The 54756-nt window shown below is 57.1% G+C and carries 53 protein-coding genes and 8 pseudogenes (1 of these 61 only partly in view); 26 read left to right on the forward strand and 35 right to left on the reverse strand.

The genetic code is table 11. The features are described 5' to 3' along the window. Window positions 1–128 precede the first annotated feature (128 nt). Together PSEMO_RS28950 and chrA are read left to right on the forward strand one after the other, a co-directional pair. Window positions 129–728 (forward strand): annotated as a pseudogene (locus PSEMO_RS28950) (methyl-accepting chemotaxis protein); the annotation flags it as partial. 534 nt (window positions 729–1262) lie between these two features. Continuing rightward, a complete protein-coding gene (chrA, locus tag PSEMO_RS28955) occupies window positions 1263–2630 on the forward strand; it encodes a chromate efflux transporter (protein WP_075806304.1) in 1368 nt (455 codons plus the stop codon). A 707-nt stretch (window positions 2631–3337) separates the two neighbouring features. On the opposite strand, the gene PSEMO_RS28960 is transcribed toward chrA, so the two are convergent. The 4 genes from PSEMO_RS28960 to PSEMO_RS28975 all read right to left on the reverse strand — a co-directional run bounded on the left by PSEMO_RS28960 (window position 3338) and on the right by PSEMO_RS28975 (window position 7237). Beyond that, a complete protein-coding gene (locus PSEMO_RS28960; protein WP_075806305.1) occupies window positions 3338–4087 on the reverse strand; it encodes a substrate-binding periplasmic protein in 750 nt (249 codons plus the stop codon). Window positions 4088–4451: 364 nt separating this feature from the next. Beyond that, window positions 4452–5312 (reverse strand): SMP-30/gluconolactonase/LRE family protein, encoded by an 861-nt coding sequence (locus tag PSEMO_RS28965; RefSeq protein WP_075806306.1) that lies wholly within the window; start codon window positions 5310–5312, stop codon window positions 4452–4454. Window positions 5313–5351: 39 nt separating this feature from the next. Beyond that, the gene (locus PSEMO_RS28970; RefSeq protein WP_075806307.1) at window positions 5352–5825 is read right to left on the reverse strand and encodes a DMT family transporter; all 474 of its coding nucleotides are present in this window, start codon (window positions 5823–5825) and stop codon (window positions 5352–5354) included. 14 nt (window positions 5826–5839) lie between these two features. Then, window positions 5840–7237: an amidohydrolase family protein gene (locus PSEMO_RS28975; protein ID WP_075806308.1), complete on the reverse strand. Its 1398-nt coding sequence runs from the start codon at window positions 7235–7237 to the stop codon at window positions 5840–5842. 143 nt (window positions 7238–7380) lie between these two features. Here PSEMO_RS28975 and PSEMO_RS28980 point away from each other — a divergent pair, with 143 nt between their 5' ends. Together PSEMO_RS28980 and PSEMO_RS33975 are read left to right on the forward strand one after the other, a co-directional pair. Beyond that, entirely contained in the window at window positions 7381–8283 is a 903-nt protein-coding gene (locus tag PSEMO_RS28980; RefSeq protein ID WP_075806309.1) for a LysR family transcriptional regulator, read from the forward strand. Window positions 8284–9276: 993 nt separating this feature from the next. After that, window positions 9277–9450, forward strand: a complete 174-nt coding sequence (locus PSEMO_RS33975) for a GNAT family N-acetyltransferase (RefSeq protein ID WP_256680142.1) — start codon at window positions 9277–9279, stop codon at window positions 9448–9450. Window positions 9451–9585: 135 nt separating this feature from the next. Here PSEMO_RS33975 and PSEMO_RS28990 read toward each other — a convergent pair whose 3' ends face one another. The 6 genes from PSEMO_RS28990 to PSEMO_RS29015 form a co-directional block, all read right to left on the reverse strand. After that, the gene (locus PSEMO_RS28990) at window positions 9586–9909 is read right to left on the reverse strand and encodes a hypothetical protein (RefSeq protein ID WP_075806311.1); all 324 of its coding nucleotides are present in this window, start codon (window positions 9907–9909) and stop codon (window positions 9586–9588) included. 196 nt (window positions 9910–10105) lie between these two features. Next, entirely contained in the window at window positions 10106–10351 is a 246-nt protein-coding gene (locus PSEMO_RS28995) for a helix-turn-helix domain-containing protein (protein WP_009402735.1), read from the reverse strand. A 529-nt stretch (window positions 10352–10880) separates the two neighbouring features. Next, window positions 10881–11687, reverse strand: coding sequence for a hypothetical protein (locus PSEMO_RS33305; RefSeq protein ID WP_144443643.1), 807 nt, complete (start codon window positions 11685–11687; stop codon window positions 10881–10883). A gap of 117 nt (window positions 11688–11804) precedes the next feature. Continuing rightward, a complete protein-coding gene (locus tag PSEMO_RS29005) occupies window positions 11805–12077 on the reverse strand; it encodes a helix-turn-helix domain-containing protein (RefSeq protein ID WP_075806312.1) in 273 nt (90 codons plus the stop codon). A gap of 99 nt (window positions 12078–12176) precedes the next feature. Next, window positions 12177–12767: a hypothetical protein gene (locus tag PSEMO_RS29010; RefSeq protein WP_075806313.1), complete on the reverse strand. Its 591-nt coding sequence runs from the start codon at window positions 12765–12767 to the stop codon at window positions 12177–12179. A gap of 11 nt (window positions 12768–12778) precedes the next feature. After that, a complete protein-coding gene (locus tag PSEMO_RS29015; protein WP_256721254.1) occupies window positions 12779–14131 on the reverse strand; it encodes a tyrosine-type recombinase/integrase in 1353 nt (450 codons plus the stop codon). Between the two features lie 365 nt (window positions 14132–14496). Here PSEMO_RS29015 and PSEMO_RS29020 point away from each other — a divergent pair, with 365 nt between their 5' ends. The 3 genes and pseudogenes from PSEMO_RS29020 (at window position 14497) to PSEMO_RS29035 (ending at window position 18135) form a co-directional block, all read left to right on the forward strand. Further along, window positions 14497–15819: a tyrosine-type recombinase/integrase gene (locus PSEMO_RS29020; RefSeq protein ID WP_075806512.1), complete on the forward strand. Its 1323-nt coding sequence runs from the start codon at window positions 14497–14499 to the stop codon at window positions 15817–15819. Window positions 15820–16717: 898 nt separating this feature from the next. Next, window positions 16718–17260 (forward strand): annotated as a pseudogene (locus PSEMO_RS29030) (integrase domain-containing protein); the annotation flags it as partial. 452 nt (window positions 17261–17712) lie between these two features. Then, entirely contained in the window at window positions 17713–18135 is a 423-nt protein-coding gene (locus PSEMO_RS29035; RefSeq protein ID WP_075806315.1) for a hypothetical protein, read from the forward strand. A gap of 91 nt (window positions 18136–18226) precedes the next feature. On the opposite strand, the gene PSEMO_RS29040 is transcribed toward PSEMO_RS29035, so the two are convergent. The 3 genes from PSEMO_RS29040 to PSEMO_RS29055 form a co-directional block, all read right to left on the reverse strand. After that, complete coding sequence (locus PSEMO_RS29040) at window positions 18227–18475, reverse strand: hypothetical protein (RefSeq protein ID WP_075806316.1); 249 nt, start codon at window positions 18473–18475, stop codon at window positions 18227–18229. Between the two features lie 797 nt (window positions 18476–19272). Next, on the reverse strand, window positions 19273–19635 hold the full coding sequence (locus PSEMO_RS29050) for a hypothetical protein (protein WP_256721255.1): 363 nt from the start codon (window positions 19633–19635) through the stop codon (window positions 19273–19275). Between the two features lie 143 nt (window positions 19636–19778). After that, the gene (locus tag PSEMO_RS29055) at window positions 19779–20003 is read right to left on the reverse strand and encodes a helix-turn-helix domain-containing protein (protein WP_075806318.1); all 225 of its coding nucleotides are present in this window, start codon (window positions 20001–20003) and stop codon (window positions 19779–19781) included. Between the two features lie 191 nt (window positions 20004–20194). Here PSEMO_RS29055 and PSEMO_RS29060 point away from each other — a divergent pair, with 191 nt between their 5' ends. Beyond that, window positions 20195–20821 carry a hypothetical protein gene (locus tag PSEMO_RS29060; protein WP_075806319.1) on the forward strand — a complete coding sequence of 209 codons (627 nt, stop codon included), beginning with the start codon at window positions 20195–20197 and terminating at the stop codon, window positions 20819–20821. A 296-nt stretch (window positions 20822–21117) separates the two neighbouring features. Continuing rightward, a complete protein-coding gene (locus PSEMO_RS29065; protein WP_075806320.1) occupies window positions 21118–21468 on the forward strand; it encodes a hypothetical protein in 351 nt (116 codons plus the stop codon). A 417-nt stretch (window positions 21469–21885) separates the two neighbouring features. On the opposite strand, the gene PSEMO_RS29070 is transcribed toward PSEMO_RS29065, so the two are convergent. After that, on the reverse strand, window positions 21886–22239 hold the full coding sequence (locus PSEMO_RS29070; protein WP_075806321.1) for a histone-like nucleoid-structuring protein, MvaT/MvaU family: 354 nt from the start codon (window positions 22237–22239) through the stop codon (window positions 21886–21888). A 161-nt stretch (window positions 22240–22400) separates the two neighbouring features. On the opposite strand from PSEMO_RS29070, the gene PSEMO_RS33980 reads away from it, so the two are divergent. Genes PSEMO_RS33980 through PSEMO_RS33990 form a run of 3 tightly spaced genes read left to right on the forward strand, consistent with a single transcriptional unit; the run spans window position 22401 to window position 23412 of the window. Continuing rightward, the gene (locus PSEMO_RS33980) at window positions 22401–22568 is read left to right on the forward strand and encodes a hypothetical protein (protein WP_256721256.1); all 168 of its coding nucleotides are present in this window, start codon (window positions 22401–22403) and stop codon (window positions 22566–22568) included. Window positions 22569–22618: 50 nt separating this feature from the next. Next, the gene (locus PSEMO_RS33985; RefSeq protein WP_256721257.1) at window positions 22619–23134 is read left to right on the forward strand and encodes a type II toxin-antitoxin system PemK/MazF family toxin; all 516 of its coding nucleotides are present in this window, start codon (window positions 22619–22621) and stop codon (window positions 23132–23134) included. After that, entirely contained in the window at window positions 23131–23412 is a 282-nt protein-coding gene (locus PSEMO_RS33990; protein WP_256721259.1) for a hypothetical protein, read from the forward strand. The genes PSEMO_RS33985 and PSEMO_RS33990 overlap by 4 nt, the downstream gene beginning before the upstream one ends. A gap of 276 nt (window positions 23413–23688) precedes the next feature. Here PSEMO_RS33990 and PSEMO_RS29080 read toward each other — a convergent pair whose 3' ends face one another. Together PSEMO_RS29080 and PSEMO_RS29085 are read right to left on the reverse strand one after the other, a co-directional pair. Further along, window positions 23689–24501 (reverse strand): hypothetical protein, encoded by an 813-nt coding sequence (locus tag PSEMO_RS29080; RefSeq protein WP_075806322.1) that lies wholly within the window; start codon window positions 24499–24501, stop codon window positions 23689–23691. A gap of 171 nt (window positions 24502–24672) precedes the next feature. After that, on the reverse strand, window positions 24673–25242 hold the full coding sequence (locus tag PSEMO_RS29085; RefSeq protein WP_218641259.1) for a helix-turn-helix domain-containing protein: 570 nt from the start codon (window positions 25240–25242) through the stop codon (window positions 24673–24675). A gap of 887 nt (window positions 25243–26129) precedes the next feature. Between PSEMO_RS29085 and PSEMO_RS29090 the strand changes: the two genes are divergently transcribed. Then, the gene (locus PSEMO_RS29090; protein WP_075806323.1) at window positions 26130–26750 is read left to right on the forward strand and encodes a hypothetical protein; all 621 of its coding nucleotides are present in this window, start codon (window positions 26130–26132) and stop codon (window positions 26748–26750) included. 197 nt (window positions 26751–26947) lie between these two features. Here PSEMO_RS29090 and PSEMO_RS29095 read toward each other — a convergent pair whose 3' ends face one another. Continuing rightward, window positions 26948–27151, reverse strand: coding sequence for a hypothetical protein (locus tag PSEMO_RS29095; protein ID WP_075806324.1), 204 nt, complete (start codon window positions 27149–27151; stop codon window positions 26948–26950). A 177-nt stretch (window positions 27152–27328) separates the two neighbouring features. Between PSEMO_RS29095 and PSEMO_RS29100 the strand changes: the two genes are divergently transcribed. Beyond that, the gene (locus tag PSEMO_RS29100) at window positions 27329–27583 is read left to right on the forward strand and encodes a hypothetical protein (protein WP_075806325.1); all 255 of its coding nucleotides are present in this window, start codon (window positions 27329–27331) and stop codon (window positions 27581–27583) included. A gap of 330 nt (window positions 27584–27913) precedes the next feature. Here PSEMO_RS29100 and PSEMO_RS33315 read toward each other — a convergent pair whose 3' ends face one another. Both PSEMO_RS33315 and PSEMO_RS33640 read right to left on the reverse strand, forming a co-directional pair. Continuing rightward, window positions 27914–28231, reverse strand: coding sequence for a hypothetical protein (locus PSEMO_RS33315; protein ID WP_144443645.1), 318 nt, complete (start codon window positions 28229–28231; stop codon window positions 27914–27916). A gap of 411 nt (window positions 28232–28642) precedes the next feature. Then, the gene (locus tag PSEMO_RS33640; RefSeq protein WP_178392074.1) at window positions 28643–28798 is read right to left on the reverse strand and encodes a hypothetical protein; all 156 of its coding nucleotides are present in this window, start codon (window positions 28796–28798) and stop codon (window positions 28643–28645) included. Between the two features lie 1288 nt (window positions 28799–30086). Here PSEMO_RS33640 and PSEMO_RS29105 point away from each other — a divergent pair. Together PSEMO_RS29105 and PSEMO_RS29115 are read left to right on the forward strand one after the other, a co-directional pair. Continuing rightward, window positions 30087–30365, forward strand: a complete 279-nt coding sequence (locus tag PSEMO_RS29105; protein ID WP_075806326.1) for a hypothetical protein — start codon at window positions 30087–30089, stop codon at window positions 30363–30365. Between the two features lie 163 nt (window positions 30366–30528). After that, window positions 30529–30798 (forward strand): annotated as a pseudogene (locus PSEMO_RS29115) (DUF892 family protein); the annotation flags it as partial. 51 nt (window positions 30799–30849) lie between these two features. Here the strand turns inward: PSEMO_RS29115 and PSEMO_RS29120 are convergent. Both PSEMO_RS29120 and PSEMO_RS29125 read right to left on the reverse strand, forming a co-directional pair. Next, window positions 30850–31725, reverse strand: a complete 876-nt coding sequence (locus tag PSEMO_RS29120) for a manganese catalase family protein (protein ID WP_075806327.1) — start codon at window positions 31723–31725, stop codon at window positions 30850–30852. 90 nt (window positions 31726–31815) lie between these two features. Beyond that, window positions 31816–32034, reverse strand: a complete 219-nt coding sequence (locus PSEMO_RS29125) for a con-10 family general stress protein (protein ID WP_075806328.1) — start codon at window positions 32032–32034, stop codon at window positions 31816–31818. Window positions 32035–32424: 390 nt separating this feature from the next. On the opposite strand from PSEMO_RS29125, the gene PSEMO_RS33995 reads away from it, so the two are divergent. Continuing rightward, complete coding sequence (locus tag PSEMO_RS33995; protein ID WP_256721260.1) at window positions 32425–32679, forward strand: hypothetical protein; 255 nt, start codon at window positions 32425–32427, stop codon at window positions 32677–32679. Between the two features lie 122 nt (window positions 32680–32801). Here the strand turns inward: PSEMO_RS33995 and PSEMO_RS29135 are convergent, their stop codons facing one another. Next, the gene (locus tag PSEMO_RS29135) at window positions 32802–33155 is read right to left on the reverse strand and encodes a con-10 family general stress protein (RefSeq protein WP_075806329.1); all 354 of its coding nucleotides are present in this window, start codon (window positions 33153–33155) and stop codon (window positions 32802–32804) included. A gap of 275 nt (window positions 33156–33430) precedes the next feature. On the opposite strand from PSEMO_RS29135, the gene PSEMO_RS29140 reads away from it, so the two are divergent. Then, entirely contained in the window at window positions 33431–34492 is a 1062-nt protein-coding gene (locus PSEMO_RS29140) for a M28 family peptidase (RefSeq protein WP_075806330.1), read from the forward strand. A 132-nt stretch (window positions 34493–34624) separates the two neighbouring features. On the opposite strand, the gene PSEMO_RS29145 is transcribed toward PSEMO_RS29140, so the two are convergent. The 4 genes from PSEMO_RS29145 to PSEMO_RS29160 all read right to left on the reverse strand — a co-directional run bounded on the left by PSEMO_RS29145 (window position 34625) and on the right by PSEMO_RS29160 (window position 36443). Continuing rightward, window positions 34625–35068, reverse strand: a complete 444-nt coding sequence (locus tag PSEMO_RS29145; RefSeq protein ID WP_075806331.1) for a DUF421 domain-containing protein — start codon at window positions 35066–35068, stop codon at window positions 34625–34627. Between the two features lie 9 nt (window positions 35069–35077). Further along, window positions 35078–35584, reverse strand: coding sequence for a hypothetical protein (locus PSEMO_RS29150; protein WP_075806514.1), 507 nt, complete (start codon window positions 35582–35584; stop codon window positions 35078–35080). A gap of 11 nt (window positions 35585–35595) precedes the next feature. Further along, the gene (locus PSEMO_RS29155; protein WP_075806332.1) at window positions 35596–36099 is read right to left on the reverse strand and encodes a CinA family protein; all 504 of its coding nucleotides are present in this window, start codon (window positions 36097–36099) and stop codon (window positions 35596–35598) included. Window positions 36100–36266: 167 nt separating this feature from the next. After that, window positions 36267–36443: a DUF3606 domain-containing protein gene (locus PSEMO_RS29160; protein ID WP_075806333.1), complete on the reverse strand. Its 177-nt coding sequence runs from the start codon at window positions 36441–36443 to the stop codon at window positions 36267–36269. Window positions 36444–36494: 51 nt separating this feature from the next. Here PSEMO_RS29160 and PSEMO_RS34000 point away from each other — a divergent pair. Continuing rightward, window positions 36495–36727 (forward strand): annotated as a pseudogene (locus tag PSEMO_RS34000) (cation:proton antiporter); the annotation flags it as partial. Here PSEMO_RS34000 and PSEMO_RS29165 read toward each other — a convergent pair. Continuing rightward, window positions 36722–36973, reverse strand: a pseudogene (locus tag PSEMO_RS29165) (cation:proton antiporter); the annotation flags it as partial. The pseudogenes PSEMO_RS34000 and PSEMO_RS29165 overlap by 6 nt on opposite strands. Before the next feature lie 270 nt (window positions 36974–37243). Between PSEMO_RS29165 and PSEMO_RS29170 the strand changes: the two are divergent. Continuing rightward, a complete protein-coding gene (locus PSEMO_RS29170; RefSeq protein WP_075806334.1) occupies window positions 37244–38383 on the forward strand; it encodes a glutathione-independent formaldehyde dehydrogenase in 1140 nt (379 codons plus the stop codon). Window positions 38384–38437: 54 nt separating this feature from the next. On the opposite strand, the pseudogene PSEMO_RS29175 reads toward PSEMO_RS29170, so the two are convergent. Both PSEMO_RS29175 and PSEMO_RS29180 read right to left on the reverse strand, forming a co-directional pair. Next, window positions 38438–42577: pseudogene (locus PSEMO_RS29175) on the reverse strand (CheR family methyltransferase). A 182-nt stretch (window positions 42578–42759) separates the two neighbouring features. Beyond that, the gene (locus tag PSEMO_RS29180; RefSeq protein ID WP_075806335.1) at window positions 42760–42993 is read right to left on the reverse strand and encodes a PLD nuclease N-terminal domain-containing protein; all 234 of its coding nucleotides are present in this window, start codon (window positions 42991–42993) and stop codon (window positions 42760–42762) included. Between the two features lie 302 nt (window positions 42994–43295). Between PSEMO_RS29180 and PSEMO_RS32460 the strand changes: the two are divergent. Both PSEMO_RS32460 and PSEMO_RS32465 read left to right on the forward strand, forming a co-directional pair. Beyond that, window positions 43296–44152 (forward strand): annotated as a pseudogene (locus tag PSEMO_RS32460) (IS5 family transposase). A 422-nt stretch (window positions 44153–44574) separates the two neighbouring features. After that, entirely contained in the window at window positions 44575–45363 is a 789-nt protein-coding gene (locus PSEMO_RS32465; protein WP_178392075.1) for a DKNYY domain-containing protein, read from the forward strand. Between the two features lie 71 nt (window positions 45364–45434). Here PSEMO_RS32465 and PSEMO_RS29200 read toward each other — a convergent pair whose 3' ends face one another. Both PSEMO_RS29200 and PSEMO_RS29205 read right to left on the reverse strand, forming a co-directional pair. Next, window positions 45435–46223 (reverse strand): EAL domain-containing protein, encoded by a 789-nt coding sequence (locus tag PSEMO_RS29200; protein WP_075806338.1) that lies wholly within the window; start codon window positions 46221–46223, stop codon window positions 45435–45437. A 126-nt stretch (window positions 46224–46349) separates the two neighbouring features. Beyond that, entirely contained in the window at window positions 46350–47171 is an 822-nt protein-coding gene (locus PSEMO_RS29205; RefSeq protein WP_075806339.1) for a hypothetical protein, read from the reverse strand. Between the two features lie 476 nt (window positions 47172–47647). Here PSEMO_RS29205 and PSEMO_RS29210 point away from each other — a divergent pair, with 476 nt between their 5' ends. Then, window positions 47648–47917 carry a type II toxin-antitoxin system RelB/DinJ family antitoxin gene (locus PSEMO_RS29210; protein WP_075806340.1) on the forward strand — a complete coding sequence of 90 codons (270 nt, stop codon included), beginning with the start codon at window positions 47648–47650 and terminating at the stop codon, window positions 47915–47917. Window positions 47918–48166: 249 nt separating this feature from the next. Here the strand turns inward: PSEMO_RS29210 and PSEMO_RS29215 are convergent, their stop codons facing one another. Beyond that, a complete protein-coding gene (locus tag PSEMO_RS29215) occupies window positions 48167–48604 on the reverse strand; it encodes an acetyltransferase (protein ID WP_075806341.1) in 438 nt (145 codons plus the stop codon). A gap of 268 nt (window positions 48605–48872) precedes the next feature. Here PSEMO_RS29215 and PSEMO_RS29220 point away from each other — a divergent pair, with 268 nt between their 5' ends. Then, complete coding sequence (locus PSEMO_RS29220) at window positions 48873–49166, forward strand: DUF3077 domain-containing protein (RefSeq protein WP_075806515.1); 294 nt, start codon at window positions 48873–48875, stop codon at window positions 49164–49166. A 24-nt stretch (window positions 49167–49190) separates the two neighbouring features. On the opposite strand, the gene PSEMO_RS29225 is transcribed toward PSEMO_RS29220, so the two are convergent. The 3 genes from PSEMO_RS29225 to PSEMO_RS29235 all read right to left on the reverse strand — a co-directional run bounded on the left by PSEMO_RS29225 (window position 49191) and on the right by PSEMO_RS29235 (window position 50682). After that, window positions 49191–49532 carry a DMT family transporter gene (locus PSEMO_RS29225; protein ID WP_075806342.1) on the reverse strand — a complete coding sequence of 114 codons (342 nt, stop codon included), beginning with the start codon at window positions 49530–49532 and terminating at the stop codon, window positions 49191–49193. Between the two features lie 3 nt (window positions 49533–49535). Further along, window positions 49536–50048 (reverse strand): GNAT family N-acetyltransferase, encoded by a 513-nt coding sequence (locus PSEMO_RS29230; RefSeq protein WP_075806343.1) that lies wholly within the window; start codon window positions 50046–50048, stop codon window positions 49536–49538. 67 nt (window positions 50049–50115) lie between these two features. Further along, on the reverse strand, window positions 50116–50682 hold the full coding sequence (locus PSEMO_RS29235; RefSeq protein WP_075806344.1) for a helix-turn-helix domain-containing protein: 567 nt from the start codon (window positions 50680–50682) through the stop codon (window positions 50116–50118). Between the two features lie 1426 nt (window positions 50683–52108). Here PSEMO_RS29235 and PSEMO_RS34440 point away from each other — a divergent pair. Beyond that, window positions 52109–53722 (forward strand): annotated as a pseudogene (locus PSEMO_RS34440) (autotransporter-associated beta strand repeat-containing protein); the annotation flags it as partial. A gap of 132 nt (window positions 53723–53854) precedes the next feature. Continuing rightward, on the forward strand, window positions 53855–54756 hold the 5' portion of the coding sequence (locus PSEMO_RS34445) for a beta strand repeat-containing protein (protein ID WP_372239148.1). The gene runs 2203 nt beyond the window's last position; 902 of the gene's 3105 nt are visible here — the first part of the coding sequence; it begins with the start codon at window positions 53855–53857; its stop codon lies off the right edge, out of view.

Below are 54756 nucleotides of genomic sequence, written 5' to 3' on the forward strand. Positions count from 1 at the left end.
TCACCGCCAGCCCAGCTAGACCGCCTGATTGAGCGGCAGAGGCCTGGTCATCGCCCGACGGCCATGGCGGCTGGCTGCTTCGGGGGGCTTGCCTTGGGCAGGGCTGCAGCTTAGGTTGATGACATTGGACGGTAAGCTCCATTGTTCGACTAGCCGAGGACGTCACGCAGACTTCCGGCAGTGTCGAGCATCTGGCCAATCATGTACGTGACATCAGCCAGGTGCTCTCGGTCATTCGTGCCATTGCCGAACAGACCAATCTGTTGGCGCTCAACGCCGCTATCGAAGCGGCCCGCGCCGGAGAGCAGGGACGCGGCTTTGCGGTGGTGGCCGATGAGGTAAGGGCACTGGCGCACCGGACCCAGCAATCGACCCAGGAAATTGAACAGATGATAGCGGCCATCGACCAAGGCACCAGTCAGGCCGTGGCGGCGATGCGTACCAGTTGTGAGCGGGTCGATTTCACCTTGGAAGTGGCCCGTGCGGCGGGTATGGCACTTGACGAGATTGCCCAGTCGATTTCCGCCATCAACGAGCGCAACCTGGTGATAGCCAGCGCCTCGGAAGAACAGGCCAATGTCGCCCGTGAGGTTGATCGCAACCTGCTGAATATCCGTGACCTGTCGCAGCAAAGCTCAGCAGGTGCCGATCAGACCAGTGCTGCGAGCCAGGAGCTGTCGCGGTTGGCGGTCGATCTGAATGGTGTGGTGCAGCGCTTTCAACTGTGAAGGTTGAGCAAGCGAATTAGCCATACGGGCCACTAGCGGCTTTTCCCGGGAGCTGTTTTGGGGCGAGTCCACAGTTTCGGACACAGATGAGTAGGAGATGTAACCACCTCATACAGCGGAGTCCTAGTCGATTGAGTACCTGCCGGGGTGGCATAGTCATGCATCTACCGGAGCACAGCGCTATTCAGGGTTTCTAGGATGGTAGACGCTTGGCTCAGGAAAACGAACCGGGTATATGGATGCAATGCTCACGCAACGCAGATTATCCCATCACGCTGGTATGGGGGCTGACGAATTCTAGCGTCTACTCATGAGTTGCCGATTTGGGGCGATTGCGGTCATCCAAGAGCGGCTTGGCGATGGAGAGCTAGCCGATACTCAAATCTATCGGCTACATCAATCTTCCGAGGCTCCAGATATTGAGCATTTCCTCTCAGGTTTGGAAATACGCATTGGCTGATGACGATCAACTGAGAATGGTCACGGGAGCCATGGATGGCCTGCTGAGGGCTTTCACAAGTGAAGAATACCCAAATGGTTGAGACCTCCACAGTGAGTGAACAGCCGCCATCACAAGCGGCTCAGCAGTCAGTCGGCCTCTGTGAAGCCTTCCTGTTCTGGCTCAAACTGGGTTTCATCAGCTTTGGTGGGCCCGCCGGGCAGATTTCGATCATGCACCAGGAATTGGTTGAGCGTCGGCGCTGGATCAGCGAGAAGCGTTTTCTGCACGCGCTGAACTACTGCATGTTGCTGCCTGGCCCTGAGGCTCAACAGCTCGCCACTTACATCGGCTGGCTCATGCACCGCTCCTGGGGCGGAGTGATTGCCGGCGCATTGTTTGTGCTGCCTTCACTGTTCATCCTGATCGGCTTGTCTTGGGTTTACGTCGCTTTTGGCGAGGTGCCGGTAGTCGCGGGAATCTTCTATGGCATCAAGCCGGCGGTCACGGCCATTGTCCTCCATGCAGCTCACCGGATTGGCTCGAGAGCCCTGAAGAATGGCTGGCTGTGGGCCATGGCCGGTGCCTCGTTCGTGGCCATCTTCGCCCTCAATGTGCCATTCCCGCTAATCGTGCTGGTCGCCGCCATCATTGGCTACGTGGGTGGTCGCCTCGCCCCAAGCAAATTCGTGATCGGTGGCGGGCATGTGGCCGCGAAGAACAGCTACGGCCCGGCCATTATCGATGACGACACCCCGGCCCCTGAGCATGCCCGTTTCAACTGGGGACATCTGGCACGCCTGCTGCTAGTCGGTGCAGGGCTCTGGGTCCTGCCCACGGGACTGTTGACGCTGTCGTTTGGCTGGGGCGGCACCCTGACGCAGATGAGCTGGTTCTTCACCAAGGCCGCACTGATGACGTTTGGCGGTGCATACGCTGTGCTGCCCTATGTCTACCAAGGCGCTGTCGGGCATTACGGGTGGCTGACGCCAACCCAGATGATTGATGGCCTCGCCTTGGGGGAAAGCACTCCGGGGCCTCTGATCATGGTGGTTGCCTTCGTCGGCTTCGTGGGTGGCTACGTGAATCCGATGTTCGGAGCAGAAAGGCCTTTCCTTGCCGGCGCAGTCGCCGCGAGCCTAGTCACCTGGTTCACCTTCCTGCCATCGTTCCTATTCATTCTCGCCGGTGGCCCACTGGTGGAATCGACCCACAACGAGATGAAGTTCACCGCACCGCTGACAGGCATCACCGCCGCTGTGGTGGGCGTGATCCTGAACCTCGCTATGTTCTTCGGCTATCACGTGCTTTGGCCAACGGGCTTCAGCGGGACGTTTGACTGGCCTTCAGCGCTGATCGCGCTTGCAGCTGCAATGGCTTTGTTTCTCTTCAAGCGAGGTGTAATCCAGGTACTGTTCGCCTGTGCAGTGGCTGGTCTAGCAGTTCACATACTGCGCATATAAGGCCAACGGATATGCCTAGCCGGAATTTTCAGAGGCTGACCCAGCCCTTTCTCAGCGAGCCCTGGCAAGAACTGAAAGGATTTGGAGGGCGGGTTTTCCTCGCCAACGTCTGCTTTGGGTCGAAAGCCGCTGTTCGCAAGTGACCGCTTTCGACCCAAAGCTGACAGGCGCGGAACAATTTCATGGTCAGAAGTTGGCATAGAAAGACACGGATGGAACTTCGGGAGCCGCGATGAACGAAGCGAGTGCGTAGGAATCTACTCGGATATGATGGACGGATGCCAACCGGATAACGTCATGACAGCAAACGAAGATTTGATTAATTGGAATACGCGCTGGCGACTTGCTGGTGGAGTTGTGTCTTGCAGGACATGTCATTCCAGGCAGCCTGAGACTCACCGAGGAAAGGCTTTTGAGCATCTTCCGGGTTGTGGTCATGCGGGGCAGCACAGCACGCCGTGGGATGACCTAGACATGATCTGCCAGAGCTTCAAACACTACAAATGACCTGTTATCCCAATCAATCGTAGTGGCACCGACTGCTTCTGGCCGTTAGCGACGGCCTGACTCCGACCGTCGCCATGCGGCCATTCCCTTATTCGAAGGCTGATGGCTGCGTGTTGCAAAAAAGTTCATGACTTATCCTCCTCGTTGAGTGAGAGCGATGCTGGATAAGTGCGAAGCGGGCTTGCGCTGGTTCCGCGCTGTCATTGCCCGATGGGGTGATAGTATCGATCCTGGATGCGCTCCAGTTCGCCCGAGTGGCGCAGTTGCTCTAGGGCGTGGGCCCAGGAGGCTACCAGTTCGTCGTCACAGTCGCGGCTGAAGGCGATGTACAGCGATGAGCGATAGAGCTCGATGGGAATCTGCCGCAGCGTGCCGGGGGCGATGTTCAACTGGCGGCTGTAGTAAACCACTCCCGCATCGGTGTCGCCTATGATGATGTCGGTGCGCCCGGCTAGCAGCATGCGATAGAGCTGCAGGCTCTCGGTTGCAGTTTTTTCGAGGTTGTTGAAGCCCCGCGACTGCAGAGTCTCGGGTATCAGGCCGGCATGTCTCGTCGTAATTTTTGGGGCGTGAAGTAGCTGCTCCAAGGAATTCACCGGCTGCTGCGTATTGGCTAACTGATAGGGGTGAATGGACTCTTCCACGATCGGTCCGACCCACTTGTATAGCGGTTCGCGCTCTGCCGTGCGGAATAGTGAATACATGATGGTCTTGGGCCGGGTCTTCAATACACGGGCGCTTCGCATACTGGGCAGCACCACCACCTCAAAGTCATCCCCGGTCCGCGCCATTATGGCTCGAACGATCTCCGTGGCCATGCCGGTGAGGTGATTTTTCTGCTGGTAGTTGTACGGCGCCCACTCTTCAGTAACGACCTGATACTGCTCGGCCCTCACGGGAGTGCCAAGTAATAGGCAGAGCAGCGCGGCAGTAAGTGTCGAATGTTTCACGTGTTCTGCCTGGTGGGCTGTGCGGTGATTAAGGATGGATCTGATCAAAATATAGAAATTAGTATAGACCCGTGACACACGGCAAACGCCTGATGCAGTGCCGTAAATCGCCACCATGGCGATTGACACACACGAACCAGTACGCATGGCATAGGTTTCTCAAGAGCGTTTAGCGGATTGCCTCTTATCGATATCGGTTAGAACATGTTGTGACCGTACGGTTCTGGCCGTTTTCTGCCCTCCACGAACGGCACAGATCGGCCAATTGCTGCCGGTGGCGATAGTCAAAAAACGGCCAGAAGTGTTCATTCCGAGGCGTCTACGAAATTGGCATTTAGGACGACGCGCCAGGCTAGATTTCTATTTAGTTCAGGCGCCCTGAAAATCGCTCTTCAGGCAGTCCGTCGGCGACAATAGCTTCGGCTTTTATGAGCGCCCCATCCGAATTTGTCGGCTTATTCAGTCCTATCAACGCGCTGGTGCTGTACAGCGTTGCATAACCGGGGCCCGCTAATACCGGGCAAGTGGTCTGAACACACGGGGAGTAGATTACGTGATCGACTTTTCCATCGGGCGTATAACGCACCACTCTGCTGCCGCCCCATTCGGCATTCCAGAGAAAGCCTTGAGCATCAATGCACGAACCGTCTGGAGCGCCTTGACCGTCAACTGTCGTGAACACGCGCTGGTTTTCCAGCGAGGGGTAATCGCAGCAGGAAATGCATCCCAGAAGGGAATCGGCGTAGTAGAGGGTAGAGCCGTCCGGACTGAAACAGATGCTGTTCGGAATCGCTACTTCGGGAAGGTCGAGCGTTTCTGTTTCGAGCGTTGCCGCGTTGAGTCGATGAAATCTGCCGGTGGTTTGCACATGCTCAGCTGCGTCCATCGTACTGAATACAAAGTTGCCCATGCGGTCGCAGCGGCCGTCATTGATACGGGTTCCGGGGGCACCCGGCGTGGCTGCAATTTTGCTGAAACGACCGGTGGTCAGTTGGTAGTAGCCCAGGCAGGATGCCAACCCCATTAGCAATACGTCTTCGTTTGCCGTGAGGGCAAATGAACCTAGCGACTCGGGCAGTGACCAGCGCTGCACTTCACCGCTTGTGAGATCCAGAGCACGCAACTCACAGCCGGGGATGTCGGTCCAGAACAGACGTTCGGTTCTTTCACACCAGACAGGGCACTCGCCAAGTAGGCTGGTGGTATCGGTTAGGGTTTTAAACATGGTTACGACCTACAAAACAGGATGGGGTAAACAAGGCAATCAGTTGGAGAAAAGTGCTGACCACCTGTCACCGAACAGGGCGATAGCCAGGCCTGCGAGCATCACCATCGCCCCGACCAACTTAATGGGAGACACCGGCCTTTCCAATGCTCCCATCAAGCCGAAATGATCGATAACCAGTGACGCAATGATCTGCCCGGCGATAGCGAGGCCGAGCAGGGCTGACAGACCGATCTTTGGGGCAAGCACCACATAGCTAAGTAGCGCACCGGCACCCAGCAAACCGCCCAGCAGGTTCCATAAGGGTTGGGTAGGGATAGCCGCCAGTGAGGCCACTATCCCGCCTCGCATTAATGAGAAGATGCCCAGGCATACCGCGCCGGCAGTGAAAGAGAACAGCGCTGCCGCTACGGAATCTCCACCTACACCTTTAGAGAGTTGGCCATTCAGCGTGGTCTGCAGAGTGATGCCAAGCCCAGCACAGACGGCCAGCAGGTAGTAGGCTGCGTTCATCTCGCGTCTCCTTATTAGGCTGACTCAAGCGGCAGGAATGTCTCGACAAACATATCCGGTTGATAGCCTGCAGCAGCAAACAGATGCTCACGGGACTCGTCGATCGCCGCACGCAGCCTTTCGCTGTCCACACCCAGCACTTTGCCGCCGCGTTTGACGATACGCCCACCAATCATGACCGTGTCTACATTGCTGCGCTCGGCCGCATGTACAACGGTGCCAAAGGCGTTGCCTGACGAGTAAAGGTTGATGTCCTGCGCGTTGATCAGGATCAGATCCGCCTGTTTGCCTGGAACCAAGCTCCCGACTTTGTCCTGCAGGCCAGCGCAGGTGGCGCCGTCTAGCGTGGCGGCTTTGAGCAGGCCGTGGGCGGGTAGGGTCACTACTGGATTATGATCTTCACCGCAGCAGCGCTGCTGGTGCATGCCCATGACGCGTTGCAGGTAGAACGCCACCCGCATCTCCATGAACATGTCGCCGCTGTAGGAGGTTTCATTATCAACGCTCAGCCCTGGACTGATGCCGTGACGCTTGGCCGACCGCATGGCGAACATTCCATCTTCAATGCCGTAGTGAGCATCTGAACGCGGGCATACGTTGACTCTCACGCCAGCCTCGCGAAGGATCTTCCAGCCGGCGTCCGGCAGCGCGGTGCAGTGGTTGAAGATGTTGTCGGACCGCAGCAGGCCTTCGCGATGCAAACCTTCCAACTCAGCAGCCATGTCCCCGCCAAAAAACTCGGTGATGATCGGCAGCCCCAGGCGTCTGGCCTCAGCCCACAGCTCAGGTTCCAGCTGCGCCATCACCGCCAGCGAGAGTAGCGGGTTGTCACCGTTCTTGATGTATTTTTCCTGCAGGCGCTCTAGGTTGCCCGGCCAATGGGCTTTGTCCCACTCACCCGCAACCGGCGCCCCCGAGGCATGTACGGCGCGTATACCAGCATCAAGCAGCGCCTCGACCGCAGCGTCGGAGTGAGCGCCGGTGCGGCTGTTGTGCGAGTTGTCCACCAAGGTCGTGATACCGGCATCAATGCAGCCCAATGCACTCAGCAGGTTGCCGATGTACATGTCCGCCGGACGATAGTATTTGGCGAACGAAAAGTGGGTGGCGTTGCAGTAGTCCTCCAGGGTTGCGGCGTTCGGATTGATTCGCCGTAGTTGCCCTTCCCAGGAGTGGCGGTGCGTATCGACCATGCCCGGCATGGCGATCATGCCAGATGCCTCGATCACAACAGCGTCGCCGGCTTCGATATGTTCACCGATGGCCGCGATGGTGCTGCCTTCGATAAGGATATCGCCACGCACCAGATTGCCGACGTCGCCGTCCATGCTCAGCACAGTGGCGCTGCGGATAAGTGTGCGGGCGGCCTGAGCGGCCGGGGCCTGCACGATGCTGCGGTTGTATTCCGCCATATCAGTACACCTCTTCAAATTTCGTTGGAAGAAATGTACGTAAGGCGATACTGCCAGAAAAAGATGGGTAAACTGTTTTTATTATTCAGTATTGGCGAATAATAACGCCGTTCCCGATCACTGTTTTGAGGCTGCTAACCGCCATGGATCGTATTCAAGCGATGCAGGTTTTCGTCCGCGTGGCTGAGGCAGGAAGCTTTATTCAAGCGGCGCAGACGCTCTCTCTACCGGCCTCGACGGTCACCAGCAGCGTCAAAAATCTTGAGAAGTACCTGCAGGTGCGACTGCTCAACCGAACAACGCGGCGGGTCAGCCTTACGCCGGAGGGCGCAAGGTATCTGACGCAATGCCGGGAAATATTGGAGCTTATCGAACACACGGAGACCAGCCTGACGGACTCCATAAAACGGCCGCAGGGGCGTCTGCGTGTCGATATGCCGGGCGGTATTGCCCACTTCATTGTCATGCCGAATCTGTACGACTTTTACCGGTGCTACCCGGATATCTACCTGATGATAGGTGTGAATGATCGACCTGTTGATCTGGTTCAGGAGGGCGTCGATTGCGTGATTCGTACGGGCGAGCTCCATGATTCGACGCTCGTTGCGCGTCCACTCGGCCGGTTTCGCTGGGTGACCTGTGCGTCTGCCGCCTATCTCGAAGAGAACGGTACTCCGCAAACACCACACGACCTATCGCACCACCGGGCCATCCACTACTTTTCGGGCAGCGCTAGGCAAGCTGGTGAAATGCGCTTCGCACGCGCTACTGAAAAGATCTCAGTCCCGGTAAACGGTACAGCCGCCGTCAACGAGACTGGGCTCTACATCAAAATGTGCCTTGATGGTTTCGGGTTGATTCAGCTCGCTGAGAACGTGGTGAGCGAGCACCTGCAGCAAGGACGGCTGATCGAAGTGCTTGCTGATTGGCAACCGGATCCGGTGCCCGTGAACCTGCTGTACCCGCATCAGCGATTTCTTTCGCCCGCTGTGAGCTCGTTCGCCGATTGGATAGCTGGGCTGATCCGAGACGAGACGAGTAATTGACACTTGCTAGCAGGGGAAATCTCATCTGCCATTTGAAAAAGCGTTAGCCCCCGACTCTTCTTCATACCCCATAACTGAGGCCTCCTAAGCGTCTGCTTTTGGCCGAAAGCAGCCTCTGGGGGACGTCCGCAATGGGGCGGCAGCGGTCATGTTCGACTATGCGGTCCGTGGTGAGCTGCTCATTGCATACCACGACCGCGTTCCCTTCGCAAAAGCAGAACGCTGGTCGCCAATTCGCGTCCCGTTCGACTCTTGACGCTGCCCGAACTGTCCCGCCACGCTGGGGGGCAAGACGCTCCAAGGCACGGTGCCGCGCGACATCGATAGCGACCTCGCCCTGGAGGAAAGCTGCACTTCGGGATTGAGCGTTCTCCTGTCGTCGCTACAGGATGGGCCAGCCGGATCTTCATAGACTTCACCCTGAACCGGCTCAGCGCCGAAGCCGAACAGCAACTGCTGGCCGAGATGTTCCGAGCACTCAGCCTGACCGGCTGCTCTATCTGCGGTGTAATAGTGAATGACGAACCATTGGAATCCCTGCACAACGTCGGCTCCGCGACGGTCGGCTCAGATCACTTGGGGGCGTTGGATGTGCTGGATGAGAACCGCAGGGTTGAGGTTGACGGGACGCGCTCTGGTAGGTCAGCAAGGCGACGGGACCGGCCAGGCCTTGGCGACGCTGATCGGCGTCACCCGTACCGCGCGCAACAGCGTAAATGAGGCAGTGGAATACCTGAGCAGGGTGGTGCCGCCCGATGTCTATCGGAATGGAGATTCGTGTCGCTAGATCAGAGAATACAGAAGCGATCCAGGCCATCTAACTGCCTATCGCGCTCCATCCGGCCAATCGAAGTGTGGAGCAAATGCGTCAGCGGATCGCCACGACGCTGCAAACCTTCCCCTATCTGGTAGCCGTACGGGAAGGGTGGGTAGTCGGTATATGCCTATGCCAGTCAGCACAGGGCGCATGCGGCGTACCGCAGGGCGGTGGGTATGACGGTCTATGTCGCCGAGGGCCAACGCCGCAGTAGGGTTGGTCAGCAGCTCTATGACGTGCTGCTGACGGTTCTGAAGCGTTCGGGGTATCACTGCATTGCTTTGTCGAATGAAGGCAGTGTCGGGCTATACGAGCGACTGGGTTTCCAGCACATCGGGACGTTTCCCTAGGTCGGGTTCAAGCCCGATACCTGGTATGGCGTAGGGCACTAGATTTGATCTGGGGGCGACGGCCTTCGTCCCGATGATCTCGCGCGTTTTCGAGCAATCTGCTGAAACGCGGGGTCATGCTTGCGGCGGGCGAATTTAGAGCGCTTCAAATTTCGCTTTCTGTTGGGCCATTTCCGCAATGGCTTGATGGACACGGTTCTCGATGATCTCTATCAGTTCGAGGTGCTTGGGAAATTCCTGCTTGAGCCAGGTGCTGCAGACGAAGTAATGATCGAGGTGTATCGCAAGAGGTTGCCGGTCACCCTGAGCGCATAGCATCACATTGAATTCTGTCTCGTCTCCTGCCATGGCGGCGGGCACGAAAATGGTCCCCTTGTCGCTGAAACCGCACGAGCGGCGCCATTCAGGGATGCGTTTCTTCTCGGGGTTATCTGCGGCAAACCAGGTGATTCTTTCCATTTAATCGACCTCATAGATGAGCAATGCGCAATGTGCGTCGTGTCTGATGCGGGTGTTTGGTTCAGCCCGAATGGAGACCCGCTAGAAGCGTTGGATCGTTACCTGGCTCGGGCGTTGGTAGGGCAGGCAACTGGTTTGTTATCAGCCGCAGGATGACTCACCGGCCACCGGCGCACTTGGCAGCCACCAGGTGACGCTAGAGGCTTGCATCGACCAACAGCTCGGACGGTTTGCATTCCACTGCAACGGCGATGCGCAAGATATTCAGGAAGGTGACATTCCTTTCCCCCCTCTCGATCTTCCCCATGTGAGAACGATCCACGCCTGCCGCATCGGCTAGTGCTTCCTGAGAAAGCGCGAGCGCCAGGCGGCGGGCCCGAATTGCTGCACCGAGCTTTTTCAGACTGCCGTCGTTGTCGAGGGTTGCGGAGATTCTTGCCATGGAAAGAATCGTCCCGTTATGATGCCTATACGGCCACGGTATTTACGACCCATTTTATGGTTTGGCTTGTTGGGCCCAGTTCGCGGTTAACCGTCATACGACAAGAGAGAGCATCCATGGATGGGGCGCGGAGAGGCGTGCTGCTTGAGCATGAGGGCAGGTGGGCTGGTGAGAAGAAGCATCTCCAATCCAGGTTTGGCATCAGACGTTTCTGGCTCGGTTGGCTCAGCGTGAGATTTGATGGCGGCCCGGTCTATTTCGACATGGTTGAGGCACTTCAACAGGCAATTGCTGATTTCGGATATCTCGTGAGGCGTGGTGAACGGTTGAGTGCCGAGGAGTGGCTCCACCGAATCAATACTCTCGGTCTCCGTATTACGCCAGCGCAATTGACGGCGATCGAAACGCTCATGCGGAATCACTAAAGCTGCAGTAGCTTGCTTCAATAGGATTGGGGTGGTGAGCTGTCGTCATTTGAATGACAGGCTCACCACAGCTATGCGGTATCACAAATCTGGCAGCAATTGGTCTAGGTTTTGCCGAAGCAGCGTTCTAGCCATTCTTCGTTTTCTTGAAACTTGGGAGGCGTTTCCTGCGTCGGATAATGGTGTACCACACCCCTGCTCCTGTTTACCGCTTTACCGTGCGGCGAGCTGCACGTGTTTAATCTTGCCTGTGAGCCTTGTTTCCCGTGGCCTGGAGCGAATTCCTTGTCTGGCAGGTTTGTCCGGAAATTGTCTGCCTTTTGGCTGGACACTGTCAGGCTGTTGTCTGCCAGCAAGGCCCTCTCTATCTCCTCAGCAGTTACCGAGAGGGGGCGCAATGTCTTTTTATCGAGGCGTTCGGAGCCACTGTCGCTACCGTCGGCGATGAACAGAATTCCCTTCAGGTTGCCCATGTAGTCGTGGAATGAGGATAAGCGCGGGGGGAACTTCAGACCGGAGCGCTCCCAGAATTTGTGAAAGCCCCACCGCTGGTTTTTAATTCGAAATTGGCCAGCAGGTAACCTCTCACCCTTCAGCCCTGTTGCCGTGTTTCTTGAACGATATAAATCAGCATTGTAAATCGCATAGGCGTGGGACCGCTGTACCACAGAGCGAAAATGAAGGGTCACGCCCTCAGAATGTCTCGCTCCATAACAGTCAGCCCCATACTCATAATACTGGTATGCGTCTATCCCTAGGCCAGAAAGAATATCTTTGATAATCGCATTCGAATGTTCATCCAGCCATTCTTGTGGTATTTCCTTCTGGCTCTTCGGGCGAATAGATAGCCGTCCTAAGTCGATACTAACTTTGTCACCCCTGTTAAGTAGTCGAATGAGCATATTTGCCATTGAGCTTATGTACTTGTCGGTGAGATGCAGTAAAAGTCGATTCGTGCAGCGCTTATGCGCACCTCGGAGAGGTGCACAAGCGGTACGGTGAAAGCGCGCCGAGAAAGCCGGCTGCGCTCAGAGGGACTTTCCGGTGTGGTCGGCAGTGCGGCGGGCCAGGAATTCGGCCAGGCCGCTCACTCGATAGCGCACCAGACGACCGACTTTGAGGAAGGGGAGGTTATAGCGACCGGTAGAGCGCCAGACGGAGAGAGTGCTGACCTTCACGCCCAGGATCTGGGCTGCTTGCTTGTCGTCTACATGGACGGGAGGGGTTTTGGGGTCGTAGCCAAGTTGCGCGGCAATTTCGGTCTTGATTGCCTCGATTTGATTGGTGGTCGTGCCTTGCATGGAGAAACCCTTTACGGAATTAAGCTTGGCAGGACTACATGGTGTCCTGCAGGTTTTGACCGGTCAGGGATAGTCTCTGGTAAACGAATCTGGATGTCGTTACACCGAAGGCGCTTGGTGTCCTAGAATTTTTTTTACCCATTTGACGACAGTTGGTGGACGATTTAGCTCCTTATAAAAAGTACACATCTCCTCCGCAAATTTCCCAGGAGCCCTTTTGTCATTGATATCAAACTCTCCACTTTTTATCCGCTCTATCAGCAGTCGCTCCACTGCTTCACGCTTGGTATGGTTTTGGGTAGGACGAGGTCCCTTGCTGGCTGCGCTAGCTTGCCTGGATTGCATTTCTCGATAGGCGTGCGTGCGAACCGCATGCGCGTTTTCGATAAATCTTGACGGCAGAAGCTCCCCCATGTCCTCGGGGCGGGTTGTTTCGGCAAGCGCCGTAGGTTTTCGTATCTCATGAAAAGATTTTTGTTCAAGACGTTCGAAGAGTTGCATAACGAGGATCGGCGACAACCCTTCTGATAAATCTAATTCAGAAAAAAGCCGTTCGAATCGCTCCAGGAGCTGGTCGGGAGTTGCGGGGACATCTGCCCAAAGGAAACCGAGGAATTCCTTTTCCAGCAATTCGACCGCCGCAAGCTGTCGTTTGAGTTGTTTTTGATGATCAGCGATTTCGACAGTCATTGCGTCTCCATTCATTTGCGATGGTTCTGGTGTAGATCAAGCACCTTGGCGGGCTCCTTCAAACCCGCAGCCTCAAGCATCGCTTGTGTTGCGGTGTTGACCGATTGGCGAACTGGGTCCAGGTCTAGGCGAGCATAAATCTGCGTCGCCTGATGGGTCTTGTGGTTGAGGCTTTTGCCAATGATCGCCAGCGAGGCGCCGGTTTTCGCCTGCCAACTGCCAAGCGTGCGGCGCAGATCGTGAATGCGTAGATCGGTCATGTCATACGAAGCCGTATCTATGGCGAGGCTATCTGCCAGTGCCCGGTATTTCCTTTCTGCTTTTGCCGAAGCAGTCAGAAGTTCGAAGTCGGCGGTCTGGCGTTCTTCGGTGCTCAGCTTCTCCTCTTTCTCCAGCAGATCCAGCAAGCGTCTCATGCTGGCACGGCGTAGCACGGTTGCCCACGCCTTCTTTGGCTCGACCAGGTGTCCAGTTTTCCCCGTTCCAGGAAAAACGAAACTGGAGCCCTTCTTCTGCGGTTGCCGGTTCTTGAGTGTGGCTACGGCCTCCGGGGAGAGGGTGACGTTTTGCGGAGTTCCGTTTTTGGTCATGCCAAGACGCCAGATGCCCGCGTCGAGGTCGAGATCGCGCCATGCCATCTCCTGCACGTTAGAGCGGCGTGCGCCGGTCAACAGTGACAACAAAAAGAAGTCGCAAAGATCTGACTCTGCGATGGCCTCCATCAGATAAGGAAGCTCGGTGGCCAAGGCGAATCGATCCCGTGATGGCGCGGGGTTCTTTTGGATGCGGCTTGCAGGGTTGGCGCCGGTAAACAGCTCGAGATCAGCAGCGAAGTTGTAGACCGACGACACGACGATGATTGCGCGATCAGCTTGAGCGGGACTTTTCTTCGTCGTCCTGGAGTGAATTGTCTTGATTTCGGACCGTGTGATCTGCGACAGCTTGCTGCTATGGATTGGCGCCAGATACATGTTCACCACATCCGTATAGTCGCGCTTGGTGCGTTCGCTAAGCGGGGAGCCGTCACGCTTTTTCTTTTCAGACAGGTACTGCTGGAACACGTCGAGGAAAGTGGGCTCTTCTCGGATCGCTCGACGGACGGCTGCTGGATTGGCCCCGGTGGCGAATTCGCTGAGCACCTTCTGTGCATTGGTGCGAGCCTGCTCGACTGTCATCTCGGGGAAGGATCCGAGTTTGATCCACTCCATGGCGCCAACCCGCTTGATCACATAAAAGGTACGACTGCCTGCTGCGGTAATGCGAAGCACCAGCTTGGGTATCTCTGTGTCGTAGACGTTCAAGCGGTTAATGGCTGGCGGCTCGATGGCCATCAGGGCGGTCTTGGTGAACTTCAGCTTCATCATGGCTTCAACCTGAATCGCTTGGCTAGCACTGGGCTAGCACGGGCTATCAAAAATGGTCCATCTTGGTGATGGTTCGTTAAGCCAAGACTAAGCTGAAAGCCCTATTTTGCATAGGTCTGTAGGGGGTGATGAAGATTGGTAAAACATAAGAGCATCTAACTCGTAACGCGAAGGTCGCAGGTTCGATTCCTGTCTCCGGCACCAGTTCAGGTTCCAGCGAAGGCTACCAAAATCTCTGGAACCCCCTTAAAACCCGCCTTCTGGCGGGTTTTTTCGTTATGGCGTTCCGTCGGAATCCGGCAGCTGCCAACCGATTTAGGGGTAACGTTTGGGATAAAGTCGATTCGATAAAGGGGTTTACCCTTATGGCTCGTACTACTGCTCCCCTGACCGACACCGCATGCCGCTCGGCCAAACCTACTGACCGCCCATACAAGCTTTTCGACGGTGACGGTCTTTACCTCCTCGTTTACCCCAATGGCCGCAAAGGCTGGCGCTTCCGGTATGTGAAACCGGATGGGCGAGAGGGGCTGACCTCGTTTGGCAACTATCCCGTCATCGGGCTTGCAGATGCTCGGCAGAAGCGTCTGGAGACTAAGCGGATGCTGGCTGAAGGCATTGATCCGATTGCGTCCAAGCAGCAGGCCAAGGCCGAGGCGGTTGTGAGAGGCCACACATTCGAGCGCGTTGCCTTGGACTGGCATAAGGAAATGTCCGTGAAGTGGGCGCCTGGCCATTCGCGGACTGTGCTCAGTCGTTTGAAGACTCACGTATTTCCGCTGCTCGGCGCACGCGCCATTGTTGATCTGGATACCTTCGACCTCATGCAGCCGCTGGAAGAGATCAAGAAACGCGGCACGATCGATGTGGCCCTGAGGGTACAAAACTACCTACAAAGCATCATGCGTGAGGCGAAGCGGCAACGGCTGATCACGGTGAACCCAGCGTATGACCTTGAGGGCTTCATCAGCGCGCCACGGGTTACGCATCGGCCTGCACTCCCGCTGTCACGTTTGCCTGAGTTGATGGATCGTATCGAGAACTACAAGGGACGCACGCTCACTCGGCTGACCGTCATGCTGTCGCTGCATGTGTTTGTTCGGTCCAGCGAATTGCGTTTCGCACGTTGGAGTGAGTTCGACCTGAAGCGCGGCATATGGGAGATACCTGACACGCGGCCCGCGTTGGACGGCGTACCGTATTCGACCAGGGGCACGAAGATGGCGGGCGACATCCATCTGGTCCCGCTGTCACCGCAAGCGGTGGCGTTGCTCGAACAGATTCATGCGATCACCGGGTATTTCGATCTGGTGTTCACCAGTGACGCTCGCTCGTGGAAGCCAATGTCCGAGAACACGGTCAACAGCGCTTTGCGGAACATGGGCTACAACACCAAGACCGAAATCTGCGGGCATGGATTTCGGTCAATGGCGTGCAGTGCCTTGGTCGAATCCGGGCTTTGGTCCGAGACGGCTATCGAACGGCAGATGAGTCACAGGGAGCGCAACAACGTTCGGGCGGCGTATATCCACAAGGCCGAGTTCCTGGAGGAACGGCGAATGATCATGAGTTGGTGGAGCCGTTACCTCGAAGCGAATCGGCAGGAGCATATCTCGCCGCATGAGTTCGCGAATCAGACCGGGGCAAACGTTTCTAGCCTACGAGCAAGGCGTGGCGCAGTCGAGTGAGCGCACGGCTTTGAAGCGTCGGTGATCCGCTTTTCCATGCGGGTCCATCCAAACAGGGCTGCAAAGCCGCCCTGTTTGGATGGACCTCATCTGAAAAATCAAAAATAATAAATCGGCCACTGGAAACCACGGGATTCCGTACACACCCAACGTCATTTTCAACTGCAAAATCCAGCGGGCGAGTCGCTTGACCCTCTCGGATTGCGGGCGTAGAAAAGACAGTGCAAAGGCTGTCGTTGACAGCACCCCAGGTGACCCGAGCCTTCAAAGTCACGCCGCTCTCGCGGTGGCTCTACCCAAGGGCGATTCGCATCCGGCAGCTCGCCCGGTCACTACCCATGTGATGGATGCTCTTACACATATAGCGCTCGTGCGCCAGATACGCCGTACCTCGCTGCTCTGCAGCAACCTATCCGCTTGGCCGAAATATTGCGCCAACCTGTGCCCGTCTCTTTCTTCTGGAAAGAGACGGGCACTTCTACCACTGCTGCAGCCCTGATCGCACAAGGCTTTGCGGCATTCCCCCTCGTGACAATCGGCGTGACAAACGCCGATGTCACCAGCAACAGCGCTGTAGATGATGGTGCCGCAGACCACGGAATGGACTGCACCTGACTGACAGTCAGGCATGCCCCGGTCATCGCATTGCTGCTTGCACATGGCTCAGGATCTTCAGGCGCTGGTCTCGTCAGCCAGTGCTGCCTTCACCCGCCCACCGGTATCGGTGTTCAGGAGGCCAGATCATGAGATGCCCTTGCTCCCGGTTGTAAGGAGCCGCCAGTCCCGCGAAGAGGACATTCCCCACAGGTCGCAGGGGCCTTGATCCCTGATAACACTCAGCATTCCTGGCGGGATGACGTGGGGCGAGGATCGGAGAGCGGAAGATGAGGTGACTGGCATGGCATTGGTGGGTAGACGCGATGGCCGCAATTTTGGCTACGGCAGGCAATTGAGCTATGCAGGGCCGCAGGCGCTGAAAGACATGTTCGGCGGTGGCCACTACGGCACGGTCAAGGCGCACAGCGATCGGTGGCAGGCATTCGTGAAGTGGTGTCGTTCTGAGGAAGGGCCCGGTATCAATGATGCGCGGCGGATTGATCGGAAAGTGTTGGCCGACTACGCGGCGTATCTGCGCGACATGGTTAAGCGCGGTGATCTCGCCGTCAGCACCGCACAAAACCGACTCTCCAGTGTTAACAGAACCATGGCGGCGCTTCGCGGTGATCAGTACGTGAAATTGCCCAGCCCGAGCAAGGCGTTGGGTATGAAGCGCAGCGGGGTTCGACAGTCGGTGCCGCAGGGCCAAGACCGCGAACAGGTTAACCAGATCGTCAATGCGCTGTGCAGCCAACATCAGCTACGAGCCGCTGCAATCGTTCTGTTGGCGCTAGCCACCGGCATGCGCTTGCGTGAGGCGATCCTAGCCGACTTGCCACGGCTGCGATGTCTTCGCATTGCCCTACATAACCAGGGACTTCGGTTCAGAGAGCAAGCTGTTCGGCGAGTTCACCCTTCAGTTGGCCAGTATCGGCGGGCCTGTCATTGGCGTAGTCCTCGGTGCCTGGCTAACAGGCCGCGCCGGCAGAAAGCTGAGGATCAAGGTGGCCGACATCGAGTTGGAGGCCAGCACGCAAGCTGAGATTGATCACCTGCTGGTAAAAGCCCTGGGGCTCAAAGCGCAGTGGAATACCCCGGATCGACCCGAGGTCGAGTGAGCGAGATTCAAGCCAGGTTGCTGCCGTACTGCATGCCAACAGCCGGCGCCGGCGAGCACTGCGGATTGTTGCGAAATACCCCATCAAGCTTCTTTTCTCGATCAATGCGTTACGCTAGCGGCACAACGGCGTGACTCGTTCGAGCAGCCACAGCGAAATCAGCGAAGAGACCCTGGCCATGAGCATTATCAAGACCCCTGTTCAGCCCTCAGCCAACGACCCCCACGACTGGTTTGAGCAGAAAACTGTACATGTGCTGGTAGTGGTCACTGGCAACCAAGAGCTGACCCAGGAACAGGTGGCAGACCGGAACATGGCCGAGATGCACCGGCAGGGGTTGATCTTGGGATGGGAGGTGTCGGCTTTGCCAGGCTCAGTGCCACTGACGAAGCTGCAGGAAACAATTGACCGGATCTACAAGGCTACGAGCAAGGAGCGGCTTCTAACCGCCCGTGGTATTGCCTGCGGATACCTATCGGCCTTGAGAGATGAAGGGATTGTGGACATGGATCGCCATGAGGTGCTGTTTGAAGAAATTGAGCGCGTTACGCGGGAGCGAGAAGGGCAGCTGGAGCCCCCTGCCGCTAATGCAGGGGTGTAACAACGGCAGACCGAAGCCCCCTGGTCTGGGGGGCACTGGAGCTCTGTGATCGGCGCGCCGCCGGCGCCGAATCTGATGAGTCAGCAGCGAACTAACACTGGTAGTTCAATCGCCGGTTGATATGAGCAGGCACCTGGCCCGCGCCGAGGCCTTCATCTCTGAAGGAAGCCCAGTCATTCGCCCCATCCATGTTGTAGGGCGAGTGAACCCTTATCAGCTCAGGTGTTTGTAGGGTCGGCAAGCTGTTGCCGGCTTCGTGGGGCTGGGATCCCGCCCCTATGTACAGCAGCAGCAAGCCAACGGTGAATTGGATCAGTGCATCAATCAGGTGTTTTTTCATCCATTGCCCTACCTCCTTTTCTGAGGGCAATAGTATTTATAACGACCGAGTCTCAGAAATCGCGCAAGTGGCAAAAAAAATGAAAATATTTTTGGGGATGCCGTAAGGCAAGCCAAATGCTTGGATTTTTGGCATGGGCTGCTGCTCTATAGCTGTGCGCGGTATTGCGGTTTCTCAACAGCTGTGTTGCCTTCTGGTGGAACGGTGATTGGCTGTGGAGGTTTTCGCGGGCAAGAAAAAGCCGCCCGGGGTAGGCGGCTTTTTTCGATAACCAGGCTGATGGGCCTGGCTTCGTGTCCGGTTGGTTACTTTCACTGGGAAATACTAAGCATTCATCCTCTCAGCGTAAGTGCTCCCAGATCACCCTGGCTCCGACTAGCACGGATGGTTCCAGCTCTGGCTGATTCCAGGCCACCCCGGGATTAGACCGAGGCACTCCTTCCCAGAAAGCGCCAAGTCATTCACCCCATCCATGCTGTATGGCGACTGAGCCCTCATCAGCCCAGGTATTTCTCGAGTCGGCAAGCTGCTCCCGGCTTCATGGGGCTGAGATCCCGTGCCGATGTACAGCAGCAACAGGCCAACGGTGAATTGAATTGCTGCATCGATTAGGTGTTTCTTCATGATGTTGCCCACCTCCTTTTTGTTTCTAGGGCAACACTATTTATAACGGCAGAATTTCTTTCGCCCAGGTAGGGGTTTGCACGGTTTTCACGAAATAAGCAATGGCGAGGAAGGAGAGGCAGATACGTGGTGGACGCGCATTGAGCACGAGCTCCGGCTCAAGATCCTCGCGCTCATAATGTTCCCGGAGTTCGCGGGCACATAGATAGGCGAAGCTGCTCCTCGAGCCATCCACCCAGCCGCTGTCTTGGCAAGGGATCCAGCCTGGCGGTGACGGCAGTCAGCAGCTCGACGATCCTGCAGAAGTCCTGGTCTTCAGGGAACCAATCGTTGAGTTCGACGTTGCAGCGAGGCGCGGTACTGCTAGACCAGGCGATGACCATGTCGGCAGCTGCCCGGAAGTGGTCAGCGATGAAGATCTCGCGTTCGACTTTCCAGCCGCGTCGACGAAGCTTTGGGCCGGCGTCCACAATGCCGGCATCATCAAGGTAGGCCGTAGTATCAGGAAAGTGTATGCCTGCGAGCGAGACTTTCACCTGGCCAGCCTCTTTGTCCCATTAAGCGGTTCGGTGCCATCCCCCTGTGGTCGCATCCGGCCAGTAGACGTTGATGGCGGCTTTGCCCGTGATGTAGTGGCTGCGGCTTACCCGGGAAAGGTCGACGTCGAAGCGAGACATGGTTACTCCGGTAGCTCAGCGTAGAGCCGTATGCCCAGCTCGTTCAGCACCTGCAGCACGCTTGCGATAGCTACCGTGCCTTTTCCCGTTTCTATATCCCTGAGCAACACATGACTCTTGCCGAGGATATGTGCCAAGTCAGTCTGGATGATTGCCTGCTGCTTTCGGACTTGTCGAACCGCTATGCCCAAGTCCTCGGCTGTACGCAGCTGCATCACTTCAGTCATGGGGCATCCTGTACCTTAAAACTAAATCTTAGCTTATTTTTCGGTGCCAACGGGCATGGATATCTGGATTTCGAAGCTAAAGCTTAGTTTTTGGTCGGTAAAAACTATTTTGAAACACATGTGAATCAATATTGCATCGCAATGGAATTGCATGCGATGCTTGGCGCATAAATCGAAAGGAGCACCACTCTGTGACTGACATCATCTCTCTCATCGAAAACTCTGCGAAGGCCAAAGGCGATCAGGTTTCCGCAACTCTCCGCATGCAAAAAGAGCTCTACTCGTTCATCGAAGGCCTGGCCGACCAGCTCGATCTCAGCCGTCAAGAAACGATGCTGAAGCTCCTCGAAAAGGGGGTTGAGGCCGCGAAGTACGCAATGAAGCTCGACGATGTGGCGGAGGCAGCCGCAGAGATCGATGCGCTACCCGCTTCGAAGTTTCATATCCTCAACACGAACAAGCGTCACTCCGTGCAGGATCACGAGCGCATGCTGAGCGAGGGCTGCGCGGCAGCGTTCTATCATCCTTGGAAGCTCAACATCGATCGTATCCAAAAGGGCGATGTAGTCTTCCTGTATGAGAATGGCAAGGGAATCGTTGCTTACGGCCAAGGTACTGGCGTGACGGAGAAACGCATCCACGGCGGCTTCCTGGATGAGTGCCACTTCCAGCGCCTGGAGGGTTTTGAGGTTCTACCAAAACCGATCTCGGCGTCGGAGATAAAGAAGACACTGCAAAAAAATGTCGTGCTGCTGCGCACGATGTCAGCAATGCCTGAGGGCCAGCTGCTGCTGGATCTCATCAAGAAGCGCTCTTGATCCAGAACTAACCCCAGGGCCCTGCAGCTGCAGTGGCCCATTATGGGTAGCAGAACGCCCACAGTTGTATGCCCCCACAAAGACCGAGCAGCCACACAAGGCTGCTTTTTTTGGCCTCAAAAATGATTTTCCCCGCGCTTTCCTGCAGGAGAGGGGGGGGGGGCGTGCGGACTGAGGCTTCCGACGCCATCGATCCAGAGTCTTGTGCTTCGATATTAAAAATGTAATTATATTGTTGTTATAGAATTATGTAGACCGAATGAAAGGTCTGGTCAGCCTACACGGAGAAGCACGCAATGAAGCTCAGTCTCGATTTTTCCTCGTCTCCCGCCATTTCTGCCTGGGTAGCCAAGCAGGCCGATGCACAAGCAGCCGTATTGGCCGTGGTTGAGGCATATGTGCAGGCAAACGACAACCCAGTGGGTGATGCAACTGCAGCGCTCAAGCAAAAAGTCCTCGAACTGCCGCACGATCTGCGTTTCGAGATCTCCCAGGTCATCGGCCCTGTGGTTTGGAACCGCCTGGATCGTGCCGATCGGGTGAAATTCGGCAAGTACGTAAAGGCCAACCCTGCCGATTTTGGCATCGAGTACATTGAGCGTAGCCCTTCCAACCATTCGATCTACAAGCGCATTGCCAAGCAGTAACTGAAGACAATGCCGGTCTGATCAACCGGCATTTATTATCATGCCTGATTTAATACTAACCAATTCTATTATTTATTAACTTATAAGTTCATTTAATATTATAATATTTTTCCGCGTGCTATTGATTTAGTTTTTTGAGGTGGTATAACTTATATGTCGCCAACAACAATTAACAATGGCGCATGGAGAATATATGCACAAAAATAAGTTTTGTATTGTCATTTTATGTATTGTAATAACAGCTTGGTCAAGCCAACTAAACCGTGGGGAGTTTGATGGAGCAGCTTGGCAGCTGGCTGATAGGGGAGGGCTGTTGAACCCAGAATAGGCAGGAAACGACTTCGGTCGTTTTTTGTATCTACAAAAATATTATAGTATGACAATAAGGGTCTTTCGCCCCCTATCGTATGACAAAAATCAGGACAGCCAGGATTCTACTTCTTCAGCACCGTACTGAGTTTTCCACTCTTTCAGCTGCCTGTGATTGCCACCTTTAGTTTCGATGACTTCACCGCTGTGAGGGTTTTGGTAAACCTTGACTGCACGTGGGCGGCGCTGTGCTTTCTCTGGTGCCTGAGTGGCAGTTTGCAGGTGAGCCTGTGGGTCAAGGATTGAGATTACTTCGCGCAGGCTGCAGTTGTATTCAACCAGAAGTGCGCGCAGCTTTTCTTCAAACTCGATCTCACGCTTGAGCCCCTCATCCCCCTTCAGAGCCTCAAGGGCTTGAAGCTGTTCCGCAAGGTGTTTCTCAAGCTGACGAAACTCAACCATTTAGACATTTGCATACTCCAAAAAATGAATTTTTCCCGATTCTATTTATGAGCCTGCTGAAAAACAAGTTTTGTTTGTGTCTGGATCTTCTGTCACTTCCAATGTAGCGCAGAAACAGTCGAAATCTGTCATCTCTTACCAAGCTTGACTCAAGGACGTGCATGCAGACCATCATTGTTCGCTACCAGGAGCTGATCCTCGACGGTGAAGGCAACCCTGCTCACGTAATATTGGGAAGCGAGAGCTACGAAGACATCAAGGAAGCGTTGATTCCCTCGATGCCTCGCCTCGCCAGAAAGAAGGGGAAGATCCGCCCCCAGTATTTTTGACGAAGCGCTTTCTCAATCGTGATCACCATGTATGGCGCCTTGAGAATATCTTGGTCGAGCAGGCTGCTGAGGGCAATACCGCGATCTTCAATATCATCGTTCGCCGGCACGACACGAACAGTGAAGAGTTCCTGTACCAGACGCTAAAAAAGAACCGGGCAACCCCAATCAAAAGGCTCATCCGCCAAGGCACTTTGGTCGAGGTAAATTTCGGATTCGTCCAACAGATTGCAAGATCGACCGCAGCGCTACACACGAACAAGCGATACGTCGACACACAGCTTTTCGGCGAGATGCACAAACGCCGGCTGGCCGTGGTTGTGAAAGTGATATCGAAGGACATCGTCCAGGTGGCACCGGTGACCTCAGCGTCTATAGCCGAAGAGGATCGCACGAGCTTTAAGATCAGCCAGGACACCTTGGACAAAATGCCGAGGTATAAGGACAACGGCAAAGAGAGCAACCTGCTCTGCAGCATGCTCGAAACAGTTTCCACGCAGCGGATACTCCGTTGGGCTTTCACAGAGCAGGGGCTGGTCGTAACGCGGGCTATAACATCGTCTTGAAAGGGCAAGAAATCAAAGCCCTCAAAATCGCCCTGGTGCACGCTGTAGGTGCCTCGGACTATGTGCCTGGCCAGGTGGTTTTGGATCTTAAGCGCTCGATCGAAAAGCTCGAGGGTATGATCGCCGGCCAGGCTGAGCAGCTCGCTGTCAGCGAGGCCTCTATACGTGAGCTCGATGTCTACAGACGACTGGCAGCAGAGTGGGCTGAGCAGATGGGCCTCAACCTGGAGGAGGAGGTCGAGTTCCAAAAAGCGCTCGATCAGGAAAATGGAAATTGAGGCCTTCGTAAGCTTGCCTTTCTAGGCTACAGGCCGCATGTTTCCTGAGGTGGCCTACCTATTGTCAAGCGATAGTAATTACTTTTATATATCATTTGCCGTACATGGTCTGGCAAAGAGAGCAGGACTCTACCCAGGCGACAGGGCTGATACCCTCTTCTGCGATAGTAAACACATCAAAGAAACCGCCCCCTAGGCGGTTTTTTTGTGCCTGCGATTTGTGGCAACGCTGCCCGGCTTCAGAGCCTGTCCAACCCCCTCTCGCATTGCGGGACGTTACCTCTCCCTCTTCAGCGTTGCGTAGTACGCTGTGATGTCTGCCACAGCGATCGCGTTGAACACCCTACAGGCCCGCTCCTCCCCAACCCGGACTCGTTCAATCGGTTGTGCATCGTGGATGTTGCCCTGGTACCACACAGCGGCACCATAGCGAGTCCTATCCAGAGCCTCTTCCGGCGCCTTTTCCCATTTGTTTCCCATCCATACCCCGGCCACGGGAGCTGCGTCTCCGTAGCCTGCTCGAGCGTTGTCCCTCAGGTACTGAGCAACGTAGTCAGCTGGAACTGTACGAGCCATGTCTATCACGAAGACCGGCTTGCTGTATTCCACACCCTGGTGCGCTAGACACGCAGCCCCTTTTGAAAAGAGTGGCGGCTGCGGTCGATTACCCCTGAAAAGAAGAAATCCAGAGTACTGGTCTGGTCTCACCTCGATGCCGGCAATCTTCTGCTCTTCATAGAAAGCAGTAGCCGTAAGCCTGGGGTCGGCTGAGGCTGACGGCACTTTGAAGGTTATCGAGCGGTTATCCTGGCGGACGATCAAGGAGTCAGCATCAGGAGCTGTCAGTCGTTCAGGTTTTCCAACCAAGACCTCATCCTCGGTGAGGAAAACGCGAGGGCGTTCTGCGAAAGCATCGAAAGGCTGAAAGATATCGTCACCAGGCTTGAAAGGGGTGATGACAGGGCGTCCAGAGCTGACGTTCACCCGCTGCCAGTCTTCTCGGCTGTCCCAGATGCCGTCCTGGGCAAGTACAGAGGTGGTGATTGGCAGGAGCAGCCCAAAAGCGAAGGTTTTAGCGTTGAGCTTCACGGTTACCGTCCTTGGGGAAATGTGGACGGCCATGCTCGGCGGCTCGGAAGGGAAAGGCAATACCAGCTGGAGCCGATATCGATTGCAGGCCTATGGCGCGCCGTGCCGATCGACAAGCTTGTCAGCAGATTGGCCGGCGCGTGGGCGATCTGCTGACAAGCCTCGAAGGTTTTAGAAGCCCAGACCTGTTGCCTCGATCGCAGCCATTTGGGTGCTGCGGAACCATGGGTCAACCGCGAAGCGGAAAGGTGCGGAAGCGGTATTTTCGGCTGCCGAACCGTCCATGTTCCATTGCGGGCCGTTCAGTACGGGCATGTGCCCCCAGCGGTTGGTCGCAGCATTCCGACCACCTGGAGAGCTCCAGTACTCCTGGGCTTCCCGTAGCAGATCATCTTCCCCAGGAGGGAGATCGGTCGTCACAATCGACCACTTTCTCTGCCCAAGGTAGTGGCTATAGCGCTCGGCAGTAGCCATGACTGCCGATGGCCAGACTTGGAAGCCCCGGCACACCCTGATCAGGATCTCCAGCTGCAGTGGGGCTTTCCCAGACTCAATTTTTGTCCATGCACTAGGGGTCTTACCGATCCAATCAGCCACCTGAGCTTGGTGTAAACCTCTCTCCAAGCGCAGTTCGCGCAGAACTACGGTGCAGATGCTTGTGACGGTTGTGACGTTTTCTTTATCGGGATTTGGGTTCATATCGAGGCGCTCTCCAAGCGGTGGGTCGATGCCATCGATCATACGAGATCGCCTCAAAGAAAGGAAGGCCCGTGGGAATGTTTATGTTCCCGTAAGGAACTTCATGGTTCCTGTAAAGGCTTGAGGTATTCGCTACAGTCCTGCAATTTTAAGCATGGCCTAGGCTTTACGCCACATTTTATTGGAGGATTTTGAAAGCTCTACGTAGTCAGTAAACAGAGGCCGAGTCACGAAGGAAAGCCAGCGTAGGTGTAACCCGAGTCGGCGGCATGAGATAGAAAGGCACTGTATAGGAACGAGCGCTACTCCCCTGCGGCCCTGATATCAAGAAATTGCCAGCAGCCTTTTTGGCCCCATGCAACCTCGCTGCGTTGAATGCTTCAGTGCCACACCCACCAGTCATAGCACCAGGCCACCGTACAGATGCGCAGTGATGAGGTCGCTACGTTGCTATTGCCGAGCGACGATCGCTCGCCTGAGCGCAAGCCAGAGGCCACCGGGAGCCGATTCGATACAGCTGGCTGCCTACCTGGATGTCCCTTAGATCACTTCAGCACCAGCTAAGGCTCAAAGCCTTCCGCCCGAACTATTTTTTCTTTGATTTTTTTGGGCACGGAAGGTGTTCGCCAAGCCTCTCTTTGCAAACACTCGGGAGCACACGAGTACGCGAGCACTGGAGAGACCGGAGCACGGGAGTACGCGGCCTGAAAATTTATCCTTTTAAAATCAATAGGTTAGAGTGGTAAATTTAATAGAAATGCGTCAAATGGCCGTCACTCGAATGATCTATGGCGTCTGGATGTACGAATTTCATGGTCTTGAAATACCTATTAAAAACGGTTTAGTCATGCTTAAACGACGCCAATTGACTCATGGCAAATAGCGCCGTTTAGGAGCATATTGTCTCCACGCAAACGAGGAGACCAACAATGTCCAATGTGAAGCAAAGCAAGGCAGTCGCCATGAAAAGGGCGGAAAGGGCACAGGCGGTGATGGATTTGCATTATCCGAACTACGCCCCAGAGTGGCTGTGGATCAGGGGCAAGAACCATGGCTTCAGCACCGTTCCAAGGACTCTTCCAATCGCTATGCAGGCGTTGAATGAACTCCCTGGGCACCCTGCTGGGCACACGCTCTTTTGCCTGTGGGCTCGTTCCCCAGATCACCCGCTGGTGATCATCGAAAGCCAGGCCACCTTCGCTGGCGAGGCAGGGTTCACTGGTACCAGGGCGGTCGACACGTGGCGCCGGCGGATGAAGATTTTGAAAGAGAACTGCTTCATCGATACCAAAAAGGGGACATCTGGTGAGTTCCACTACGTCCTGCTTCTGAATCCAAACGTTGCATTGGAACTGATGCACCGTAGGGGCCTTGTGTCCACTGACGTTTATTCGCGATTCACGGAGCGGTTGTCCGAGATCGGCGGTTATGGCGACGTGACGGGCATTCGCGATTTCTGGGATCGGGAGCTCGCAGCCAAGGCAGCAGCTGAAGAAGCCGCAAAGGCGGAAGACCAAAAGAAAACTGAAGCTAATCCGACCTCGGGTTGAGGTCACTAAACGCGGTCATCTTGGAGGTGTCCGAAAATGTTGAAAATTTTGTCCGATTTATTGCTTGAGGTGCTGATTCAAGTTGGCGCCACTTTGGTACTGCAGTTGATGGAAAAAATAGCTCCAGGGCCTTGGATCAACTTACTGCTGTCGAGTGGGCTCACGTAGTGAGCCCCTAAGGGAAACTAACTTTAAACTCATCCATCACTGTAGTGCGCTTTCAAGGCGCGCCTTCTCATTATCATTTTAACCCATGGATCATAATCAGCCGGAAGCCTTTCCAGTTCGGCCTGGGCTACTGCGCGCTGCTCAGGGGCTGCTAAGGCCTCTTTTATCTTTTGCTCAATCATGGCGACAGCAAGGTTCGGATCATCTTCTTGCGCTCTAAACAGTTGCTGCATTACACCTACAAGGCGTTGACCGTAGAGAGAAATTTCATCAGGAAATATATCTTACAGAACTATCTTTTTTCAAAATGATTAGGGGGTGGAGGGCAGATCGATATCTGAGTGCCATAATTTGCGAGACCATTCTATAGTATAGAATACCCTTCTTTCTCAGGCACACGGAGTACAGCTATGCACGGATTGGAATTATCTGCAGAGGCCCAAGCTCTGGTGCGGCGGTATGCCGATGGCCTGGACTCGGCTGAAGCTGTGGCCTACGAGCTTTGGCGTCAAAAGCTCACGCCTGAAGAGCCAGATCCTAGGGCTGCAGACGTGATCTACTGGTCAAAGGAACTGGAATGGGGCATCCCATCAGAAAGCGCTGAAGAGGCCTGGGCCTCGATGCTGAGGGGTCTTAAACAGCTTCAAAACCCTAACCGTAATTGAGAGCTTGCTGCCACCGGCGCCAGCGCCAGCAAACTCTTCTGTGAGAAGTTAATTTTAATGCTCGTTTGGTGAGTTGACCGTCTTCCGTGACATCGAAACAGTTATGTTAAATACAGGGTGTTTTAGTTGAAACGATTGCAGGAACCGAGGTTGGTTTAATGCACTCGTAAGTAGGAGTATTGGGGGTTGCGATCATAATCGAAGCAAACCAACCCACAAAAAAAGACTTCATGTCAAGTTTTAGCATTTATTTTTTCTCGCTCACAGTAAGGAGTGCGCTCCTCAACTTTTAGGCGAGTGCGCTTGTTAATAATTAAACAATAGTAATACCTAGTCTCTCTCTCTCCGACCATGGAGTGCATCAGCAAATTCCCGAACGAGGCTATTCGGTACCTTTCTGAAATTGCGTACGAATCCTTCGTCTACAACTGCAAAGCAATCATCTAAATCAATAAAAGCAATATTTCGGTTCAGGCATTCATCGACCAGTTCATCAAGAATTGACGTCGTCAGTCGGGCAACACCTAAGAGGTCTTTTAGACCATCACGAGAAATTAGAAATTTCCCGCGAGTTTTACCCCCAAAAGGGGTTTCATAAATTTGTTTTTCAAGTAGCTCTGCTACTTTTGGGATGGCGCGAAACAGCATATTTCACCCGGGGAAGAAGACGTCTTCTAGGCGTAACTCTACACACCCAAGAGATGCTTTCCAAGCCCCTATGAGGTGTTTTTTTTCATCTATAAGGGGTGTTTTCCGATCTTTCTGGTGGCACTGAATCGCCACACCAACGCCACACCATAGCCATTTCAAAGCCACCGAAATACCCGGGGCGACCTCGCACCTTCCCAGATGTACATGCTAGGCCTTTATTTTCGTTGCCATCAAGGTTGCCCAACCGGCGTAGCCGGTTGGCGCGCCAGCGCCAGCAGCTGCTCGATCGTTATCGTTATTTCGGCGCCAGCCGCTGAGCCCGGGAGAGGTGTGGGTGTTGCCGGCGCCAGCCGGCGCTGCGTGCTTGTGCTGCGTGCCCTTCCTGGTGCTACGGCGCCGATGGTGCTGCTACCCGATGGCCTGGCCATCTTTCACCGCTGAGGCGCAGATTGCTGCGTATTCCTGCTTGGGTACCGAGGGTGGATTCGGCGGAGGAGTGAGTGTGACGATCAGCGAGATGGTGGTCACTGCGAGTATGAGCAGTTGAATGATGCGGTCGAACATAGGGTGGCTCTCCTGGGCCTTTTGATTTCTGCCAGCGTGCCGTCACGACGGTTTCGAAGTCCTCTTGTGGGTTTGCCGCCCTCAAGTCCTGGGCGTCACGACGCTGGCCAGGTCAATCATCACCCGCTCCGAGCTCACCGATTTCTGGAGGTTTCCCATTTACCGGCGCCGATCGTAGCCATGCCCCATTTTGACCTGGTCACCTGCAGGCGGCGCGCCGGCGCCAGCATCAACCTGGTCGAACTGCAACAGCTCCTCGAACACTTCGACCATGTGGCGCGCCAGCGCCAACCCGGGCCAACTTGGGGGCCCGACAGGGCCTGCAGCTGTGTCGTTCTGGGCTATCACCAGGTGCAGTTGGTAAAGCGTACTGCAGACGCATCCTGGGCCGCGATGGGAGGTGCTGCAGCTTGCCGCTGCAGTATCGGCAGTCGTGATGTTTGTTTTGTGTCTGCGACTTTCACTAGCTGAAGCATAGTGCTTCCGAGATTTTAACATACGACCAAAAGCGGACTTTTTCTATTGTGACTAAGGTGGGCAGATTTTCCTAATTAATGGAAAATAAATCTGTAGCCGTTTCGTCTCTTTGCTCTATAGCTGACATCCACAAGAATTTCTTTGGGTGGCTTCGACGAATGGGTGACAGAGCCCATTGGCCTTTCCATTATGCTGCTAGAGCTATTTTCTCACAGACATTCGTGACCCAGAGATAGCCTGAGGATAATTTTAGAGATAAAGAGCTCTCGCTCAGAGAATAATAGTCATTAAATTCATAGTATTATGTGGTGATACGATTCCTGTCTCCGCACCAGAAAAATCAAGGCTTGCAGTGATGCAGGCCTTTTTTGTTTTTCCGCCGGACTAGCTTGGGCTAGCAGGAAGTGGGATTCCATCGCTGTGGAAATATTGCAATTTCTGCGAAATATGCATCCACTCCTGGAAGATGTTGAAGCACTACAAAACTTTCTTGTCTCGGAAGCAACCGGCGGGAACGAGGACGGTTCGGCGTATACCTTGCTACGATGAACCTTTCTGTTCACTGATCCAGAGTACCGGGGCGCTCTCCGCCTTGGTGTGCATCGAATGATTGTGGGCGTTTTGCTACCGCCGCCATAGTTCTGTAGTCCCCTGTAACCCGTTTCAGAGAAGCCGCAGGTCAACTATGACGGCGTATCCAGCGAGAGGCGTAGCTGTATCGGTGCGACGGGCAGTGTGAGACCGTTCATACTGTTTTCTTGAACCCCATTTCCTTGCCGACACTCCACCGCCTAAATCGAGGAGTGCAGCGATGAATGCGATCGAGAACCCTTGGTGGATGCATGTAGTCGGAACCGAAGCGATGGATAGTTGGTTTTCCATCTATGACGATCATCGGTTGCGTCGGGACTATCCCAGTCATTATCACGACGAATTGCTGAGACGCGCAGACGAGATGGACCGCCAGAAGCTGATTGATTGGCGGCAGTGGAGAGATCTGCGAATCCTGGCGGATCGGAGCTATCTGGAAGCCGTGGCAGGCGCCGAATTCGCAGCGCCTGCCACCGAGGCTCATGGCTGCCGGAAATGACCGGGGGTGGTGCCCGGTTCATGGTCGTGTTCGAGGCGTTGCACCTGTACGTCGCTGAAGGAGGAAGCGGTGTCGGGCATGAGAGTTCGCAAGTGGGCGTCGGCTTGCTCCGGGGTCAGCGTTTCCTCATCGCTGTAGAGCTCGCAGGAACCGGGCTGATTTTTTTGGTCAGGCGCTGGGTGGCATGACGATGACCGACGAGGTCGTGAAGGGCGCCATGGCCGGGTATGTCTTCGAGAATCTGGAAATCGCCACCTACACGGTACTGATTGAAGCGGCAGAGGTAGCAGGGGAGCTCGAGACTGTGGAAGTCTGCCGGTCCATTATCAAGGAAGAGGTTGCCATGGCTGAATGGCTGAAAGAGCATCTGCCGGAAGTAACCCGAGCCTTCCTCGAACGCTCGGCTGACCCTGGTGCAGTGGCAAAGCGCTGAGCGAGGGGTAAGCGAAGCCGCACCGGACAAGGTGCCCCGTGCGGCTTTCTCCTACGCGTCGGTGTCGTTGACCTTGCCCAGGTCAGCCGCAGTGATGGGTTGTGCATCGGGATTGGACTGGGTCCTGAGTTTCATGGCTTCGAGGGTGCTTGCAGAGAAAGCATCCAACTGCACGGAAGCCGATCCGTCGCCGCCATCCACGGCCGGCTGTGGGTTCTCGACATAGACCCAGTCTTCGCCTTCGTTCCATGGACCGCGTATTTCACTGCCACTGGACAGGTTGAAGTAGGTCTGGTTGAACGTCGGGTCTCCAGGCAGCTTGCCTTGCGGGAAGTTAGGCTGGATCGAATGCAACGCTTTCTCGAACGCTTGCTGGTGGGCTATTTCCCGGCTCATGAGGAAGCCCAGCGCGTCCTTGATGCCTGGGTCATCGGTGAGGTTGATCAGACGCTCGTAGACGATCTTGGCCCGGGCCTCGGCGGCGATGTTCGAGCGCAGGTCTGCGGTCGGTTCACCGATTGTGTCGATATAGGCGGCCGTCCAGGGTACACCGCCTGAATTCACCAGCGGAGCGCCGGCTCCGTACAAAAGGCTGGTGATATGGGAGTCGTTGCCCGCCCCGGTCAGTGACCGATACAGTTCGCCCTCCGCTTCCACGCCTTCCGCCATGCGGCCCTTGGCGCCCTTGTTGAGCATCACCACGATGGAGCCGATCACTTCCAGATGACTCAATTCTTCGGTGGCGATATCGAACAGCATGTCTTTGCGACCTGGGTCATCCTCGCTGACGGCTTGGGTGAAATAGCGCATAGCCGCTGCCAGTTCGCCCTGAGGGCCACCAAATTGTTCCAACAGGAGGTTGGCCAGGGCCGGATCGGGCGCGGAGACGCGCACGGTGTACTGCAATCGCTTGTTGTGCATGAACATGGGATTTTCCTCGACAGGCAGCCGGGGCGGTTGCCGCCCCGGCAGGAGTGCACGGTTTGCTAGTGATCATCACTGCATCTGACGGATCGGTCAGCGATTCTTGTCATCGCCGTTGCGCCCCCCACCGTGACTATGTTGGCCACCAACCCGGCCGGCCTCGGAAGCTCTTTCTCGATCGTTCTTGAAGTTGCCGCCAGAAGCCCGGCCTCCCTTCTGTCCCGCTTCCGATGCGCGTTTTGGGTCGTTTGCAAAGTTGCCTGAATTGGCATTGCCGCTTTGCTTGCCGCCTTTATTCTGATTGTCAGCCATGATTATTCACCTTTATCTAAAACACAGGTTGTTCTGTGTTTAATAAAGACTTGGGTGAGGCGGTAGGTTTAACAATTTATTTTCAATTCGGCGATGAGATGTCTTAATGATGATGAGTCGAACTACTTGCGCTCAATAAATCTGGCTGGCTGTTATGTAGGGGTGCATAAGCCGATCAAATAGTTGTACGGGTTTCAGAAAACCCTATGCAAGTCGGATGTACTTGTACAGGTTATAGGGCCAGTGGTCTGAATCAAGGAAGTTTTTTTGCTGTCATCACGCTCGGGACCGAATCACCGCGTAGAGTATTCGATGGGTTTTGAATAACCGGCTCAGGAGAGCGCAATGAGAATTCGTGGAGAGGTATTTTAGGCATGGGCAGATGACGGCTTGCATCACCGTACCTATGACGAAATCCAAGATAACGGGATCAGCATTAACGTTCAGGTCAGGTTGTCTCGTACAGGGAATACGCAACTATTTATTGGTGTCTATGCGGCAGATGGGCACATCCTACATGAAGAAATGTTCGATTCGCGTCCTGGCGAGTCCATGTCTAAGGCGTTGGCTAATGGGGTGTTGGAGGCAAGGCAGTGGCAAACGGATAGGACGGCTAGTGATGGTATTAAGCAAAGTTTAAATTAACGTTCTTCACCAGCGTCATCGAGCACGTTCCTGTCTGATAGGCATTCCCCAGCATTCGAGAGGTAGAACCGCCTTTTCATTGAGGGCACCAGGGCGAAATCGCCCTGGTACGCAGTGGTTGTTTAACGATTGTCGTCACGTTGACGGCCGCCGCCATGGCTGTGTTGCCCACCTACGCGACCGGCTTCCGAAGCGCGCTCTGGGTCGTTGGCAAAATTACCGCCTGAAGCCTGCCCCCCCTTCTGGCCGGCTTCTGCGGCGCGCTCTGGATCGTTCTTGAAGTTACCGCCAGATGCTTGCCCTCCTTTTTGACCTGCTTCCGAGGCGCGCTGTGGGTCGTTGGCGAAGTTGCCTCCCGAAGCCTGCCCGCCCTTGCGGCCGGCCTCCGAGGCCTTCTCCCGATCATTCGCGAAATTGCCGGGGTTGGATTGTGCGGTACCACCTTGTTGGCCACGGTCGTCTTGATTGTTTGCCATGATCTTTCACCTCACGTTTTCGGTTCGACACAGGAAGGTCTGTGTTCATGTAGGACGCTTGAACAATGCTCGATCATTCCTTCGATTTGCCTGGCTTCGGATAAGGTGCGTGAAAGACTTTTCCTGCAGACATATCGCGCACGAATACCTGGGCTGCCTGAGGGGTGCCTATCTGATCTGTACGGCACGCCAATTTTGGACCTGATCTTTCATTCGGCCGAACAGCGCGGCACTGGAGGTGGTCTACCTGCGTTGTGACGTACAGAGGAAAAACCATGGACCTGGAAACCCTGCTGAAAGAACTGCTGCTTGCCCGAGGCCCTGGTGGACAGGAGGATGAGGTTAGGACGGTCTGTCAGCGCGAGCTGTCTCGCTGGTGCGATTCAACGCAGACTGACAAGGCGGGCAATCTGCTCGGGCTGATTCGCGCACAGGACAAAGGCGATCCCGAGACCTCCATTCGGGTAATGGCCCATCTCGACGAAATCGCCATGATCGTCAAGAAGGTCAGGCCCGATGGCAATCTGGATGTCGTGGCCCTCGGAGGCGCCAAGCCCGTTTCGTTCGGTGTTTGCCCGGTCGATATTCTTGCAGGCGAAACTGTCCTGCCGGGCGTGCTTTCCTATGGTTCGATGCACAACAGTGGCAGCAGTGCCAGTGGCCGGGATGTGCTCGCGGGCGATGTGCAATGGGGTGATGTGTACGTGGTTACCCGAAAGCCCAAGCAGGCACTGGAACAGGCTGGCGTCCGACCTGGCACCAGGGTGGTCCTCAGCCAGCATTGGCGCAGGCCTTTCAGGATTCAGGACTGCATTGCGGCGCACTTTCTCGACGATCGCGCCCCGCTTGTCGCGGTTATCGAAGCGGCCAGGCTTCTACAGCTGCGGCGCGAGCAATTGAGGCAGGATGTCTGGTTCGTCTGCACCACGCTGGAGGAAGAGTCCAACGCAGGCGCTCTGTACGCCGCCTCCAGGTTGCCAGGCGAGACCACCATTGCCGTGGAGGTTGGTCCGGTGCTGGAGGAGTACGGAACCATCCTGTCGGCCGACCCCATCATCAACACCGGCGACCAGAAAGGCTATTACAGCCGGCCCGTCGTGCAGGCTCTGATCGCTGCCACAGCGCGTGCTGGATATAACCCGCAGTCGGCCTTACTGGTGGATTTTGCTTCCGATGCCAGCGCCGTCCTGAGCGCAGGCATCGATGCACAGGCCGGCTGTGTTGCCATACCGACCGAGAACACGCACGGTTTCGAGATGGTGCTAGTGGAGGGTATCTCAGCTTGTGCTGCTACGCTGGTGGAGTATTTGGTTCAGCCTGTAGCCGACTTCCACTGACAGCTGAGTCGGCCACCTTGGTGATTTGTTCAAAAGGGAAGAGAGAGTGACGACCGAGAACTCTGGTATCGCACTGGTCGGTTGCATGAGTGAAGGCGGCCCGGCCGATCATGTCGGGCTACGCTAGCCAGGTCACTCCTCGGGAATAATCGATATCTTCCCGTTTCGTTCGACGATCGCGAACTTGATTTGCTCCACTCTCTCTACACCTTGGCTGTTGCGTGCCGACTCCAGGATGTCGTCCTCGGTCAGCCGCGCCCGGCGCATCCGCTCGTGAAGAAAGCGCCCCCGTTCCACCACGAGGGTGGCGTGGCCATCGAGAAAGCGGGCGAGTGGCCGAGAGTTTAGCTTCGCCAGCGACAGGCCGACGTCCAGGACGATCAGCGTGGCGATCACCAACATCGCGTTGGTAAAGGAGAAGTCCTCCCCGAGCAGGGCCTGCTGGGTGGCCTCGCCAATGATCAGCAGCAACACGAAGTCGAACGTGGTCAGGTCCGCCAATGAGCGTCTGCCGGCGATCCGGAACAGGATCATCAGGGCGATATACATGCCTGCGGCTCGGAGGATCGAGTCCATGAAACGCTCCTAGGGAAACAGGAAGGTTGAGAAACTGACAGAGGTGCCGGGACCTGCCTCTACCAGCCCCTGCAGCGTGCCGACGTACTCCGAGCGAACAGTCAGGTACAAGGTGGCGACGCCGTCTTCACTCGTGCCCAGTTGGAGTAGCAGCGCCTGGCCCCGCGACATCGAGCTTTGCGGTTCGGGCTGCATCGTCTCGATGCTGGCCTCACGCAGCAGCGTGCCGTCCAGGACCAATGTCACAGGCTTTCCCGCCGCGCCTCGCACCGTGATCCGCAGATCGTCCACCGTGCCGCTGCGGCTCAAGCGCTGGTACTGCACGCGAAGGTTGCCGTCAGCGCTGACCGCTTCGGCATTGCTCAGCGGCCCGTTGCCGAGTACGCCGGCGAGCGCCAGGAGCACGATAAGGACCAAGGCGTACCAGCCGATGCGTTCGAAGGTCCAGACACGCTGCTGCATCCGCATGTCCTCGTGGACCGGAAACTGCCGCGAGTGCAACTCTTCTTCCTTCATCATCAATGCCCTCAGGCCCGCTCACCCCGCAGCCAACGCCGGTGGTAATGAGGCATCTGGGTCAGGCCGTAGAGCGCCGCTTCCCGCATCACCTCGCTGCGCTCGCCAAAGAAGCGCTGGCAGCGGGTAAAGACCGCTGGTGGTTCCCCGGCAAAGGCCCAGGCAAAGCACAGTGTGCCCGGAGCAATACCACCTTCAGGGTCAGGGCCAGCTACGCCAGTAGTGGCGATGGCAATATCTGCCTTGCTGTCCTTTAGCGCACCAATTGCCATTTCCCACGCGACGGCCTCGCTGGTGAGGCCATATCGTTCGATCGTCTCGGGAGTGACACCGAGCAGCCGTTGTTTGGCTTGAGGGGAATAAACCACGTACCCGCTTTCCACCACCTCACCAGTGCCAGGCACCGTGGCCAGCAGCGAGATCATGTAGCCCGCCGTGCAGGACTCGGCAGTGGTCAGCAGCAGGTCATGTTGTTTGCAGTACGCCAGTACGTCCGCAACCGGATCCTCACGCATCGCTCTAGCCCGCCTCGTTGTTTCTGGGTTGACGGTCCTCCGGAACGATTGGTTCAGCAGGGATCGCGAACGGTCGGGAATCACGTGCTTGCAACGCGATTTGTGCGAATTGCCCCCACCCCGCCAGGTGATGGCGGGATGAAGGCCTGTGATGCTCAGCCAGCTGCCTACTTGCCGAGCTTCTTCTGGACAGCGTCAGCGCTGGAGCCCACCGCCTTGACCGCGTCGCGAAGCTGTTGTTCGGTAACGCCGAATTTCTTGGTCCAGTACTGGACCTCCCACGATTCCGACAGGTTGATGCGAGACCGGTCTTGCGGTCCCCGGTTGGTAAGATCGTCAGCCATATTCCCTTGTCCTCGTTGATGCCTGACCTGCTCAGGCTCCAAAAAATATAGACCAGCGATGTGTTGCCGCTGGGTCTCGGAATAGGCTTGGGCCCTGCGGGGCTCGGCCTGCTGCAGCTACCCATTTCTTCCGCCAAGGGCTGGATGAGCACCTGACCGAGGCGGCAGTGCTGTTCTCGCGCTTCGTCAGCGGCCTGAAGCTGCGCCTGCCGCTACGCCACCAGCGCTGGAAAATTGCTTTCCTGCTGGCCGGTCCGGTGATGCTCCTGTGCATCGGCGGCGTGAACCGCCCATAGCACGCTCCCCGTCAGCCAGCCGTTGAGACTTTGGCCGATATCCGCAGTGTGCTGCATCAGTAGCAGGCCGAGCAGCACGAACGGAAAGGCTACGCCGTCGTTGAGGCCGGCCTCGCCGGACAAGCCGAATCGCACGGCATCGTAGTCCTGCGCATCACTGACCTGGACCAGGGTGGCGAGCACCGGGTCGGTGGGAGCCAGGATGGCGCCGATCAGCACGGAAACACCCCAGGTTCATGCCGTAGTGCAGGAGCAGGCCGGCGACGTGATCATCAACCTCACCGTCTCGGTAGTGGCCTTGGGCATCCTGCTGCATGGAGTGACGACGCAGCCCCTACTGGCACGGTATCGACGGTAGACAATTGGCGGACAAAATTTCCCACCGTCATTGATTAGCACCTTTGGTCCTTCCTTCGCGTCGCGCTTGGGAACGCCGCCCCTTTTCCCGCTACCTGATCAGAACAGGGTGTGAATCGCGCTCGCCCTTTAAATCGGGAGTCCAAGATGAAAGCTATCGTGTACAACGGTCCGCGCAACGTCGCAGTGAAAGACGTACCGGACGCCAGAATCGAGAAGCCCACCGATGTCCTCGTGCGCATCACCACCACCAACATCTGTGGTTCGGACCTCCACATGTATGAAGGTCGCACCTCATTCGAGGCCGGTCGGGTCTTCGGGCACGAGAACCTGGGCGAGGTCATCGAGGTGGGGCTCGGCGTCGATCGGGTGAAGGTGGGCGATCGGGTCTGCCTGCCGTTCAACATCGGCTGCGGTTTCTGCGACAACTGCGAAAAAGGCCTGACCGGCTTCTGTCTGACCGCCAATCCCGGCTCGGCTGGTGCTGCGTATGGATTCGCCGAGATGGGACCGTACCAGGGGGGGCAGGCGGAGCTGCTTCGGGTACCCTACGCGGACTTCAACTGCCTGGTCCTGCCGGAAGATGCCCAGGAGCGAGAAGATGACTACGTCATGCTTTCGGACATCTTCCCGACGGGTTGGCACGCCACCGAACTGGCCGGCCTGCTACCGGGCGAAAGCATCGCCATCTATGGCGCGGGGCCCGTTGGCCTGATGGCAGCCCACTCGGCCATGATCAAGGGCGCTTCCCAGGTGTTCGTCATCGATAACCAGCCCGATCGGCTGAAGCTGGCCGCGCAGATGGGAGCAACGCCGATCAACTCGGTTGAGCAAAAAGCCGTCGAGCAGATCCTGAATCTGACCCACGGCAAGGGAACGGACCGAGGCTGCGAATGCGTGGGGTATCAGTGCTGCGATCGCCATGGCCACGAGGCCAACTACCTCACCATGAACAACCTGGTGGCCTCGACGAAGGCGACCGGCGGCATCGGCGTGGTTGGCGTGTTCGTCCCGCAGGATCCAGGTGCCAAGAACGAGCTAGCCAAGGAAGGCAAGATGGCCTTCGACTTCGGTGCGTTCTGGTTCAAAGGGCAGCAGATCCGCACGGGGCAGGCCAACGTCAAAGCCTACAACCGCCGGCTCGCCGAACTGATCCACCATGGTCGCGCCACACCGTCGCAGATCATTTCCCACCGCCTGAAGCTCGCCGAAGGGCCTGAGGCCTACAAGCACTTCGATGCGCGCGATGATGGGTGGACGAAGGTCGTTCTCAAACCAGCCGCTTAGACCGCTGGACCTTGGCGCAGAGGCCGGGCGCGGCCTCTGCGCCAAGCGGATGACTCACCTCCCGGCGCGTTTGCACACCGCCTCGATAGTGTCCACCAGCTCTTCGTATTGAACCGGTTTGGTAAGGCGACGGGTGAAGCGGGCCTGCTGGCTACTTCCTTTAGGCTGGACGCTTCCGTAGCCGCTCAGCGCAATGGCCGGGGTGTGCTGGTGGAGGCTGGTTTCACGCAACGAGTTCATCAACTCGTGACCGTCCATGCCGGGCATGCCGATGTCCGTGAGGATAACGTCGAAGCGTTCCTGGCTGGACTCTTTCAACGCCTGGACAGGATCGCTGTAACTGCTCACCACGGCGTTTTCCATCTCCAGCAGCGTACGCATTACCTCCAGCACTTCCGTCGAATCATCGACCAGCAGGATCTTGAGTCCTGTGAGACGGCCCTCCAGGTTTGGTGTGTCATCTGCCTGGGCTTCTCCTTCCGTGTGCTCCGACAACGGTAGCGTCACGGTAAAGGTACAGCCCCTGCCAACGCCCGGGGAGCGCGCAATCACCGAGCCACCGTGTGCCTGGGCCAGTTGCTTGACCAGGGAAAGTCCAATGCCCAGGCCTTCACGTTGGTGGCTGGCATGCCTGGTCGTGGCCTGCTTGAACAACTCGAAGACGTTTTCCAGATTCGCAGCGGACAAGCCGATGCCGTTGTCCGCCACGTCCAGCTGAGCCATGCCACCCAACCGTTGCAGGGTAACCCTGACCTGGGCGTTTTCTCCGCTGAATTTCAGGGCGTTCTGCAGCAGATTCCAGATGATCTGCTCCAGGCGAGTCGGATCAGCATCGATGATGAGTGGCGGGGAGTCCGGTGCCGGCATCTCGAAGGTGACCTGGGCATCCGGGTACTCCTCGATCACGACCGCGTGGATATCGTCCAGCACCTTGGTGAGGTCCACCAGGCGCTTCTTCAGTTTCAACTTGCCGGTGCGAATCCGGGCAACGTCCAGCAGGTCGTCGATGATCCGCGCCTGGCTGTTGACCGCATCGTTGATGGTGGCAATCGCCTTGCTGGCGTTGACGATGTTCCTGACGGCCGGCAGCCGACGCAGGATCTCGCTGTTGAGCTAGATCAGGTTCAGCGGATGCTTGAGCTCGTGGGACATGACAGCAAAGAACTCATCCTTCATCAGGCTGCTGTGCTCCGTTTCCTCCAGTTTGCGGCACTGCTCGTCGTGCAGGCGCTTGTGTCCGGTCAGGTCGCGAGCGATCTTGACGTAGCCGTGTACCGCATCCGCCTGCAGCCTGGCCACCTCACCGGTACAATAGAAGCGGCTGCCGTTCTTGCGTACATGCCAGCGTTCGTCCTCGGCACGGCCAGACTCGCGGGCCCTGCGCAGTTCATCCTGGGGCATCCCCGCCGCGATGTCCTCGGCGGTGAACAGTAGTTCGTAGTGGGAGCCGACGACTTCGTCAGCGCTATAGCCGAAGATGATTTCCGCGCCGGTGTTCCAGTCGGTGATCTTTCCTTTCTCATCCAGGATGACGATGGCGAAATCATGGGTGCTTTCGGCTACCAGGCGCATCCGCTCCTGACCCAGGCGCAGGTCTTCCTCGGCCTCGCGGCGCTTGGTGATGTCGATGAAGGTCAGCACCGTGCCGTCGATATGGTCTTCGCTGGAGCGATAGGGTAGGACCCGGGCGATGTACCAGCGTCCGTCCTTGCTGCTAACCTCGCGCTCCAGCACCGTCAGGGTTTCGAACACCGACGAGGCGTCCTCGGCCAGTTCCGGGTAATCCAGGCGGTGGGTGATGTCCAGTAGGGAGCGGCCGGTATCGACCGGCAGCATGCTGAAGATTTCTTTCGCCCGTGGCGTGAACCAGCGGATATGCATGTTGCGATCGACGAAGACGGTGGCGATGTCGGTCGAAGCAATCAGGTTGGCCAGGTAGTCATTGACCTTGTCGGTCTCTTCTACCTTGGTCTTGAGCTCGTAGTTGACCGTCAGCAGCTCCTCGTTGATCGATTGTAGCTCTTCCTTGCTGGTCTCCAGTTCTTCGGTGGCCGAGCGCAACTCCTCGTTGACCGCCTGCATTTCCTCGTTGGAGGCCTTGAGTTCCTCGCCGGACACCTCGGACTGCTCGATGACATCCTGCAGGTGCTGCTTGGTCCGCTGCAGTTCGTTCTCCAGGCTGGCGAGCACTTCGTTCTCGGTCTGCAGGTTGGGCTCGTTCAGGTCGCTGCCTGGCTCGATGCGCGAAACGTTGAAGACAATGGTGCGCACGTCCTGGTCCGTCACCTCGTCCTTGTAAGGCCGGGCCGTGATGTCCACCAGGCACTCGCCTTCCATGTCTTTCAGGCGGACTTTGCGCGACAGGGTCGGGGCGCCGTTCTGCTGGGCCTGGAACAAGGCGGTACGCAGCTCCGAGCGTAGCTGCGGGGTAATCAGCACTAGCACATTGCGACTGACCTCGCCGGTGACGTAGCGCATGAAGCGGCCCGCGCCCTCGGTCATGTGCAGGATGTCGCCGTTGGCATCGACGATCAGGCTCGGCGGCATGTGCTGCGCCATGGCCCGCTGGTGAATCTCGGCGTAGGAAAATTTGCGCGGCACCTGCACGAAGGACGGCGGTTCGGCCAGGCTCGACAGGGTGAAACCACCGCGCGGCAGGCTCGGCGCACGGCGCTGCACGTTCGCGCCGGAACGGGCGCGGAAGATGCGATTGCGCTTGTCCACCGGGGTGAATAGCTCCGAGCACACGTCGGCAGACTCCGACGAGCCCATGAACAGGTAACCGCCCGGACGCAGCGCGAAGTGGAACATCTGCAACAACTCGCGCTGGCTCTCGCGGTCGAGGTAGATCAGCAGGTTGCGGCAGACGATCAGATCAATCTGGGAAAATGGCGGGTCGGCCAGCAGGCTATGCTTGGCGAAAAGGATTTTCTCGCGGATCTCCTTGCGCACCCGGTAGGCCTCGCCTTCCTTGACGAAGTACTGGCGCAGGCGGGTCGGCGGAACATCGGTGACGATGGCTTCCGAGTACACACCGGTGCGGCCGACGGAAATGGCACGCTCGTCGATATCGGTGGCGAAGACCTGGATCTTCACCGGGTCCAGCTCCAGCTTCTGGTGCTCGCTGCACAGGATCGCCAGGCTGTAGGCCTCCTCACCGGTGGAGCAGCCGGCCGACCAGATACGCACCTCCTCCTTGCCACCCTGGTCGTCGTCAGCCGACATCAGCGTGGTCAGCACATGCCGCTCCAGCGCTTCGAAGGCGTCGCGGTCGCGGAAGAAGTTGGTTACGCCGATCAACATGTCGCCCAGCAGTAGCTTGGCTTCTTCTGGCGTGCTCTCCAGGTAGCTGTAGTAGGCATGCAGATCGGGTTGTGCGGTCACCTGTAAGCGGCGCTCGATGCGCCTCAGTACTGTGGCCCGCTTGTAGTGCTTGAAGTCGTGTCCCGTGCGGGTACGAAGCAGGCGCAGGATCTCTCGCAGCGCGTGCTCTGCGGCTTCGCGCTCGTGTGCCGGTGTCTCTTCGACAAGATCGATATCATGAGGCGCCGGCAGCCGGATTGACTGGGTGTTGCCCCATATTTCCAGCAGCTTATGCGGGATATCGACAACGGGCAGAACGACATCGACCATCCCGGTCGCGATCGCCGCCAGCGGCATGCCGTCGAACTCTGCATCATCGGGGCTCTGGGCGATGGTGATGCCACCCTGTTCCTTGATCCGTGAAAGGCCCACAGCGCCATCACTGCCGGTGCCGGACAGCACCAGGCAGAAGGAGTGCTCCTTGTGCACGTCGGCCAGGTCGCGGAAGAACAGGTCGATCGAAATGTGTTTGCCGCGCGGCCGGTTAGCCGGCTTGACCCTCAGATAGCCGTCATTCATTGACAACTGGGTGGCCGGTGATATCACGTAGATATGATTGGGTTCGATCAGCGAGGTGTCAGTGACCTGATGCACCGGCATGCTGGTGCAGCCCTGCAGGATCTGGTCCGCGACGCTTTCGTGGTCAGGCGACAGGTGCAGGACAACCACGAAGGCCATGCCGCTATTGGCGGGCATATGTTCGAAAAAGGTCCTGACGGCATTGAGCCCACCGGCCGAGGCACCAATCCCGACCACCGCGAAATCCAGGTGGCTAGGAAGAATCCCTTCCCGCTGAGGAAGAGAGGGTTGGTGGCTGGCTGTCCGTTTCATGATGGAATCTCTTGTTCGGTGACTCGACTGCGTCAACGGTAGCTTGTCGTCTTGCGACATCGCACAAGCGGAAATCGCTCCATCTTAGCAAGGCTCGAACTTCCGAGTGGCTATCACGGCTCTGACGGGTGCAGAAAATCACCGTATTTGCGTGCAGAGCATCCCAACACGTGATTCGGATCCTATCCCTTACTATGTTCGTCGGAGGTCGGCCCCGTTCCTCGCTTGATTCCACGAGGCCCAGCCACGCCCCACATCACGAGCCCAAGAATAGGTAGCACCACCAAAATCAGTGCCCACATGATCTTGGTGGTATCTGTTTTGTCACTACGGAAAACACTCACGATCGCCCACAAATCGACCAGCAAGATAATTACCGCCAGGGCAATCCAAAAGTACGTCACAGGCTCACTCATCACCGTATCTCCTGTGTGATTGAAATGGCCGCCTGATGGACAGCGATAGCGACCTTCCTAATCAGATGAATTCCGAGCATCGGGTAAGTTCAGCCTGTTGGCTAGGATGATGATCGGCGGAAACCCCGATAAGAAAATCGAAGCGTGATGGCGTCCATTGCAGAAGCACAAATATGAGTGGATCCACTAATGGCATTACTGCGTACTAGGCTCTCTCTGAAATTGAGAGAAACCGAACTTCAGTGCCGCGAACGCTGAGATTTTTGTAAGGTTTTCAGCCATCTATGGAAAGGAATCCTGTGATGGCTAAGCGCTACGAACTTTCGGATGAAGCATGGAATCTGGTCGCAGATCTGTTCACCTCAACCCACACCAGAGGCAGGCCGCGATCAAGTGATCGCCTGATACTCGATGGCGTGCTGTGGTTGCTGCGCTCCGGTGCTCCCTGGCGCGATATGCCCGAGTGCATTGGGCCTTGGCGAACGGTTTATCACCGCTTCCGACTTTGGCGAAACCGGGGAACCTTTGAGCAGATGCTCAAGCGATTGCATCTGAAACTCAATGATCAAGGGCTCATCGACCTGCAGACCTGGATGATCGATTCAACTGCTGTTCGTGCCACCCGCGCCTCATCAGGTGCAGGTAAAAAAGGGGGCTTGATGAACCCGCAGATCACGCTTTAGGCCGCAGTCGGGGTGGTCTCACCACCAGGATTCATATGCTCTGCGACGCCAACGGCGTGCCTTTGCGCTTCCTGCTTTCTGGCGGTCAAGCCAGCGATATCAGCTACGCAGAGCCATTGCTGGACGATGTCTGTATCCCGACCAGCAAGCGCGGCCGGCCTCGCAAGCGCTACCGCTGGCTTCTGGTGGACAAAGGCTACGATGCTGGTGCATGACGACGCTACTGTGACCGGTATCGCATGCAACCAGTTATTCCTTGGCGTGCAATGAGGCGCAAACCCAAGCCTGGATTACCCCGCCTGTTCGATCGCTCCAAATACCGGTAACGGAATGTGATCGAGCGTATGTTTGGCTGGCTGAAGGAGAATCACCGAATCGTGACCCGCTTCGACAAGCTCGCAAAAAGTTATGGTGCGATGGTCTCGCTGGCTTGTGTCATGCGGTGTCTGCGACACCTTTTTTCAGACAGAACCTAACTTAGAGTTAAATTTGTATCCCATTTCCTCCTATGCAAAGTTCAAGCAACGAATCCAACAATGCTTGACCGCCCGGCGGACATTAATTAATACAAATAAAATAGCCTGGCACACATCCAAGAGGTGAGGGGAAATATTCGGTTTCGTTTCAATCAAGAATTATTGATCTTCGTCGCTGCGTACTAGTTGCTGTCAACGTATACTTGATACACCTTGCGCATAAAAATCATATCTCAATGAAAATGTCATCACGCACCTTATTTTCCAAATTATCAAATTTTGTTGAAGCCAAGACTCCTAAGCGGAGCTTGGGCAAGCACCCCATAAGCTGCTCTATTCTGCTCCTTTACGCTCTCTGTCTTCCTATATTTTCCTACGCATTTGAAACATTCAGTTGCCAAGAAATTTGGTTCGAGGTAAGCATGGAAGAGGCTATCGCTAGTAACAGAAACCCAGACAGGAGGCAAAACTGTCCCGCCAATAAAATCGATGACTCCGCGAGCCAAGTGGGTTATCAAATTACGGAAAGTCGCGCTTACTGGTTTTCAACCTCAACTAGTCGAAGTAGTCCGTGCAATGGAGTCGGAGTAGGTGCACTCGGGCAGATCTTCAACCCGGTCTGCTATTTACCCAGTGAGTTGCAGTTTCACCATACTCGTGCAGAGCGAAAACTGTGGCTGACGAGCACCGACGGCAAAAATTTTCGGGTACTTGACTCGAGTCTTGCCACAGCTATACCGGAGCAGCAGCCTAAATTTGATAAATATGCGATTGATAGCACTTCGGTGTATTACTATTCTGAAAAACTGAAAAATGCAGACCCGAAGAGCTTCGAAGTCTTGTCTCCTCCCGGCAACGACATAAACCTGGCACAGTATTCGTTTGCCAAAGACCATGAAAGTCTCTTTATTGATGGCTGGAGGCTACCTGGTATTGACCTGGAAAAAATTGAGTGGTTGGAGATCCTCTGCACTGACGCTCCTGAAAAATGTGATAGTTTCCAGAGCCGCATCCCAAGCATTGGAAGAGTCGAAAGCAATATTATTTTCATTGACAGATTGCGCGCTACCTTATTTTCAAACATTGAAACATCAAAAATGTTCTGCTCACGAAAACAGATTCTAGTATTCTGCACTATTGGCGGTAAGCGTTACCTGATCGATTCAGGAATTCGAGAGGAAGCACGGCTGGTTATCCAGCCAGAAGACTGAATGCCAAGATTGCATTGACCGAAATGGGAAAGGGGCCGGGGAAAAGTTTTTTCCCATTTCGTGCTAGCCGTTCAAGACGAAACAAGCCGCTCAATCAAAGGCAACCCATTCACCTCCGGTCGCGCAAACAAGTACCCTTGCATCAAATCAATCCCCAACGCCGCCAACGCCCGGCACTCTGCGTCCGTCTCAATGCCCTCGGCAATAAGGGTTATCCCCAACCGCTCCGCTACCAGAACAATACCGGCAACGATGGCCTGGCGCACCGGATCCTGGCTGATTCCCCGAGTGAGTGCCATGTCCAGCTTGAGGACGTCCGGTTGAAATTCTGCAAGCAGATTCAGCCCTGAGTAACCCGAGCCGAAGTCGTCTATCGCAGTGGTGAAGCCCTGTCGGTCGTATTCCTTGAAGATGGCTTTCAAGTGCTCGGTATCTTCGATCCGCTCGCCCTCGGTCACTTCGAACATGAGCCGATTGGCCGGGAAGTCGAAGGTCCGTGTGGCCTCCAGGGTCGCGCGGATACAGGTGCTGGGACGGTAGACGGCGTTGGGCAGGAAGTTGATGCTCAACTTGCAGTCTGCCAGCTGTCCCAAGCCCAGCGCAGCCGCTTGTTCGATGGCCTTGACTCGACAGGTCTGGTCGAAGCGGTACAGATTATCGGGCGTTACCTTGGCGAGAATTTCCGCAGCGCTTTCACCGTTTAGACCGCGAACCAGTGCTTCATAGGCGTAGGGCCTACCGGAGGGAAAATGAACGATAGGCTGGAAGGCCATCGTAATATCGAAACCCAGGCTCGCATGGTCGCGACATTGCGAGCAGCCAGTCGCTTCAAAGGGCTGGGGGAAAAAAGGCTTGCTCATGGGGTATCGCCAAGGTACGGGAGTACGGCCGTTCAGAATGCTTGAATCGGCACCATAAAGAAAAGGCTCGCCTGATGTGCGAGCCTTTTTTTCACTGAGTGCGCAGGTCGGTATCTACCTCAGGCGCTATTGATGCAACCCCGAATTCGCCATCAACGTAAACAACCTCAAATTCCTGGCCATAGAGTTCTCCACCGTTGCCGGAAACATCTGCAGCAGCATCCCGTTGTTGAACCGGTCCAGGCTGGTGGTGGGCATGAATTTCCCCGGCTCTGGCTTGTCGTTCGTGCTGAACCGCAGAGGCTCGTGGTTGCCGGACATTGTGTAGGTCAGCCGCTTATTCGTGCCGGGTTGGTCCATGACCAGCGTCCTGCTTTGCGGGTCATAGCTGGAGTTGCCAGCCTCCTGCACGAGCAGGACCTTGTTGGTCTCCGGGCTGTACCAGAGGATATGCACCTGTCCGCCGTGCAGGTAAACAAACTGCAGGGCGTTCATCTGCCGGTCCACGACGCCACGGCTCAAGTAAAGCCCGTCGACGGGAGTAAACAGTTCCAGCTCAAGGAAGTCCGTCGCGGCACCCGGTTCCTGGCCGAACTTCGCGTACAGGTCCGGCATGATTCCCTTGATTGGCACCCACAGAGAGTTTTCCAGTGTGTCGCCATCAAATTTGACAATGCCGTCTTTGGCCGTAGTCAGGTCAATCGAATACGTCAGGCTTTCCCGAGGTGGAATGGATGAGCAACTGTCACGGTGCTCGACGACGAAGTCATCTGCCGCTTCGTAGCCACCCTGTTCCCATGCCGTGGCGAGCTGTTTGGCGGAGGCTGGGTTGCTGCAGTTCATGATGCCTTCTACCTGATCGATACCTTCGACCATGTCTATCCTGGTTGCCATGGCGTTCGTGGATAGCGCGGCGAACAGGCCCAGAAGCATAAAACTGCGTTTCATCGAGTGTCGTCCTTCAGTGTCGGTAGCCTGGTATCGGCGAGCAGGCCAGTGGCTTTAACGGCCGTCCTTGGCTAGGCTCTGTACGAAATGCATCCGAACTCGCCCATGCTGCGTTGAAAACAGGCTCGGAATGCTCATTGACAACCAGTCAACTCCGCTTCCTCGCCTGTTTTCGCCTTGCCTGGCCTTCGCTCGAATACATTTCGTACAGAGCCTAGCCAGCGGGGAGCGATCGGTCTGCACGAAGCCGTGATGCTGGTAGAAGCCAACCGCCTCAGGATTCTGCTCCCCCACCGCTAGCAGGAAATACGCCTGGACCGTCTGCTGGCAATCATTCCGCTGGACGCTGGCGCACAATTTGGACGCATCGAGTTGGCTGGCAACTGCGTTGAGCGTTTTTTGTACAAAAAACCGGACTAGTGGTATAGGAGGAGTATGCTGAGCACATTGTAGCTACAACGTGCTCCGAGGAATCCATGGCCAACACTGAAGTCGTACGCACTCGCATCGAAAGTGATCTCAAGGCAAGCGCCACCGCCATTCTTGACGAGATGGATGTCACTGTTTCGCAGGCAATCCGGATGATGCTGGTGCAGGTTGTGCACACAAAGGAACTTCCCTTTGCAGTCAAGGCACCGGAGCTCAACGAGCGAGCACGGAAAGTCATGGAAGAGCAGGATCGTAATCCTGATGTGATCCACCACGAGAATTCCGCTGCGTTCTTCAAGAGATTGGGCATCGAGTGAGTAATGCGCGGCGTGTGAGGCGGTGCTACCTCTCGACCTCTAACTCCAGAAAACAAAGAAGGCCTGCATCAGATCGATGCAGGCCTTCTTTGTTTTCTGTGGCGTACTGGAGGCCCGGTCGCGTGATCAGGCTTGAAGCTGAGAGGGGTTGAATCAGGCGGCGCCCACCACGGGTGTTCCGCCTGGACTCGTCACTTGATGCCGCTCTGCGTCAGTGCGGCATCCTGTAAGCGACCCAATTTCGCTTCCTCAGTCGGGCAAGCTCATATGCAACAACGGAAACGGCCGCCCCTCACCATCCAGCGGCGAGCGCCCGGTCTGTACAAACCCGTAATGCCCATAGAACCCCACCGCATCGGGATTCTGCTCATTCACATCGACACTCAGCTCACCGCGTGAACCACGGGCATGATCAAGCAACGCGCGCCCGATCCCTTTGCCCCGCAGATCCGGCTCGATAAAGAGCATTTCAACGTGTTGTTCATTAAGCCCGATAAAGCCCAGCGGGCGATCCTGCTCATCCACCGCAACCCACAACTCGACAGCGGGCAGGTAGACATCCCGAAGCTGCGGAAGCAGCGCATCGATATCGGACGGTTGCAGAAAGTGGTGGGTGGCGCGGACGGAGCGCAGCCAGATGTCGAGCAGCAGTGGGTGGTCGGCGTTGGTAGCCTGGCGAATGATCATTGGAGACATCCTTAGAACACTTGATATGGAAATCAAGCCCGCTGGGAAACAGCGGACATCAGTGTCGGCAACCTTGAATGCCCGCTTCGCGAGTTAACGCCTGGGCGGTGCACGGCGGAGGTGGCCGGAAAGGAGGGAGGCGGGACGATACTGAGGTGGGCGGTAGGGTGTCAATAAAAATTGACGGTCGGTTGGCTGTATCCCGTTTTGGGATAAATCCTCGACTGCGGTATTTGTTCAGTCCTCGACATCGGACCGGATGGACATCATGAGCGCTCAGCAGAATCTTCCCTCTCTCACCACGACAGGTGTTGCTTCGTTTGGCCGATGTGCCGCCGTCAGTTCTTGTCTGTTTCGGGTAAACCCCGATATCCCTGCCACCGATGCCCTGGCCCAGGCCTCCGTCCTGATGGACTGCATCAACCGCCTGACCCTGATCGGCGGTGCCGATGCCGACAACGGCGCTCCGGTCTGGGCTGCTCATTATCTAGGGGAGCAGGTGAAGGCGATCATCGATGATGTGGCGGTGGGATTGCGGGGTAGCAGGGGAGAGATGGAGTGAGGCGGGCCTCATTCTCAGGAGTCTTTATTTGGCGGCGCTCCTGATGGCCTCATCGCTGGCAATCAACACCGAAATCGTCGCCGCCGCCCCTAGCCGCTGGTACCCGCAGATACTGGCAAACACGAAAAACGACCCCAGCACCCCGGGCAGCACGCTCCAGTAGCGCAGCGCCCCGATCATCTCGCCAATCCCGGCCAGCCCTGAGCGCCCCAGTAGCAACCCGAGCAGAATGACGAACCCCACCGCCGAGTTGACCAGCAAGGTGATCAGCACCGTCGAGACCGTATTGCTGATCTGCACCATCAGCAGGTTCTGGATGACCAGGGCAGCACCGGCCGCCATCAGCAGCGCAACGATCCAGCCCATGGCCTACTCCGGCGCGACGCGCTGATCGAGCTTGAGCTGCAGGAATACCAGGTCCAGCCAGGTGCCGAACTTGGCCCCCACTTCCCGCAAGTGTCCGACGTTCTCGAAGCCGAGCTTTTCATGCAGGCCGATGGAGCCCAGGTTGCCGGCCTCGATACCGGCGACCATGACGTGCTTGCCAATGGCCCGGGCCCGTTCGATCAGGGCGCGCATCAGCTTTTCTCCAAGCCCTTTGCCCCGCTGGTCGCCACGTACATACACGGAGTGCTCGACGGTGTGCCGATACCCGTCCCACGCCCGCCAGTCGCCGAAGGAGGCGTAGCCCAGCACGTCGTCCGCGGCGTCGACTACCACCAGCACCGGATACCCGGCCTTTTGCCGATCAGCCAGCCAGGCCAGGCGGTTGGCCGTGTCGACCAGGGTTTCGTTCCAGATCGCCGTGGAGTGGGCGACCGCGTCGTTGTAGATCAGGGTAATGCCGGGAATGTCGCCGGGGACGGCGTCGCGAATTAGCATGGCAAACTCCGGTTGTCACTATGGTGGATGGATAATCCATCATAGTGGACTGCCGGTGCAAGCCCGCTCAGCGGCTGTTCAGCAGGGTAATCGCGTACACGCACTGCGCAGCACTGTCATTGCGAAATTCGCAATCCACCGGCGGCCCCAGTTCCAGGCAGTCGCCGGCTTGCATGGCATGGCGCACATCGCCCTCGACGAACACCAGTTCCCCCTGCAAGACCCAGATCAACTGGCGCTGGAAGGCATAGGCGGAGGCGGGCATGGGCACGTGCTTGCCGGCGGGGAGGGTGATTTGCAGCAGATCCACGGGCAGGTCGGACTGCGGCGAGACATGCCGGCGCAGGTAGCCGGTTTCCGGGTCCACCCAAACGCTCTGGTCCGCTGCGCGGAGCAGGCGGCCCTGTCGGGTTTCGGCGCGGGCGATCAGGCTGGAGATGCTCAGGCCGAAGGCCCCGGAGAGCTTGCCCAGGAGGTTGGCAGTGGGGCTGCTTTCGCCACGCTCGACCTTGTGGATCATCGCGCGGGAAACCGCGGCGCGTTGCGACAGTTCGGTGAGGGACCAGCCGCGGCTTTCCCGCTCGGTGCGGATGCGCGCGCCAATGCGGGCATCAAGATCGTGTTCGGTAGTCATGCCGTCACTATAGTGGACGCCCGCCGCGTGGCTCAACCCGCACGTCGCGTCTTGCCCCATAACACCCTCGCGGATTTTCAAACACTCGAAAACATCTGTTCGGTCAGCTTTGTAATATTTAGAAACAATTTGGCTGGTCCGACAAATCTGAAGGAAATTTCAGTCGACTCCATGCCGTTCGTCAGCTCAAGCCCGCATGCCGTCTCGGTTCCACCCCGCATTTACGGGGATTATCACTAAAGGATTAATACTAAGCGCGTGTACGAATAGTCCGGCGTGGATCCAAGTTTTTGGCTACAAATCACCCCCATCAAGGAACCTGTATTCGCCAGGGTCAGGCAGTTCGACATGCAGTGTGTGTAGTTCCTGAGGGGGACGGCTGGTCAGCCGGCACGCATTCAAAGACGGATTCGCCTGATCCACGAAGGAGACGCTCGTGGACAGAAGAACCGCCAAGAAGACCTTTACCGCTCGTTTTGCTCCATTGCCCCTTGCCGTCAGCATGGCAGCCGCAGGGGTAGCTACCGGTTTCTTCAGCCCACAGGCACAGGCGCTGTGCTCAACGGTTGGCTCCACCATTAGCTGTACGGGCGTGACTGTCGGCCTGGTCAGCTCGACCAGCAACCTGACGGTCAACGTGCAGAATGGTGCACAGATCTATACGGGCGTCGTTGACCCGATCAACGCGATCTCCCTCACCGGCACCGGCATCACCGTCAACAACGCCGGGCGCATCGATCCTGCGCTGCTCCCGGGCCTGGTCTCCCTGGCGTCCGGCCTGAGCCTCTCCAACGCCGCCGGTAGCACGATAACGGTCAATAACCTTTCCACTGGCGAGATCATGGGCACCTCGACCCTGCTCGGCGCCAACCTGCTGAATCTCGGCGGTGTCGGTCTGGTGGTGCAGAACGGGGCGGGGGGCACCACGACAATCGGTAACAGCGGCCTCATCAGCGGCACTCCCTTGCTGGGGGCGGCGGTCCTCGCCGAGGACATCCCGGTGATCGCGCTCCGTGGTGGCGCGCGTAACGTCCTGACCAACAATGCGACGGGCATCATCACGGGCCGGGTGGCCATGCAGGCCTCTACGTCAGGTAACGTCTTCACCAACGCCGGTACGGTCACCGGGAGTATCAACCTGGGGACGGGCACTGCGGGCGTATCCGGGGCCAACACCTTCAACGCCGTGACCGGCTCCCTGGTCAGCGCCGGTGCGGGTGTCGGGATCGACCTTGGGGTACTCGGTGGCCTCGGTATCGCCTACGTCGGGGCTGGCATCGTCAACGGCGGCCTGATCAACAACGGCAACACCCTGAACCTGATGAACGCCATCGGTGGCGGCTCCGGCATCAACGGCACCGGTACCATCAACGGTACCCAATACGTCAACTTCAACAACCTCGTTGTCTCCAGCGGCACCTGGACGATGACCAACCAGTTGTTCAAGTCCGGTACCACCAGCCCGAGCGTCAACCTGAACGGCGGCCGGTTGCGCGTCGACTCCAACGCCCTGCTCGGCGTGTCCTCGCTCACGTCCAACGGCGGCTCCCTGGGCAACGCCAGCGGCACCAACTCTACGGTCAGCAGCAACATCACCCTCGCGGGCAACCTGACGGTGGACAGCGACCTGGGCCTGACCCTCAACGGCGTCGTGAGCGGCGCCGGCACCTTGATCAAGACCGGCACCGGCACCCTGACCCTCAATGGCAACAACACCCTGACCAGCGGCACCACCCTGACCGCCGGTACCCTGTCCCTGGGCAACGCCTCGGGCCTCGGTGTCGGCAGCAACACCCTGAACGTCACCGGTGCCAGTACCCTGAGCAGTACCTCGGCGATGACCGTCGCCAATGGTATCTTGCTCAACGGCGCCAACCTGACCGTCAACAGTACCTCGGCCCTGAACCTGAGCGGTGCGATCAACGGCACCGGTTCGCTGACCAAGACCGGCAGCGCCGACCTGACGCTGAGCGGCGCCAACAACTTCGGCGGCGGCCTCAACATCAACGCCGGCAAGCTGATCCTGGCCAATGCCGGGGCCACCGGCGCGGGCACTATCACCGCGGGGATCGCCGGTGGCGAGCTGGACACTTCCAGCGCCCAGACCCTGACCAACCTGGTCCAGCTCAACGGCAACCTGACCCTGACGGGCAGCAACAACCTGACCCTCAACGGGAAAATCTCCGGCAGCGGCGGCCTGATCAAGAACGGCACCAACACCCTGACCCTGACCGGCGCCAACGACTTCACCGGCAACTCGATCCTCGCCGGCGGCACCCTGGTATTGACCAACAACGCCGCCCTGGGCCTCGGCCAACTGACCCTGAACGCCAACTCCAGCCTGCTGGCCGACGGCCTCAACGTCGGCAACGCCATCAACCTGGGCACCCGCGCCCTGACCCTGACCAACACCGCTGCCACTACGCTCAGCGGTGCGCTCTCCGGCACCGGTCAAGTGATCAAGAGCGGAACCGGCGACCTGACCCTGAGCGGCAACAGCAACTTCGCCGGGGTCGTGCAGTTGACCAACGGCAAGCTGATCATCGGCAGCAACTCCGCGCTGGGTATCGGCAGCCTGGCGGCGGGCGCCAACACCGTTCTCGACAGCGACGCTGCGCGCACCCTCGCCGTCAACGCGATCAACATTGCGAGCAACCTGACCATCGCCGGCAGCAACGACCTGGCGCTGAACGGCCAGATCGCCGGCAACGGCACCGTGACCAAGAACGGCTCGGCGAGCCTGACGCTGGGTGGACCCAACGTCTATGTCGGCAACACCCTGCTCAACGCCGGCACCCTGATCCTCGGCTCCCCCACGGCGCTGGGCAACCCCAACAACCTGCTGGTGGCCAGCGCCGGCACCACGCTGGATGCCAACACCGCGGTCTCCATCGCCAACGGCATCACCCTGGGCGCCGGCGGCAACCTGACCATCGGCGGCACCTCCGCCCTGGGCATCAACGGCACCATCAGCGGAGCCGCAGGCGCGGGCCTGGTGAAGAACGGCACCGCCGACCTGATCCTCAACGGCAGCAACACCTACACCGGCGATACCCTGCTCAATGCCGGTCGCCTGGTCGTCGGCCACGCCAACGCGCTGGGGCAGAGCGCCCTGATTGCCGCAGCGGGCAGCACCCTGGACTCCAACGCGTCGATCAACCTGGCCAATGCCATCACCCTCAATGGTGCCGTCAACGTCGGCGGGACCTCCAACCTGACCCTCAGCGGCCTGATCAGCGGCGGTACCCTGGTCAAGGTCGGCGGGACCAACCTGACCCTGACCGGCGTCAACACCTACAGCGATACCACCCTGCTCGGTGGTGTCCTGGCCCTGACCAATGCCGGCGCCATCGGCAGCGGCGATATCACCGTCGGCGGTGCATCGACCCTGGCCGGTACCGTTCCGCTGACCCTGGCCAACAATATCCACCTGAATTCCGCCTTGGCCACGCCGGTCGGCGGTACCAATGCCCTGACGCTCAACGGCGTCATCGACGGCGCCGGCAGCCTGAGCAAGTCCGGCAGCGGCACCCTGACCCTGAATGGCGTCAACAACTACAGCGGCGGCACCGCGCTGGTAGCTGGCACCCTGTTGCTGGGCAATGGCAGCGCGCTCGGCACCGGTACCCTGAGCACCGCCGGTGGCACCACCCTCGACACCGCCAGCGCGATGACCCTCGGCAACGCCCTGAGCGTCACCGGCCAACTGAACCTGACCGGCAACAACGCCCTGACCCTGACCGGCAACATCACCGGCTCCGGTGGCCTGAACAAGAACGGCGCCAGCGCCCTGACCCTGAGCGGCGTGGGCAGCAACTACTCCGGGCAGACCAACCTCAATGCTGGCACCCTGATCCTCGGCAGCAACAACGCCCTCGGCACCAGCGTGCTGAATGCCGCCGGTGGCACCGTGCTGGACGCCACCACCGGGGCGAATGCCTCCAACCAGATCAACCTGGCCGGCAACCTCGCCATCGGCGGCAGTGCCGACCTCGGCCTGAGCGGCCTGGTCACCGGCACCGGCAGCCTGACCAAGAACGGCGCCAGTGTCCTGGGCCTGAGTGGCAACAACAC

Source organism: Pseudomonas putida (assembly GCF_001941965.1).
Classification (GTDB): domain Bacteria; phylum Pseudomonadota; class Gammaproteobacteria; order Pseudomonadales; family Pseudomonadaceae; genus Aquipseudomonas; species Aquipseudomonas putida_L.

What these genes read in the sequence shown, in the direction of transcription:
- PSEMO_RS29220 (WP_075806515.1), top strand. Translation starts at nt 48,873, where the DNA reads ATGAGCGCTCAGCAGAATCTTCCCTCTCTCACCACGACAGGTGTTGCT.
- PSEMO_RS29055 (WP_075806318.1), bottom strand. Translation starts at nt 20,003, where the DNA reads ATGACTGAAGTGATGCAGCTGCGTACAGCCGAGGACTTGGGCATAGCG.
- PSEMO_RS29170 (WP_075806334.1), top strand. Translation starts at nt 37,244, where the DNA reads ATGAAAGCTATCGTGTACAACGGTCCGCGCAACGTCGCAGTGAAAGAC.
- PSEMO_RS29160 (WP_075806333.1), bottom strand. Translation starts at nt 36,443, where the DNA reads ATGGCTGACGATCTTACCAACCGGGGACCGCAAGACCGGTCTCGCATC.
- PSEMO_RS29150 (WP_075806514.1), bottom strand. Translation starts at nt 35,584, where the DNA reads ATGAAGGAAGAAGAGTTGCACTCGCGGCAGTTTCCGGTCCACGAGGAC.
- PSEMO_RS29145 (WP_075806331.1), bottom strand. Translation starts at nt 35,068, where the DNA reads ATGGACTCGATCCTCCGAGCCGCAGGCATGTATATCGCCCTGATGATC.
- PSEMO_RS28990 (WP_075806311.1), bottom strand. Translation starts at nt 9,909, where the DNA reads ATGGAAAGAATCACCTGGTTTGCCGCAGATAACCCCGAGAAGAAACGC.
- PSEMO_RS33315 (WP_144443645.1), bottom strand. Translation starts at nt 28,231, where the DNA reads ATGCTGTTTCGCGCCATCCCAAAAGTAGCAGAGCTACTTGAAAAACAA.
- PSEMO_RS29090 (WP_075806323.1), top strand. Translation starts at nt 26,130, where the DNA reads ATGTCCAATGTGAAGCAAAGCAAGGCAGTCGCCATGAAAAGGGCGGAA.
- PSEMO_RS29015 (WP_256721254.1), bottom strand. Translation starts at nt 14,131, where the DNA reads ATGATGAAGCTGAAGTTCACCAAGACCGCCCTGATGGCCATCGAGCCG.
- PSEMO_RS29235 (WP_075806344.1), bottom strand. Translation starts at nt 50,682, where the DNA reads ATGACTACCGAACACGATCTTGATGCCCGCATTGGCGCGCGCATCCGC.
- PSEMO_RS29065 (WP_075806320.1), top strand. Translation starts at nt 21,118, where the DNA reads ATGAAGCTCAGTCTCGATTTTTCCTCGTCTCCCGCCATTTCTGCCTGG.
- PSEMO_RS29210 (WP_075806340.1), top strand. Translation starts at nt 47,648, where the DNA reads ATGGCCAACACTGAAGTCGTACGCACTCGCATCGAAAGTGATCTCAAG.
- PSEMO_RS29200 (WP_075806338.1), bottom strand. Translation starts at nt 46,223, where the DNA reads ATGAGCAAGCCTTTTTTCCCCCAGCCCTTTGAAGCGACTGGCTGCTCG.
- PSEMO_RS29070 (WP_075806321.1), bottom strand. Translation starts at nt 22,239, where the DNA reads ATGGTTGAGTTTCGTCAGCTTGAGAAACACCTTGCGGAACAGCTTCAA.
- PSEMO_RS29140 (WP_075806330.1), top strand. Translation starts at nt 33,431, where the DNA reads ATGGACCTGGAAACCCTGCTGAAAGAACTGCTGCTTGCCCGAGGCCCT.
- PSEMO_RS29085 (WP_218641259.1), bottom strand. Translation starts at nt 25,242, where the DNA reads ATGATCGATGGCATCGACCCACCGCTTGGAGAGCGCCTCGATATGAAC.
- PSEMO_RS32465 (WP_178392075.1), top strand. Translation starts at nt 44,575, where the DNA reads ATGGAAGAGGCTATCGCTAGTAACAGAAACCCAGACAGGAGGCAAAAC.
- PSEMO_RS29010 (WP_075806313.1), bottom strand. Translation starts at nt 12,767, where the DNA reads ATGACTGTCGAAATCGCTGATCATCAAAAACAACTCAAACGACAGCTT.
- PSEMO_RS29135 (WP_075806329.1), bottom strand. Translation starts at nt 33,155, where the DNA reads ATGGCAAACAATCAAGACGACCGTGGCCAACAAGGTGGTACCGCACAA.
- PSEMO_RS29005 (WP_075806312.1), bottom strand. Translation starts at nt 12,077, where the DNA reads ATGCAAGGCACGACCACCAATCAAATCGAGGCAATCAAGACCGAAATT.
- PSEMO_RS29100 (WP_075806325.1), top strand. Translation starts at nt 27,329, where the DNA reads ATGCACGGATTGGAATTATCTGCAGAGGCCCAAGCTCTGGTGCGGCGG.
- PSEMO_RS33305 (WP_144443643.1), bottom strand. Translation starts at nt 11,687, where the DNA reads ATGGCAAATATGCTCATTCGACTACTTAACAGGGGTGACAAAGTTAGT.
- PSEMO_RS28975 (WP_075806308.1), bottom strand. Translation starts at nt 7,237, where the DNA reads ATGGCGGAATACAACCGCAGCATCGTGCAGGCCCCGGCCGCTCAGGCC.
- PSEMO_RS29155 (WP_075806332.1), bottom strand. Translation starts at nt 36,099, where the DNA reads ATGCGTGAGGATCCGGTTGCGGACGTACTGGCGTACTGCAAACAACAT.
- PSEMO_RS29180 (WP_075806335.1), bottom strand. Translation starts at nt 42,993, where the DNA reads ATGAGTGAGCCTGTGACGTACTTTTGGATTGCCCTGGCGGTAATTATC.
- PSEMO_RS29105 (WP_075806326.1), top strand. Translation starts at nt 30,087, where the DNA reads ATGAATGCGATCGAGAACCCTTGGTGGATGCATGTAGTCGGAACCGAA.
- PSEMO_RS29125 (WP_075806328.1), bottom strand. Translation starts at nt 32,034, where the DNA reads ATGGCTGACAATCAGAATAAAGGCGGCAAGCAAAGCGGCAATGCCAAT.
- PSEMO_RS33975 (WP_256680142.1), top strand. Translation starts at nt 9,277, where the DNA reads ATGACGGTCTATGTCGCCGAGGGCCAACGCCGCAGTAGGGTTGGTCAG.
- chrA (WP_075806304.1), top strand. Translation starts at nt 1,263, where the DNA reads ATGGTTGAGACCTCCACAGTGAGTGAACAGCCGCCATCACAAGCGGCT.
- PSEMO_RS33980 (WP_256721256.1), top strand. Translation starts at nt 22,401, where the DNA reads ATGCAGACCATCATTGTTCGCTACCAGGAGCTGATCCTCGACGGTGAA.
- PSEMO_RS29205 (WP_075806339.1), bottom strand. Translation starts at nt 47,171, where the DNA reads ATGAAACGCAGTTTTATGCTTCTGGGCCTGTTCGCCGCGCTATCCACG.
- PSEMO_RS28995 (WP_009402735.1), bottom strand. Translation starts at nt 10,351, where the DNA reads ATGGCAAGAATCTCCGCAACCCTCGACAACGACGGCAGTCTGAAAAAG.
- PSEMO_RS29230 (WP_075806343.1), bottom strand. Translation starts at nt 50,048, where the DNA reads ATGCTAATTCGCGACGCCGTCCCCGGCGACATTCCCGGCATTACCCTG.
- PSEMO_RS33640 (WP_178392074.1), bottom strand. Translation starts at nt 28,798, where the DNA reads ATGTTCGACCGCATCATTCAACTGCTCATACTCGCAGTGACCACCATC.
- PSEMO_RS29095 (WP_075806324.1), bottom strand. Translation starts at nt 27,151, where the DNA reads ATGCAGCAACTGTTTAGAGCGCAAGAAGATGATCCGAACCTTGCTGTC.
- PSEMO_RS28970 (WP_075806307.1), bottom strand. Translation starts at nt 5,825, where the DNA reads ATGAACGCAGCCTACTACCTGCTGGCCGTCTGTGCTGGGCTTGGCATC.
- PSEMO_RS29040 (WP_075806316.1), bottom strand. Translation starts at nt 18,475, where the DNA reads ATGAAAAAACACCTGATTGATGCACTGATCCAATTCACCGTTGGCTTG.
- PSEMO_RS29020 (WP_075806512.1), top strand. Translation starts at nt 14,497, where the DNA reads ATGGCTCGTACTACTGCTCCCCTGACCGACACCGCATGCCGCTCGGCC.
- PSEMO_RS28980 (WP_075806309.1), top strand. Translation starts at nt 7,381, where the DNA reads ATGGATCGTATTCAAGCGATGCAGGTTTTCGTCCGCGTGGCTGAGGCA.
- PSEMO_RS29035 (WP_075806315.1), top strand. Translation starts at nt 17,713, where the DNA reads ATGAGCATTATCAAGACCCCTGTTCAGCCCTCAGCCAACGACCCCCAC.
- PSEMO_RS29120 (WP_075806327.1), bottom strand. Translation starts at nt 31,725, where the DNA reads ATGTTCATGCACAACAAGCGATTGCAGTACACCGTGCGCGTCTCCGCG.
- PSEMO_RS29225 (WP_075806342.1), bottom strand. Translation starts at nt 49,532, where the DNA reads ATGGGCTGGATCGTTGCGCTGCTGATGGCGGCCGGTGCTGCCCTGGTC.
- PSEMO_RS28965 (WP_075806306.1), bottom strand. Translation starts at nt 5,312, where the DNA reads ATGTTTAAAACCCTAACCGATACCACCAGCCTACTTGGCGAGTGCCCT.
- PSEMO_RS29215 (WP_075806341.1), bottom strand. Translation starts at nt 48,604, where the DNA reads ATGATCATTCGCCAGGCTACCAACGCCGACCACCCACTGCTGCTCGAC.